This is a genomic window from Mycobacterium pseudokansasii (assembly GCF_900566075.1).
GTDB lineage: Bacteria > Actinomycetota > Actinomycetes > Mycobacteriales > Mycobacteriaceae > Mycobacterium > Mycobacterium pseudokansasii.
Genome location: NZ_UPHU01000001.1, coordinates 1,268,103 through 1,325,530, shown reverse-complemented (window position 1 = coordinate 1,325,530; position 57,428 = coordinate 1,268,103). Strand labels below are relative to the sequence as shown.

The 57,428-nt window shown below is 66.9% G+C and carries 52 protein-coding genes, 6 pseudogenes and 1 riboswitch (2 of these 59 cut by a window edge); of the genes and pseudogenes, 40 read left to right on the top strand and 18 right to left on the bottom strand.

Going from position 1 to position 57,428, the window contains the following annotated elements:
* Positions 1-472: the beginning of an amidohydrolase gene (locus tag EET10_RS06105; protein WP_099188089.1), read on the bottom strand. 716 nt of this gene lie to the left of the window's left edge; only the first 472 of its 1,188 coding nucleotides appear in the window; the start codon lies at positions 470-472; its stop codon lies off the left edge, out of view.
* 116 nt (positions 473-588) lie between these two features.
* On the opposite strand from EET10_RS06105, the gene EET10_RS06100 reads away from it, so the two are divergent.
* Both EET10_RS06100 and EET10_RS06095 read left to right on the top strand, forming a co-directional pair.
* Positions 589-1,404, top strand: coding sequence for a purine-nucleoside phosphorylase (locus EET10_RS06100; RefSeq protein WP_122501972.1), 816 nt, complete (start codon positions 589-591; stop codon positions 1,402-1,404).
* 12 nt (positions 1,405-1,416) lie between these two features.
* The gene (locus EET10_RS06095; RefSeq protein WP_036398164.1) at positions 1,417-2,994 is read left to right on the top strand and encodes a phospho-sugar mutase; all 1,578 of its coding nucleotides are present in this window, start codon (positions 1,417-1,419) and stop codon (positions 2,992-2,994) included.
* A gap of 1 nt (position 2,995) precedes the next feature.
* On the opposite strand, the gene upp is transcribed toward EET10_RS06095, so the two are convergent.
* Entirely contained in the window at positions 2,996-3,625 is a 630-nt protein-coding gene (gene upp, locus EET10_RS06090; RefSeq protein ID WP_122501971.1) for a uracil phosphoribosyltransferase, read from the bottom strand.
* Positions 3,626-3,736: 111 nt separating this feature from the next.
* On the opposite strand from upp, the gene EET10_RS06085 reads away from it, so the two are divergent.
* From EET10_RS06085 to EET10_RS06070, 5 genes are all read left to right on the top strand, one after another.
* Positions 3,737-4,600: an alkaline phosphatase family protein gene (locus EET10_RS06085; RefSeq protein ID WP_099188087.1), complete on the top strand. Its 864-nt coding sequence runs from the start codon at positions 3,737-3,739 to the stop codon at positions 4,598-4,600.
* Between the two features lie 48 nt (positions 4,601-4,648).
* Positions 4,649-5,962 (top strand): protein export chaperone SatS, encoded by a 1,314-nt coding sequence (satS, locus tag EET10_RS06080; protein ID WP_122501970.1) that lies wholly within the window; start codon positions 4,649-4,651, stop codon positions 5,960-5,962.
* A 254-nt stretch (positions 5,963-6,216) separates the two neighbouring features.
* Positions 6,217-8,085: a PPE domain-containing protein gene (locus tag EET10_RS31575; RefSeq protein ID WP_167480131.1), complete on the top strand. Its 1,869-nt coding sequence runs from the start codon at positions 6,217-6,219 to the stop codon at positions 8,083-8,085.
* Entirely contained in the window at positions 8,082-8,306 is a 225-nt protein-coding gene (locus tag EET10_RS29110; RefSeq protein WP_136624713.1) for a hypothetical protein, read from the top strand. The genes EET10_RS31575 and EET10_RS29110 overlap by 4 nt, the downstream gene beginning before the upstream one ends.
* 11 nt (positions 8,307-8,317) lie before the next feature.
* Positions 8,318-8,881 (top strand): hypothetical protein, encoded by a 564-nt coding sequence (locus tag EET10_RS06070; protein ID WP_036398172.1) that lies wholly within the window; start codon positions 8,318-8,320, stop codon positions 8,879-8,881.
* Positions 8,882-8,999: 118 nt separating this feature from the next.
* On the opposite strand, the pseudogene EET10_RS06065 reads toward EET10_RS06070, so the two are convergent.
* Positions 9,000-10,514: pseudogene (locus tag EET10_RS06065) on the bottom strand (IS1634 family transposase).
* A 971-nt stretch (positions 10,515-11,485) separates the two neighbouring features.
* On the opposite strand from EET10_RS06065, the gene EET10_RS06060 reads away from it, so the two are divergent.
* The gene (locus tag EET10_RS06060) at positions 11,486-14,746 is read left to right on the top strand and encodes a helix-turn-helix transcriptional regulator (protein WP_036399353.1); all 3,261 of its coding nucleotides are present in this window, start codon (positions 11,486-11,488) and stop codon (positions 14,744-14,746) included.
* Between the two features lie 22 nt (positions 14,747-14,768).
* On the opposite strand, the gene EET10_RS06055 is transcribed toward EET10_RS06060, so the two are convergent.
* The 3 genes from EET10_RS06055 to EET10_RS06045 all read right to left on the bottom strand — a co-directional run bounded on the left by EET10_RS06055 (position 14,769) and on the right by EET10_RS06045 (position 18,013).
* Positions 14,769-15,350 carry a hypothetical protein gene (locus EET10_RS06055; RefSeq protein WP_063468478.1) on the bottom strand — a complete coding sequence of 194 codons (582 nt, stop codon included), beginning with the start codon at positions 15,348-15,350 and terminating at the stop codon, positions 14,769-14,771.
* Positions 15,351-15,641: 291 nt separating this feature from the next.
* Positions 15,642-16,730, bottom strand: coding sequence for an adenosine deaminase (locus EET10_RS06050; RefSeq protein ID WP_036398175.1), 1,089 nt, complete (start codon positions 16,728-16,730; stop codon positions 15,642-15,644).
* Positions 16,727-18,013, bottom strand: a complete 1,287-nt coding sequence (locus EET10_RS06045) for a thymidine phosphorylase (protein ID WP_063468488.1) — start codon at positions 18,011-18,013, stop codon at positions 16,727-16,729. The genes EET10_RS06050 and EET10_RS06045 overlap by 4 nt, the downstream gene beginning before the upstream one ends.
* Before the next feature lie 590 nt (positions 18,014-18,603).
* Between EET10_RS06045 and EET10_RS06030 the strand changes: the two genes are divergently transcribed.
* Positions 18,604-19,845 (top strand): HNH endonuclease signature motif containing protein, encoded by a 1,242-nt coding sequence (locus tag EET10_RS06030; RefSeq protein ID WP_122502751.1) that lies wholly within the window; start codon positions 18,604-18,606, stop codon positions 19,843-19,845.
* A 175-nt stretch (positions 19,846-20,020) separates the two neighbouring features.
* Here EET10_RS06030 and EET10_RS32165 read toward each other — a convergent pair whose 3' ends face one another.
* Together EET10_RS32165 and EET10_RS06020 are read right to left on the bottom strand one after the other, a co-directional pair.
* Positions 20,021-22,459, bottom strand: a complete 2,439-nt coding sequence (locus tag EET10_RS32165) for a cellulose binding domain-containing protein (protein ID WP_281279998.1) — start codon at positions 22,457-22,459, stop codon at positions 20,021-20,023.
* Between the two features lie 161 nt (positions 22,460-22,620).
* Positions 22,621-23,073 (bottom strand): cytidine deaminase, encoded by a 453-nt coding sequence (locus EET10_RS06020; RefSeq protein WP_063467565.1) that lies wholly within the window; start codon positions 23,071-23,073, stop codon positions 22,621-22,623.
* Positions 23,074-23,386: 313 nt separating this feature from the next.
* Here EET10_RS06020 and sdhC point away from each other — a divergent pair, with 313 nt between their 5' ends.
* From sdhC to EET10_RS05975, 11 genes and pseudogenes are all read left to right on the top strand, one after another.
* On the top strand, positions 23,387-23,725 hold the full coding sequence (gene sdhC, locus EET10_RS06015; protein WP_036399357.1) for a succinate dehydrogenase, cytochrome b556 subunit: 339 nt from the start codon (positions 23,387-23,389) through the stop codon (positions 23,723-23,725).
* A complete protein-coding gene (locus EET10_RS06010; RefSeq protein ID WP_036398185.1) occupies positions 23,722-24,174 on the top strand; it encodes a succinate dehydrogenase hydrophobic membrane anchor subunit in 453 nt (150 codons plus the stop codon). The genes sdhC and EET10_RS06010 overlap by 4 nt, the downstream gene beginning before the upstream one ends.
* Before the next feature lie 143 nt (positions 24,175-24,317).
* Positions 24,318-26,090, top strand: a complete 1,773-nt coding sequence (gene sdhA / locus EET10_RS06005; RefSeq protein ID WP_063467566.1) for a succinate dehydrogenase flavoprotein subunit — start codon at positions 24,318-24,320, stop codon at positions 26,088-26,090.
* Positions 26,090-26,917, top strand: a complete 828-nt coding sequence (locus tag EET10_RS06000; protein ID WP_244601864.1) for a succinate dehydrogenase iron-sulfur subunit — start codon at positions 26,090-26,092, stop codon at positions 26,915-26,917. The genes sdhA and EET10_RS06000 overlap by 1 nt, the downstream gene beginning before the upstream one ends.
* A gap of 22 nt (positions 26,918-26,939) precedes the next feature.
* On the top strand, positions 26,940-28,064 hold the full coding sequence (locus EET10_RS05995; protein ID WP_218028439.1) for an AAA family ATPase: 1,125 nt from the start codon (positions 26,940-26,942) through the stop codon (positions 28,062-28,064).
* A pseudogene (locus EET10_RS32160) lies at positions 28,061-28,150 on the top strand (hypothetical protein); the annotation flags it as partial. The gene EET10_RS05995 and the pseudogene EET10_RS32160, both read left to right, overlap by 4 nt.
* Before the next feature lie 59 nt (positions 28,151-28,209).
* A complete protein-coding gene (locus EET10_RS30575) occupies positions 28,210-28,530 on the top strand; it encodes a hypothetical protein (RefSeq protein ID WP_244601862.1) in 321 nt (106 codons plus the stop codon).
* Positions 28,517-29,449, top strand: coding sequence for a hypothetical protein (locus EET10_RS05990; protein WP_036398187.1), 933 nt, complete (start codon positions 28,517-28,519; stop codon positions 29,447-29,449). Before EET10_RS30575 ends, EET10_RS05990 begins: the two co-directional genes overlap by 14 nt.
* Entirely contained in the window at positions 29,446-31,179 is a 1,734-nt protein-coding gene (locus EET10_RS05985; RefSeq protein ID WP_218028437.1) for a hypothetical protein, read from the top strand. The genes EET10_RS05990 and EET10_RS05985 overlap by 4 nt, the downstream gene beginning before the upstream one ends.
* Before the next feature lie 5 nt (positions 31,180-31,184).
* Entirely contained in the window at positions 31,185-31,763 is a 579-nt protein-coding gene (locus EET10_RS05980) for a hypothetical protein (RefSeq protein WP_036391645.1), read from the top strand.
* Between the two features lie 21 nt (positions 31,764-31,784).
* Positions 31,785-33,122, top strand: a complete 1,338-nt coding sequence (locus EET10_RS05975) for a phenylacetate--CoA ligase family protein (RefSeq protein WP_063467568.1) — start codon at positions 31,785-31,787, stop codon at positions 33,120-33,122.
* On the opposite strand, the gene EET10_RS30570 is transcribed toward EET10_RS05975, so the two are convergent.
* Entirely contained in the window at positions 33,100-33,315 is a 216-nt protein-coding gene (locus EET10_RS30570; protein ID WP_051490160.1) for a hypothetical protein, read from the bottom strand. The genes EET10_RS05975 and EET10_RS30570 overlap by 23 nt on opposite strands.
* Between EET10_RS30570 and EET10_RS30565 the strand changes: the two are divergent.
* Together EET10_RS30565 and EET10_RS30560 are read left to right on the top strand one after the other, a co-directional pair.
* Positions 33,215-33,535 (top strand): annotated as a pseudogene (locus tag EET10_RS30565) (hypothetical protein); the annotation flags it as partial. The gene EET10_RS30570 and the pseudogene EET10_RS30565 overlap by 101 nt on opposite strands.
* Positions 33,536-33,846: 311 nt before the next feature.
* Positions 33,847-34,947 (top strand): hypothetical protein, encoded by a 1,101-nt coding sequence (locus tag EET10_RS30560; RefSeq protein ID WP_244601861.1) that lies wholly within the window; start codon positions 33,847-33,849, stop codon positions 34,945-34,947.
* A gap of 79 nt (positions 34,948-35,026) precedes the next feature.
* On the opposite strand, the gene EET10_RS05960 is transcribed toward EET10_RS30560, so the two are convergent.
* Positions 35,027-35,389 carry a condensation domain-containing protein gene (locus EET10_RS05960; RefSeq protein WP_051490263.1) on the bottom strand — a complete coding sequence of 121 codons (363 nt, stop codon included), beginning with the start codon at positions 35,387-35,389 and terminating at the stop codon, positions 35,027-35,029.
* A gap of 111 nt (positions 35,390-35,500) precedes the next feature.
* Here EET10_RS05960 and EET10_RS05955 point away from each other — a divergent pair.
* The 5 genes and pseudogenes from EET10_RS05955 to EET10_RS05945 all read left to right on the top strand — a co-directional run.
* Positions 35,501-36,115 (top strand): annotated as a pseudogene (locus EET10_RS05955) (carboxymuconolactone decarboxylase family protein); the annotation flags it as partial.
* A 66-nt stretch (positions 36,116-36,181) separates the two neighbouring features.
* Positions 36,182-36,331 (top strand): lipase family protein, encoded by a 150-nt coding sequence (locus tag EET10_RS30555; protein WP_246013607.1) that lies wholly within the window; start codon positions 36,182-36,184, stop codon positions 36,329-36,331.
* Positions 36,332-36,422: 91 nt separating this feature from the next.
* Entirely contained in the window at positions 36,423-36,710 is a 288-nt protein-coding gene (locus EET10_RS30550; protein ID WP_246013606.1) for a hypothetical protein, read from the top strand.
* A complete protein-coding gene (locus EET10_RS30545) occupies positions 36,701-36,895 on the top strand; it encodes an alpha/beta fold hydrolase (RefSeq protein ID WP_342774137.1) in 195 nt (64 codons plus the stop codon). The genes EET10_RS30550 and EET10_RS30545 overlap by 10 nt, the downstream gene beginning before the upstream one ends.
* 135 nt (positions 36,896-37,030) lie before the next feature.
* Entirely contained in the window at positions 37,031-38,455 is a 1,425-nt protein-coding gene (locus EET10_RS05945) for a PE domain-containing protein (RefSeq protein ID WP_122501968.1), read from the top strand.
* Here the strand turns inward: EET10_RS05945 and EET10_RS05940 are convergent.
* Positions 38,439-39,338, bottom strand: coding sequence for a sigma-70 family RNA polymerase sigma factor (locus tag EET10_RS05940; RefSeq protein ID WP_099188668.1), 900 nt, complete (start codon positions 39,336-39,338; stop codon positions 38,439-38,441). The genes EET10_RS05945 and EET10_RS05940 overlap by 17 nt on opposite strands.
* A gap of 54 nt (positions 39,339-39,392) precedes the next feature.
* Here EET10_RS05940 and EET10_RS05935 point away from each other — a divergent pair, with 54 nt between their 5' ends.
* A complete protein-coding gene (locus tag EET10_RS05935; protein WP_122502748.1) occupies positions 39,393-40,718 on the top strand; it encodes an aspartate aminotransferase family protein in 1,326 nt (441 codons plus the stop codon).
* Positions 40,719-40,859: 141 nt separating this feature from the next.
* Here the strand turns inward: EET10_RS05935 and EET10_RS05930 are convergent, their stop codons facing one another.
* Complete coding sequence (locus EET10_RS05930) at positions 40,860-41,210, bottom strand: hypothetical protein (protein ID WP_036398195.1); 351 nt, start codon at positions 41,208-41,210, stop codon at positions 40,860-40,862.
* 711 nt (positions 41,211-41,921) lie between these two features.
* Between EET10_RS05930 and EET10_RS32155 the strand changes: the two genes are divergently transcribed.
* Entirely contained in the window at positions 41,922-42,362 is a 441-nt protein-coding gene (locus EET10_RS32155; protein WP_136624712.1) for a hypothetical protein, read from the top strand.
* A gap of 140 nt (positions 42,363-42,502) precedes the next feature.
* On the opposite strand, the gene EET10_RS05915 is transcribed toward EET10_RS32155, so the two are convergent.
* Positions 42,503-42,802 carry a hypothetical protein gene (locus EET10_RS05915; RefSeq protein ID WP_036398197.1) on the bottom strand — a complete coding sequence of 100 codons (300 nt, stop codon included), beginning with the start codon at positions 42,800-42,802 and terminating at the stop codon, positions 42,503-42,505.
* Positions 42,803-42,932: 130 nt separating this feature from the next.
* Here EET10_RS05915 and EET10_RS05910 point away from each other — a divergent pair.
* Positions 42,933-43,265 (top strand): annotated as a pseudogene (locus EET10_RS05910) (aminotransferase class III-fold pyridoxal phosphate-dependent enzyme); the annotation flags it as partial.
* Here EET10_RS05910 and EET10_RS05905 read toward each other — a convergent pair.
* Together EET10_RS05905 and EET10_RS05900 are read right to left on the bottom strand one after the other, a co-directional pair.
* Positions 43,262-45,484 (bottom strand): VIT domain-containing protein, encoded by a 2,223-nt coding sequence (locus EET10_RS05905; protein ID WP_122501966.1) that lies wholly within the window; start codon positions 45,482-45,484, stop codon positions 43,262-43,264. The pseudogene EET10_RS05910 and the gene EET10_RS05905 sit on opposite strands and share 4 nt — an antisense overlap.
* Positions 45,481-46,107, bottom strand: coding sequence for a MerR family transcriptional regulator (locus tag EET10_RS05900; RefSeq protein ID WP_063467576.1), 627 nt, complete (start codon positions 46,105-46,107; stop codon positions 45,481-45,483). The genes EET10_RS05905 and EET10_RS05900 overlap by 4 nt, the downstream gene beginning before the upstream one ends.
* Positions 46,108-46,228: 121 nt before the next feature.
* Between EET10_RS05900 and dacB1 the strand changes: the two genes are divergently transcribed.
* The 8 genes and pseudogenes from dacB1 to EET10_RS30535 all read left to right on the top strand — a co-directional run.
* Complete coding sequence (gene dacB1, locus EET10_RS05895) at positions 46,229-47,455, top strand: D-alanyl-D-alanine carboxypeptidase DacB1 (protein ID WP_036398201.1); 1,227 nt, start codon at positions 46,229-46,231, stop codon at positions 47,453-47,455.
* Positions 47,456-47,465: 10 nt separating this feature from the next.
* Complete coding sequence (locus EET10_RS05890) at positions 47,466-47,792, top strand: hypothetical protein (protein ID WP_036398203.1); 327 nt, start codon at positions 47,466-47,468, stop codon at positions 47,790-47,792.
* A gap of 7 nt (positions 47,793-47,799) precedes the next feature.
* Positions 47,800-49,161: a sugar porter family MFS transporter gene (locus EET10_RS05885; protein ID WP_036398205.1), complete on the top strand. Its 1,362-nt coding sequence runs from the start codon at positions 47,800-47,802 to the stop codon at positions 49,159-49,161.
* Positions 49,158-50,285 carry an N-acetylglucosamine-6-phosphate deacetylase gene (nagA, locus tag EET10_RS05880; RefSeq protein WP_036398207.1) on the top strand — a complete coding sequence of 376 codons (1,128 nt, stop codon included), beginning with the start codon at positions 49,158-49,160 and terminating at the stop codon, positions 50,283-50,285. Before EET10_RS05885 ends, nagA begins: the two co-directional genes overlap by 4 nt.
* 210 nt (positions 50,286-50,495) lie before the next feature.
* Entirely contained in the window at positions 50,496-50,807 is a 312-nt protein-coding gene (locus EET10_RS05875; RefSeq protein ID WP_122501965.1) for a PE family protein, read from the top strand.
* The gene (locus EET10_RS05870; RefSeq protein WP_036398211.1) at positions 50,804-52,006 is read left to right on the top strand and encodes a PPE family protein; all 1,203 of its coding nucleotides are present in this window, start codon (positions 50,804-50,806) and stop codon (positions 52,004-52,006) included. Before EET10_RS05875 ends, EET10_RS05870 begins: the two co-directional genes overlap by 4 nt.
* Before the next feature lie 42 nt (positions 52,007-52,048).
* Entirely contained in the window at positions 52,049-52,342 is a 294-nt protein-coding gene (esxG, locus tag EET10_RS05865) for a type VII secretion system protein EsxG (RefSeq protein WP_036398212.1), read from the top strand.
* Between the two features lie 11 nt (positions 52,343-52,353).
* Positions 52,354-52,482: pseudogene (locus EET10_RS30535) on the top strand (WXG100 family type VII secretion target); the annotation flags it as partial.
* A gap of 73 nt (positions 52,483-52,555) precedes the next feature.
* On the opposite strand, the gene yhjD reads toward EET10_RS30535, so the two are convergent.
* Positions 52,556-53,596, bottom strand: coding sequence for an inner membrane protein YhjD (yhjD, locus tag EET10_RS05855; RefSeq protein WP_122501964.1), 1,041 nt, complete (start codon positions 53,594-53,596; stop codon positions 52,556-52,558).
* Entirely contained in the window at positions 53,593-54,624 is a 1,032-nt protein-coding gene (gene trpS / locus EET10_RS05850) for a tryptophan--tRNA ligase (protein ID WP_122501963.1), read from the bottom strand. Before trpS ends, yhjD begins: the two co-directional genes overlap by 4 nt.
* 84 nt (positions 54,625-54,708) lie before the next feature.
* On the opposite strand from trpS, the gene EET10_RS05845 reads away from it, so the two are divergent.
* On the top strand, positions 54,709-55,551 hold the full coding sequence (locus tag EET10_RS05845; RefSeq protein ID WP_051490163.1) for an alpha/beta fold hydrolase: 843 nt from the start codon (positions 54,709-54,711) through the stop codon (positions 55,549-55,551).
* A 138-nt stretch (positions 55,552-55,689) separates the two neighbouring features.
* Here the strand turns inward: EET10_RS05845 and EET10_RS05835 are convergent, their stop codons facing one another.
* Positions 55,690-56,919 carry an NADP-dependent isocitrate dehydrogenase gene (locus tag EET10_RS05835; protein ID WP_036398216.1) on the bottom strand — a complete coding sequence of 410 codons (1,230 nt, stop codon included), beginning with the start codon at positions 56,917-56,919 and terminating at the stop codon, positions 55,690-55,692.
* A gap of 157 nt (positions 56,920-57,076) precedes the next feature.
* Positions 57,077-57,196, top strand: a riboswitch (SAM riboswitch).
* 40 nt (positions 57,197-57,236) lie between these two features.
* On the opposite strand from EET10_RS05835, the gene EET10_RS05830 reads away from it, so the two are divergent.
* Positions 57,237-57,428 carry the 5' end (the start) of a bifunctional o-acetylhomoserine/o-acetylserine sulfhydrylase gene (locus EET10_RS05830; RefSeq protein WP_051490164.1) on the top strand. It continues 1,167 nt past the right edge of the window, so the window shows 192 of its 1,359 coding nt (coding positions 1-192); the start codon lies at positions 57,237-57,239; its stop codon lies off the right edge, out of view.

The following is a 57,428-nucleotide window of genomic DNA, read 5'->3' as shown; positions in this document are numbered from 1 at the left end:
TGGGCCCCGGGTGCACCATCACTGCCAGCGCGACGTCGTCGAACGTCCCGGCCCGCAGCATCAGCGCCTTACCGCCCCCGGACTCTTCGGCCGGAGTGCCCAGCAGCGCAACGGTCAGGCCCAGGTCGTCGGCCACCTCGGCCAGCGCCAGCGCGGCGCCCACCGCCGATGCCGCGATGATGTTGTGGCCGCAGGCATGCCCGATCTCGGGAAGCGCATCGTATTCGGCGCAGATCCCGGCCACCAGCGGCCCGTGGCCGAAGTCCGCCCGAAACGCCGTGTCCAAGCCGCCGGCGGCCGCGGTGATCGCGAAACCGCGCTCGGCGGCCAGCGTCTGCACTTTGGCGCAGCTGCGATGTTCGGCGAACGCCAACTCCGGCTCTGCGTGGATGGCGTGGGAGAGTTCGACCAAGTCGCCGCTACGGCGTCGCACCGCGGCCTCGACACGGTCGGCGGCGGTGAGTGCGGGCATCTTGGCAGTATCTCATCGAGGGGCGCCGGTTCATTGGCGAGCAGACACAGAGTCGCATGCCAAGGCCGGCCGGCGTGCGACTCTGTGTCTGCTCGCGCTGAGTAGGCTCGCGCAGTGTGACTGTCGCGCAGCCCGATCCGCCCGAACTCGCTCGACATGCAGCGCACGTCATCGCCCAGCGCACCGGGATCGGCCGCCATGACATCGCCGTCGTTCTCGGGTCGGGATGGTCTGCGGCCATCGCCGCGTTGGGCCAGCCGACGTCCGTACTGCCCCAGGCCGACGTGCCCGGGTTCGCGCCGCCACGGGCCGCCGGGCATACCGGCCAGCTGTTGTCCGTACCGGTCGGTGGTCACCGGGTGCTGGTGCTGGCCGGCCGCATCCACGCTTACGAGGGACACGACCTGCGCCACGTCGTCCACCCGGTGCGCACGGCGTGCGCGACGGGAGCACACACCGTCGTGCTGACCAATGCCGCCGGAGGGCTGCGGCCGGACATGCGGGTCGGTCAGCCGGTGCTGATCAGCGACCACCTGAACCTGACGGCGCGGTCCCCGCTGGTGGGGGCACAGTTCGTCGACCTGACAGATGCGTACTCGCCGCAGCTGAGAAGCCTTGCCCGCCAATGCGATCCGGAGCTGACCGACGGCGTGTACGCCGGCCTGCCCGGGCCGCACTACGAGACACCCGCCGAGATCCGGATGCTGCAAACGCTGGGCGCCGACCTGGTGGGCATGTCGACGGTGCACGAGACGATTGCCGCCCGCGCCGCGGGCGCCGAGGTGTTGGGCATCTCGCTGGTGACCAACCTGGCGGCCGGCATCACCGGTCAGCCGCTCAGCCACGCCGAGGTGCTGGCCGCCGGCGCCGCATCGGCGGCCCGGATGGGCGTGCTGCTGGCCTCACTGATCGAGCGCATTGCGCGCGCCTGAACCGTGACGCCCGTGACGCCCGAGGAATGGATCGCCCACGATCCCGATCCGGTAACCGCCGCCGAACTCGCCGCCTGCAGCCCCGGCGAAATCGCCGCGCGGTTTGCCCGTCCACTGACGTTCGGCACCGCCGGGCTGCGCGGGCCGGTACGCGGCGGCCCGGACGCGATGAACCTCGCGGTGGTCCTGCGCGCCACCTGGGCGGTGGCCCGGGTGCTCGACTCGGCAGGGTCGCACTCTCGCACGGTGATCGTCGGGCGCGACACCCGCCACGGCTCCGCGGGTTTTGCCACTGCGTCATCGGAAGTGTTTGCCGCCGAGGGGTTTTCGGTGGTGCTGCTGCCGGATCCGGTGCCCACCCCGGTCGTCGCGTTCGCGGTGCGCCGCACCGGAGCCTCAGCCGGCATACAAATCACAGCCTCACACAACCCGGCGACCGACAACGGTTACAAGGTGTACCTCGACGGCGGCATCCAGATCGTCTCGCCCACCGACCGCCGCATCGAGGCCGCGATGGCCGCCGCCCCGCCGGCCGATCAGATCGCGAGAAAACCCGTCCGGCCCGCTCGCACCGATCTGCTCGCTCGCTACATCGAGCGGGCGGCCGCCGTTCGCCGCTCGACGGGCTCGGTCCGGATAGCCCTGACCGCGATGCACGGCGTCGGCGGCGCGGTGGCCGTCGAAACGCTTCGCCGGGCCGGCTTCACCGACGTGCACACCGTCACATCGCAGTTCGCGCCCGACCCCGACTTCCCCACCGTCGCCTTCCCCAACCCCGAGGAGCCGGGCGCCACCGATGCGCTGCTGGCTCTGGCCGCGGGCGTCGGCGCCGACGTCGCGATCGCACTGGATCCCGACGCCGACCGATGCGCGGTCGGCATTCCCGCCGCGACCGGTTGGCGGATGCTGTCCGGCGACGAAACGGGCTGGCTGCTGGGCGATTACATCCTGTCGCAACCACAGGACGGGGCGAGGATGGTCGCCAGTACGGTCGTGTCGTCACGGATGCTGGCGGCGATCGCCGCCGACCACGGCGCGGTGCACGTGGAGACGCTCACCGGCTTCAAGTGGCTGGCCCGCGCCGACGCGGACCGGCCCGGGACCCTCGTGTATGCCTACGAGGAAGCGATCGGGCATTGCGTCGACCCCGCCGCCGTGCGGGACAAGGACGGCATCAGCGCCGCCGTATTGGTGTGCGACCTGGCGGCCGCGCTGAAACGGCAGGGCCGTTCGGTGCCCGGCAAGCTCGACGAGCTCGCCCGGCGCTATGGCGTCCACGAGGTTGCGGCGGTGCCGCGCCGGGTCGCCGACGCCGGCGAGGCCAAGGCATTGATGACGCGGCTGCGTGACACCCCGCCCGCCCGGCTGGCCGGTTTCGCCGTGACCGTCACCGACATCACCGACGCGCTGATCTTCACCGGCGGCGACGGTTACACCACCGTCCGGGTAGTGGTGCGACCCTCGGGAACCGAGCCAAAGCTGAAGTGTTACTTGGAGGTTCGCTGCGCGGTGGCCGGCGACTTGGCCGCTGCTCGGCACCTCGCCGGGCGGTTGCGTGACGAGCTGGTCGCCTCGGCGCGGAACTGGTGATTCAGCTTTGGCGGGGACCGTACTGGCGGTCGCCCGCGTCACCGAGACCGGGCAGGATGAACGCCGCTTCATCGAGCCCGTCGTCGAGGGCCGCGATGAACAACCGCGCTTTCGGCGCCACTTTTTCCAGCGCCGCAATGCCCTCCGGTGCCGCGCACACGCACAGCGCGGTGATGTCGGTCGCGCCGCGCGCCACCAGCAGGCCGACCGTGTACGCCATCGAACCCCCGGTGGCCAGCATCGGGTCCAGGACCATCACCGGCATACCATTCAGGTCCTCGGGCAGCAGCTCCAAATACGACACCGGCCGATGGGTCTGCTCGTCCCGGCCCACGCAGACAAAGGCGACGTCCGCGTCCGGTAGCGCCGCATGCGCCGCGTCGACCATGCCCAGTCCGGCGCGCAGCACGGGCACCAACAATGGCGGTTTGGTCAGCCGCACTCCCATCATCTCCGCGAGCGGCGTGCGGACCGGAACCGGCTCGGTGGGCGCATCGCGGGTCGCCTCGTAGACCAGCGCCAGCGTCAGCTCACGCAACGCGGCGCGGAAGGCGGCGTTGCACGTGCGTTCGTCGCGCAGCACGGTCATTCGGGCCGCCGCCAGCGGGTGGTCGATGACGTGGACGTCCACGGGGTGTGACCCTATAACGATCGGGCTCACGGCGGCTGACACGCTGGCTTTGGTGCTGCAGCGGGTCTAGGCCGCCCATATACTCCGGGCGTGCGCGGGCTTCGGGGGTTTATGGCGGGGGCGGGTCGAGTCCTGGCGGTGTTCGGCGCGGTCGCGGTGGCGATGTTGGGTCAGGTCAGGGCTCACGACGGGGTGCGGCCGACGGCGGCGCCGTTGCCGACGTTTGCGCACGTGGTGATCGTGGTGGAGGAGAACCGCTCGCAGGCCAACATCGTCGGCAACCCGGCGGCGCCGTTCATCAATGCCCTTGCCGCCAACGGCGCGATGATGGCGCAATCGTTCGCCGAAACCCATCCCAGCGAACCCAACTACCTGGCGATGTTCGCCGGCAGCACCTTCGGCCTGACCAAGAACGCCTGCCCGGTCGACGCCGGCTCGACGCCCAACCTGGCCTCCGAATTGCTGGCCACCGGGCACACTTTCGTCGGTTTCGCCGAGGATCTACCCCACGTCGGCTCGACCGTCTGCAGTGCCGGCAAATACGCGCGCAAGCACGTGCCATGGGTCAACTTCAGCAACGTCCCGCCAACGCTGTCGGTGCCGTTCAGCGCGTTTCCACAGCCGGAGAACTACCCGAGCCTGCCGACGGTGTCGTTCGTCATCCCCAACGCCGACAACGACATGCACGACGGCACCGTCACCGCCGGCGATGCCTGGCTCAACCGCGAAGTGTCGCCGTACGCCAACTGGGCCAAGGCCAACAACAGCCTGCTCATCCTCACGTGGGACGAGGACGACGGCAGCAGCCGCAACCAGATTCCGACGGTCTTCTACGGGGCGCATGTGCAGCCGGGCACTTACAACGAGCAGATCAGTCACTACAACCTGCTTTCCACACTGGAGCAGATGTATGGCCTACCCAAGACGGGCAATGCGATGAACGCTCCCCCGATCACCGATATTTGGAGCGGCTGAGCACTACCGGGCCGGGCCCGGCTCCCGGCCGTCGCTATTCTGTGCCGCATGGCTGCTGACCTCGTGCCCATTCGCCTGGGCCTGTCCGACGGTGACCGCTACACGCTGTGGGCACCGCGCTGGCGCGACTCCGGCGACGAATGGGAGGCGTTTCTGGGTAAGGACGAGGATCTGTATGCCTTCGAGAGCGTGGCAGACCTGGTCGCATTCGTCCGCGGCAACACCGACAACGACCTGGTGGACCACCCGGCGTGGGAGGAGCTGACCGAGGCGCACGCGCACACCTTCGATCCGGACGCCGACAATACATTCGATCTGGTGGTCGTCGAGGAGCTGGTGGCCGACAAGCCAACCGAGGAGTCGGTGGCAGCGTTGGCCGCGACACTGGCGATCGTGTCCTCCATCGGATCCGTATGCGAACTGCCGGCGGTGTCGAAGTTCTTCAACGGCAATCCCACCCTGGGCACCGTGTCCGGGGGGATCGACTACTTCACCGGTAAGGCCGGCCAGAAACGCTGGAATGCGATCGCCGAGATCATCGCGCGCAGCTGGGACGACGTGCTCAAAGCCATCGACGACATCGTCAGCGTTCCCGAGGTCGATGCCGACCTGGCGGCCAAGGCCGCCGACGAATTGGCCGAAGAGCCCGAGGAACCGGCAGAGGAGGAAGCCGAGGAGGCCGAGGAAGCCGTCGACGAGTCGGCGGCGGAGTCGGCCGACGAAGAAGACACCGAAGCCGCCGAGCTGGAATCCGAGGACGCCGACGAAGACGCCGAAGAAGAGGAAGCCGCGGCGGCCGTCGTGCTGGGTGGCGACGAGGACTTCTGGTCGAAGGTCGGCATCGACCCGGTCCAGATCATGACCGGTGCCGGCACCTTCTACACCCTGCGGTGTTACCTCGACGATCGTCCGATTTTCTTGGGCCGCAACGGCCGGATCAGCGTCTTCAACTCCGAGCGGGCGCTGGCGCGTTACCTCGCCGACGAGCACGACCACGACTTGGCTGACCTGAGCACCTACGACGACATCCGGACCGCGGCCACCGACGGCTCACTGGCGGTGGCCGTTACCGATGACAATGTCTACGTGCTCACCGGACTGGCCGACGATTTCGCCGACGGACCTGATGCCGTGGATCGTGACCAGCTGGATCTGGCGGTCGAGTTGCTGCGCGACATCGGCGACTACTCGGAGGAAAGCACCGTCGACAAGGCGCTCGACCCGGGCAAACCACTGGGCAAGCTGGTCGCCTATGTGCTCGATCCTGATTCGGTCAGCAAGCCCGTGGGCCCCTATGCCAAGGCGGTACGCGAATGGGAGCGAGTGGAACGGTTCGTGGAGTCGCGGCTCAGGCGCGAATAGCGGCGCCAGCCGGCGACGGCGGGCGCACATAGGGCCGCCAAGTTTAGGATCATGGCAAGGCGTTTGTTCTGCGCGCAGGGAGTAAAGTCCCAGGTGATGGTGTTTGCGGTGGTGCCGGCTGTGGCGGGGCTTCGGCGATGACGCAGGCGGGGTTGAGCGGCGAGGCTGGGTGCCGGTCGGGGGCGGCCGGGATGGCGGTGGCTGGTGAGGCGATGGGCGCGCGGGCCTGGCTCGGTAGGGGTTAGCGGGTTGTGGTGGTGCATCCCTGGTCGGCGTTTGGCCCGGAGGCCAACTATACGGCGTTGGTGTCGGGGTCTGGTCCGGCATCGACGCCGGCCTACGCCGAAGCGTTGAGCGCGCAGGCGGCGCAGGTGCAGGCGGTGGTAGCGGCCTCGGCGGCCAGTGGGGCGGCCACGTACGGCGGCGGTTGGCGTGGGGTGGGTGCGGCGGCGTCGGCGGTCAGCCAGGGTGCGCTGGATACCCAGCATGAGTTGCTGGCGGCGGCGCTGCTGGAGAAGGCATCCCATGTGGTGGCGGCGGCCGGTGCGCATCAGAGTGCGGTGGCCTCGATGGTCACCGCGCAGGAGGCGGTGGCCAATCGATGCGATGAGGCCACCGCCCGGCAGCTCAACCCGTTGGTGTGGGGGGCGTTGACCCCGCAGATCGTGGCGTTGGACCTGCAGTATGACGGGCAGATGCGGCCGCGGGGGCGGCCTAGGGCGCGACCTACGGGGCGGCGTTGCGCGCGGCCGCGGCGGCGGTCATGGTGCCGTTTCCGCCGGCGGCGTCCGGCGGGTCGCCGGCTGCCGCGGTGGTGGGGTTGGCCGACACCGGGGCGATCAGCGCGGCCGAAGCAACCCTGCAGGCCGGCGAGCAAGGCGCCCGCGCGGTCATCGCCCCGCCAACCGTCGGTGCCGGGATGGGGGGTTGGGCCGGCGGCGCCGTTGGCCGGCTCGGTCTCAGCGTCGGCGTCCCCAAGTGGTGCCTCGGCGGCGGCCACGCCCGCCGGGGCTTCGACGCTAGCCCGGGCGCCGCAGCCTCCGATGGGGATGTTCGCCCAAGTCGCACCCGCCGAAGGAATCGCCGCCCCAGCCATCGAGGGGCCGGGTTCAGCGCAGCTCAGCGAGGCGCTGCAGAGCCGTGCTGACACCCTCTCCCCGCCAGCCGGATCGGGTCCAAGAACCGCTGGTGTGATCAGCGGTTATCCGGGTGCGGGAACAACCAGCTACATCCGGCCCTCCGGTGACGGGTTCAGCCCACCATCCGTGAAGCGACCCGGCAGCGGCGCACCCGCTGGCATGCTCACCACCGCTACGCTGCACAGTCCGGTCACCACCGCGCCCCGCTCGACGGTGCAGCCGCTGGCCTACGTCCACCCACAACCACCACGACCCGGCGGCCCGTCGTCACCAGCGCCCCCGCTCGACCCCGGCGAGACCGCCCACACCCTCAACTCCCCACCCCCACCCCAACCTCCGGCACCCCCACCACCGGCCGCCCAACCGGCTACACCACCTGGCGACGCACCCGGTCCCCCCACCGGTAGCGACGGTCCTAACGGCTCCGGGAGCCCCGGCGCCCAGATGCTGGACCAAGGAGCGGGCCAAGCACCCCAAGCGCCACCAATGCTGCCGCCGCTGGCGCCGCAACCACCGATTCCGCCGCCACCGTCTCCGCCGCCGGGCACACCGCCGCTGGGGCAGCCCCCCATTCCGCCCTGGGCCAGCCCACCGCCACCGCCATCGCTGCAAGCGACACGGGAGGCCTACAACCAGTTGACAAACGACATCGACCACCACAATCTCAATCCGCCCAACCCTTCCGATTGGAACGCGGTTCAGGCTTATAACCAAGAAGCCTGGTATTACAACACCTTGAAGGCCCAGCTCGAGCGCCAATTAGATGCGGCCAACGCACAATACTCACACCCGCCAACGACGCCAAACGCGCCGACATCCCATACTGGACACAACCCGCACCACAACAACCACGTACACCCGGCGCCCAACCACAACCGGGCACGCCTTCAAGCCCAAGTATCGCCGACCAGGCCACAGAAATCGGTAGGGAAGTCTCGACCCTTCCCAAAGGGACCAGGTCAGATGGAATTGCTCAGAGGGTGACCAGCCTGCACCTTAACCAGGACCAGGCTGCAGTGGCAGCAGACATTGCCGCAAAGACCGCGTTCGGTGAAACAGCAGGAATTGCCAATCTGCCAAACGGAACAAAGGTAGTGCTGCCGGTTAGGATAGATCAAGGGATAGCGCTGATAGTCCAGCCCGACGGTTCGGTCACAGTGTTTCGAGGCGATCTTCATCAGTTCCTAACCTACCTCGGTAAATGAATGGATAAGCGATGAATAGACTCCTGCTTTCCCCCCTTATCGACTTCGAGGTGTACTTGCTCATGACGATGAAGCTGAGAATAAAGATGTCGCATAAGGAAGACCAACTAGCGGCCAAAGTGGCTGACCGCGGTCTATCGGTCGACGATGCGGAACGTATACATGAACGAGTAGCCGAAGCTCTCGGCGACGAAGCCTCTTATTTTCGAAATATGAAGAAGCTGCTGGGTATTGCCGGCCAGGACGCTACATCAGTGGAGTACAGCAGCATACTGTGGCCGGGATTTGACTTCACTGCGATCGCTAGCGAAGACGGCCTCCTCGAGTCTGCGTGGTACCGGCATAAAAAGCGCAATTCACCTACCGTAGATTCTCCGATCGGACTGCCTATCTGGAGTATGGACGTCGCCGAGTTCACAGAGCGATTTGGCCCTATGAACAGTGGTCGCCAGTGGTCCCTATTCGACAAGCTGCTCCCCGCATATGAAGAGTACGAATTCTCATGGGAAGGAGAGAGTTACGGTGCGGGATTCAGTTGGGGATTGTTCATGTTTTCTGCGATGTCGTGGGATTAACATCAAAAGAGAGTCACATAATCGAAAGTGCCGTAAGAATTGAGAATCCTCGTTGGCCCTTTCTCATGGATCATTGCTAGCACTTCAACCTTTAGCGAGCAACCCGACTTTTAACAGATTAGTGCGCACCGCTGTCGGCGTGGATTTCTGCTAGGGCTTCGGCGAGGTCGTCGGGGATGGGGTCGGCGGCGGTGATTGTGTGTTTTCCGGCTTGGATGGTGATGGTGCGGTAGCGGCGTGCAGTCCGCGCGAATTTCTTGATGCTTCAACCGGTTCGGTGTTCGATCCAGTGGGTAAGGGCCATCGCGGCGAACACAATCGTCAGGTGGGCATCAATGGATTGTCGCTTGTGGTGGTAGACCGGTCGGGCCTGCAGGTCGTGTTTGGACATCCGGAAGCTCTTCTCGATGCGCCACAAGTGGTGGTAGGCGCCGATCACGAACGTCGGGGTTTGACCGGTCAGGTTGGTGGTGTAGCCCTTCCAGCCGGCTAGGGCGCGGGCCTTGGCCTCCGGGTCTCGGTCGATGGCCTTGGTTTCCCCGGTCAAGGTGATGAACCGGTTGCGTTTGACCGGGGCTTTGCCGTCGACGGCTTTTTGGGCTTTGGCGATCTGGTCATCGATGCCCCGCAGGGTGCGCCGTGCGCGATCAGCGCGGTACTGGTAGTGGATAACCCGGTCAGGGATCCCGCGGGCCTTCTTCGGACTGGTGGCCGGCCACGGCTGGGTCAGGATCAGCTCATCGGGGACGGTTTCGTCGGGGTGCTTGTCATGCCATTCGCGCACCACGTCGGGGACAAATGGGAGCCGGGCACCCAGAATGTAGGTCAATCCGGCTGCAGCGATGTCGATCTGGTTGATCTCAGAGATCATCCCGGCGTCGGCGACCACCGTGATGCCGGACAGTTGATGGGCTTTCTTAAACGCCTTGATCACCGGCAGCATCGTGGCGGTTTCGGCCTTATTGCCCTCAAATGCCTGCACCGTCAACGGGAGTCCCGTCGCGTCGGTGAGCAACCCGACGGTAATTTGAGGCTCCAGACGCCGTTCCTTGGAAAATCCGGGCTCCCGGAAACCCGTCGCCGGCGTCGGTTTCGAAGTACAGCGTCGTCACGTCGTACAACACCAACGTGGCCGGCCCCAGGTCGGCGTGCGCGGCGCACGCGGCCGAAGGCCGTTGCCGGAAAGCATCTTTAGCGTACAACGGCAAGCGTCGGTTCAGAGTCGGGTATGACGGGGCCGCCACTCCGGTCTCATCGAGAACGCGCCCTGAGTCGATCTTGCTGGTTGGTTCGATGATCCGTGCGCACACCAACCCTCGGAACACATCATCGGCGACCTCGTCGAAACCGAGCAACCGATAAGCCTGGCACAAGGCATCCCACAGATGCGCTGCCCGCGACGAGGTGATCGGTAGCGGCGCTGACCCCCTTTGACCGCCCATTCCGAGGTCCAGTTCAGCCTGCCCCGCGCTCATCCGCTGGACAGCGGCGGCTCTAAGTGCCGCCACACTGGGCTCATCGTGGGCAGAACCCACATGCTCGATCGAGCGTGCGCCGCGCCGCGCCGCGACGACCACACGATCTGCACCGCGGTCGCCCCCGAACTCGTTTTCACCGTGCGCACGTAGGCCACCACCGCACCATACGGACCCGTCCTAGTGCGCAAATCCGCACCAGCGAGCAACCAAACCTGCAGGTCCCCGCCCTAGGGCCGGACTGAGGCCGCCAAAGTGATAAAAGTCGGGTCTCATGGATCATTGCTAGCACTTCAACCTTAAGCGAGCAACGCACTGCCTACACCTCAAACAGGAAGAAACTCATGAAGCAACCGACAGCGCAACGGCGGCCGCGTTGAGTGATACCGCGAATTGTTGACGCGCCCGCCAAAGTGAAGGCGGCTGGGAGCCGAGGACGAAGCAGCACCGAAACACGACAGGTTGCAGCCGTATCTGTCGCCGCTGCGTTCGTCGTCAAGCAGCTTCCAGGCAAACGGTGATGGCTATGAGCCGGAAGAGAATCACCGGCTGGAGACCGCCGGAAAGGTGCTGAGCCCCACACGGTGTGGTGCCGGTGGCGTAAGAAAGTACGTGTCCACTTGAACGTCGGTTGACATGGCTTACCCGGATCTGGTGGGGCTCGCAGTTTACGAGAGCAACGCTGTCGCTCCGCAAAACTGGAGCGCGAATAGCGGCGCCAGGGTGCGGCACTGATCAGAGTCGATACATCGCGCGCGCCATGCAGGCGTCCTCGAGGAACGAATAACGCTTGGGGGCGTACCGACGCGATTGCGGCCGGTTCCGCTGGTCGGGCGAGAGGGCGCCAGTCTCGTCGCTGGGGCCACGATTCGACTTGGTGTGGTGCTTCATCGTCGAGGTTCCTTTCGACTTCTTGCTTGAAATCTGGACAATTCGACTGTCCTCGGTGGCGCGGCCCCGGCCATCGGCCGGAATGCGCAAATTTGCCCCAGAGGGGGTCGTACGTTGGCGATCCGTACCTACGCCACGTACGCCTTTTCGCTGAGATTTGCGGCTCGCGGCTGGTCGCGCTGGTTAGCATGAGCGAGATCGACCCAATGTGCGGACGTGCGTGGCATGGGACTGGAGCGTGGGCGAGTTGCTGCTTACCGGGACCGTGACGTTGCTGTTGGCGGACATCGAGGGATCAACACGGCTGTGGCACACGCAGCCCGCACAGATGGCCGACGCGATCAAGCTGCTGGATCAAACCGTTGCCCAGGCCGTCGAAGCCCACGGCGGAGTACGGCCGGTCGAGCAGGGCGAAGGCGACAGCTTCGTGGCGGCGTTCGGGCGGGCGGCCGACGCCGTCGCGTGCGCCCTGCAATTGCAGAGCGCACAACTACCCCCGATTCGGCTACGCATCGGCATCCACACGGGTGATGTCCAGCTACGCGACGACAGCAACTATGTCGGCCCGACGATCAACCGCGCGGCGCGGCTGCGTGACCTGGCCCATGGCGGCCAGACACTGCTGTCCGCCACCACCGGCGACATCGTCATCGACGAGCTCCCAGCCGATGCCTGGTTGATCGACTTGGGAATCCAACCGCTGCGCGACCTACCGCGCCCGGAACGGGTGGCGCAGTTGTGCCACCCCCGGCTGCGAAACGAGTTCCCTGCGCTACGCACTCCGAAAAGCATTGTGAACCAACGGCTTCCAGTGCAGCTCACCAGTTTTGTGGGCCGCGAGCAGGAGCTGGCCGAGGTGGCCCGGCTGGTGACGGAAAACCGGCTGGTGACGCTGATCGGTGCTGGCGGCTCCGGCAAGAGCCGCCTGGCCATCCAAGTGGCGTCACAACTGACTTCTGGTTTTCCCGACGGCGTGTGCTACGTCGATCTCGAGCCGATAACCGATCCCGATATGACGCCGATCTTGCTCGCTCGCGCGTTGGGCCTGTCCGACCAGTTAGGGCGCTCAACGGCCGATGCGGTGCTGCGCTACCTGGCCGAGCGGGAGATGCTCATTGTCTTGGATAATTGCGAGCACCTGCTCGACGTCGGCGCCGGCCAAGTCAATGCGCTGCTGCAGACCTGTCCCCGGGTCACGATATTGGCCACCAGCCGAGAACCGATCAAGGTGGCGGGTGAGCTGACCTGGCGGATCCCGCCGCTGTGCTTGGACGACGCGATTGCATTCTTCACCGACCGCGCCCTGCTGGCCCGGCCCGACTTCGTCGTCGACGACGACAGCGCCGCGATGGTACGGCAAATCTGCCAGAGATTGGACGGCATGCCGCTGGCGCTCGAACTCGCGGCCGCACGGGTGCGGTCGTTGTCGCTGTCCGACATCATTGCCGGCCTCGACGACAGCATCCGGCTGCTGACCGGCGGGGCGCGCACCGCGCTGCGCCGCCACCAGACCCTGCGTGCGTCGCTGGACTGGTCTTACGGGTTGCTCAGCGAGCCGGAGCGGATCTTGTTGCGACGACTCGGGGTGTTCGTCGGTGGATTTGACCTCGACGCGGCGCTGGCGGTGGCCGGCTTCGGTGAGCTGCCGCGTCACCAGGTGCTCGATGAGCTGGCACTGCTGGTTGACAAGTCGCTGATTTGGGCAGATAGCTCGCAGGGTCGAACCCGGTACCGGCGGCTCGAGGGAGTGGGCCAGTACGCGATGGAAAAGCTCGCCGAGGCCGGCGAAATCGACGTCACGCGCAAGCGATACTGCGATCACTACATGGCGCTGGCCGCGCTACTCGACAGCCCTGGGCGCACGGACTATCAGCAACTTCTCGACCGGGCCGAAATCGAGCTGGACAACCTGCGGGTGGCGTTCCTGTGCTGCCGCGAATACTGCGACCTGGAGTCCGCGCTGGCGTTGACGTCGTGGCTGCAGCCGCTGTGGCTCAGCCGGGGCCGTATCCGGGAGGGGCGAACCTGGTTCGAAACCATCCTCGTCGAGCCGGACGCGCACCATGGGCAGGTGAGCGCCGCGGTGCGGGCGCGCGCGCTGGCGGATAAGGCCGTCCTCGATATGTTCATCGACACGAGCGGCAGCAGCGTGGACGAGGCTCAACAAGCGCTGGCCATCGCTCGTGAAGTCGATGACCCGGCCTTGTTGGCACGCGCACTCACCGCCTGCGGTTCGACGGCCGGGTTCAGCTACCAATCCGATGCGGCCCGCCAGTACTTCGCGGAGGCGACCGACATTGTCCGGGCCTTGGACGATCGGTGGACACTCGGCCAGATCCTGAGTTGGCAGAGCAATGCCGCCGTGGTATCCGGCGACACGATGACCGCGCGGATTGCGGGCAGCGCCGGACGCGATGTGGCCGACGAGATCGGCGACCGGTTCGGCGCGCTACGGTGCCGTTTGAGCCTGGCGTTCGGTCAGCTGTGGCAGGGAGAAGTGGCCGGAGCCGTCGCGCAGTTCAGCGAACTGGTGGAACAGTCGTTGGAGGCCGATGCTGATGTCCTCACCCCGCTCATCCTTAAGGGGTTGGGCGATGCGCACGCGTACCGGGGTGACGTGAGCGCCGCGTGGGCAGCGGGCGAAGCGGCGGTCGAAGGTGCCGGAGACGGCAGCGAGTACTTCCTCGGACTCGGCTATGCGACGCTGGCGATCGCAGCTTTCGCCGGCGGCGACATCGACTCCGCGCGCGATGCGAGCACCAAGGCGTGGCAGAACCTGAAACTGCAACCCCATGTGGCGAATTATCTGCGTCCCACCAAAGCACGGATCTCGTTGGCGAGCGGGGATGTCGCCGCAGCGCGACACTTCGCCGACGAGGCAGCCTCGGTGCTGTCGGGCTGGCATCTGGCGCTGGCGCTGACCAGCCGCGCCCGGGTGGCAATGGCACAGGGTGAGCCGGAACAAGCCGAGCGTGATGCCCACGACGCGCTGACGGCTGCGGTTGAAGCCTGTGCACACAATTGCGTTCCCGACATCCTCGACTGCCTGGCCGCCATGGCGGTCGGGCACGACAGCCACCGTGAGGCCGCCCGCCTGTACGGCGCGGCCGAGTCCATGCGGCAACGCCTGGGCACCGAACGGTTCAAGAGCTACGACTCAAGCCATGCGGACTCGGTGGCATTGCTGCGTACTGCATTGGGCAGCAAGGAGTTCGACAGCGCATGGGCAGAAGGCGTCGCACTGTCCAGCGACGAGGCGATTGCCTACGCGCAGCGCGGACGCGGCGAACGCAGGCGGGCAGCGACCGGGTGGGAGTCGCTGACGCCGGCTGAACGCGAGGTGGTGAACCTGGTGGGCGAAGGTCTTTCCAACAAGGACATCGCCGCGCGGCTGTTCGTCTCGCCGCGCACCGTGCAAACCCACCTCACGCACGTGTACACCAAGCTCGACCTGAACTCCCGGGTGCAACTCGCCCAAGAGGCGGCGCGGCATTCGTAGCGCATGCTTGGGCACCACGGAATCAGTCGTCGACGTCCAAAAAAGCCCGCCCACGCGGCGACAGGCGGTAGCCGACGTCGAGGCTGATGGTCAGGCCCAATTCCTTGAGCCGCCGCACCCGCCGCTTGAACCCAGGGACGTCGAGTCCTTCCCGGGCCGCCAGGTTCGGCGCCCGCACCGCCTCGTTCTCGGCGATCAGCCGTAGGTAGCGCCTGGTCCAGGGGCCGGTCCCGCTGGCGGCGTCCACGCGGTCGAGGCGGGACCTGATCGTAGCCGCGTCAGCAGCGGTCAGCACGCTTTCCGCGGCCAGGGCCCGGCGCTCGTCGGGGCCGGCGAAGGACACCGTGATGAGGTAGGTATGGCGCGCCGACCTGCTGTCCAGCTGGGCCTGAGCCGTCGCGGCATCGGAATAACCTGCAGCCCGCGCCTGTTGATCGCTGACCTGGTAGTCGGGTGCGTACTCCTGCACGTCATCGATACGGATCGTGCCGGCTGATGTGCGCTGGGTGCCTCCCGGCTTGATGCGCGCGACATCCCACCGGCGCAACACCAGGCTGATTCGGCCTTCCGCAATACCCTCGGCGGTGGCGCGGTCGAGCAGCACAGGTGTGATGTTAGGCCAGGCGGGTGGTTCGGCATCAAGATCGACGGGCCGGTCTCATCAGATGCAAACTCGACCCGGACTGCCGGGCGACAGCATTCGCCGCCCTACCACAACCATTGGGCGCCAATGCATTTGTCACTACCCCAAGCAACGGCGGACACCAATTCACCGAGCAGCAGCGGCACCGCCCGCGGGCGGCTGTGGTGGGCCGGTATTGGTGTGCGTCGCAATAGCGCTATCACTTTCGACACCGGCACATGCCCGGTTGGCGCTGACTACATTCCGGACGTCCTACCCGATCAGCACCGCGAATCGCGGCTTGATCACCTCGTCGATGATGGCCAGCCGCTCGTCGAACGGGATGAACGCCGACTTCATCGCATTGATGGTGAACCGTTCGAGGTCACTCCAGCCGTAGCCGAACGCCTCCACCAGCCGGTGCATCTCCAGGCTCATCGACGTGTCGCTCATCAGCCGGTTGTCGGTGTTGACGGTCACCCGAAAACGGGTGCGCGCCAACAGGTCGAACGGGTGCTCGGCGATGCTGGCCACCGCGCCGGTCTGCACGTTGGAGCTGGGGCACAGCTCCAGCGGAATCCGCTTGTCCCGCAGTATCGATGCCAACCGGCCGAGCCTGACACCGCCGTCGGGGCCGACGCCGATGTCGTCGACGATCCGCACCCCGTGGCCCAGCCGATCCGCGCCGCAGAACGCGATCGCCTCGTGGATGGAGGGCAACCCGAATGCCTCACCGGCATGAATAGTGAAGCGCGCGTTGTTGTCTCGCATGTACTCGAAAGCATCCAGGTGCCGCGTCGGCGGATGGCCGGCCTCGGCGCCGGCGATGTCGAAACCCACAACTCCCTTGTCCCGGAACCGGATTGCCAGCTCGGCGATTTCCCGCGACACTGCGGCATGGCGCATCGCGGTGACCAAGCAGCGCACCTTGATCGTCCGGCCGGCGCCGGCACACGCCTTCTCACCCTCGGCGAACCCGGCCAGCACCGCGTCCACGACCTCGTCGAACGACAAGCCGCGGTCGATGTGCAGTTCGGGCGCAAACCGCACCTCGGCATAGACCACCGAATCTGCGGCCAGGTCCTCGACACATTCGAAGGCGACCCGATACAACGCCTCTGGTGTCTGCATCACCGCCACGGTGTGCGAGAACGGCTCCAGGTAGCGCTCCAGCGAGCCGCTGTGTGACCGGGTGCGAAACCACGTTGCCAGCGTGTCGACGTCGGTGGCGGGCAGGTCGTCGTATCCGATCTGGCCGGCGATGTCCAGCACGGTTTCCGGACGCAGTCCGCCGTCGAGGTGGTCGTGCAGCAGGGCCTTCGGTGCCTGCCGAATCATCTCCAACGTCAGCGCAGTGGTCATCGGATGATCCGATCGATAATCAGGGGCCGCGGAGCCGGCCCGGTCTCCCCGACGCTCCAGCCGCCGTCCAACATGGCCAGCGCCGGGCCGAAGCGTTCGCGAGTCTCGGTGTAAAGCGTGAACAGCGGCTCACCGGCCACCACCGGCTCTCCGGGACGACGATGAATCCGCACCCCCGCGCCGTGCTGCACCCGTGCCCCCGGCCGGGATCTGCCCGCGCCGAGCCGCCAGGCCGCCAAACCCACCGCCATCGCGTCGATGTCGCCCATTGTGCCGCTCCGGTCGGCCGTGACGGTTTCCGAACACCGACCAATCGGCAACGGTTTCGACAAATCGCCGCCCTGAGCGGCGACCAGCCGGCGAAACCGGTCCATCGCGGTGCCGTCACGCAGCATCTGTCCCGGATCGCGGCGGTCGATCCCCGCGAGCTGCAGCATCTCGCCGGCGAGCCGCACAGTCAGCTCCACAACATCGGACGGTCCGCCGCCGGCCAGCACTTCCAGGGCCTCGGCCACCTCCAGCGAGTTGCCCACGGTGCGACCCAGCGGCGAGTTCATGTCCGTCAGCAGGGCGCACGTGGGCACGCCATGGGCGGCGCCAAGGTCCACCATGGTGTGCGCCAGTTCGCGAGACTGCGCCTCGGATTTCAGGAAGGCCCCCGCACCGACCTTCACGTCGAGTACCAGCGCGCCCGATCCCTCGGCCAGCTTCTTGCTCATGATTGAGCTGGCGATCAGCGGCAGGGATTCGACGGTGCCGGTGATGTCGCGCAGCGCATAGAGCTTCGCGTCGGCCGGGGCCAGCTCGCCGGCCGCGAAGATCGCCGCGCCGACATCGCAAAGTTGTTGGCGCACACGTTGATTGGACAGCTTCGCGGTGAAACCGGAAATGGATTCCAGCTTGTCCAGAGTGCCACCGGTATGGCCGAGTCCCCGGCCCGCCGCCTGCGGCACCGCCGCACCGCAGGCGACGACGACGGGCACCAACGGCAGGGTGATCTTGTCGCCTACCCCGCCGGTGGAGTGCTTGTCCACCGTCGGCAGCCGCAGATCGGCGAAATCCATCCGGGCACCCGATACCAGCATCGCCGACGTCCATCTGGCGGTCTCTCCGGAGTCCATGCCGCGCCAGAAAATCGCCATCAACAAGGCCGACATCTGCTCCGGGGCGACCCGGCCGTCGGTGAAGGCCTTGATGACCCAGTCGATGGCGGCATCGGATAACCGACCACCGTCGCGCTTGGTCCGGATTACCGTCGGCGCGTCGAATTCGAAGTCCGTCAACACGATTCCTCGGTCAGCCCGGGTCGACGGGGCCGGGGCTCGCCCAACCGGCGATAGCCCACCGGGTGGTCGGTGCGCAACGCGGGACGGTCGTCAACCAATGCCGGGACGGTGCGCGGAAACGCGAGAACGGCGGATACGCTCCGGTCGCTTCGTCGTTTGTCTTGTCCCGCAGCAGCTTCCAACAGCTCATTGTCGAGCACGCGATAGAGGGTACCTCGCCCGACGTACACCCGACTTGCAGCCGTTCTCGTCGAATACCCCCGCGTCGCAGCTCGGCACGGGTGCCCATCTTCGCCGGGGTAACCAGCGATAACCCGGCCGGGATAAGCCGTTGGGTGGCGCCGCGGTCGGCTAAACGCCGTTGACGAGGACGGAGAAGGAATCGAACCCCGCGGCGACGCTGCCACTGCAGGGCTCCAAGCCGGCCTGGATGCTGGTCAGGTACCACGAGTAGGTGAACGGCTCCGGGGGTTCTTGTCTTGGCTCGCAAATCGGGATTGGCAGTGGTCGCGGCGGGTTGAGCTGTTGCGTTGCGTGCGGAGATCGGGCGGGCCGGCGTTGTCGGTGGTGGCTGCGATGATGAGGTCATGTCGTCGAGTGCAGCCGCTGGTGCTGTGGTGGCCGGTCCTGGCGAGCGTCTTGAGGAGCTGTTCGAGGAGTTGGCGGAGTTGGCCGGTCAGCGCAATGCGATTGATGGGCGCATTGTGGAGATCGCCGCCGAGATGGATCGCGACGAGCTGTGTGGTGCTACGGGTGCGCGGTCGGTGGCGGCGTTGCTGGCCTGGAAGCTCGGCTCGTCGTCGACAAACGCCCACACGATCACCACCGTGGCGCGTCGGTTCGAGGAGTTTCCACGGTGTGTCCAGGGCATGCGGGAGGGCTGGCTGTCGCTGGATCAGGTCGGGGTCATCGCCGCGCGGGCTGGTGCGGGATCTGATGAGCATTACATGCAGCTGGCGCGGGTCGCCACGGTCAACCAGCTGCGCACCGCGGTCAAGCTCGAACCGCGACCCGAACCCGATCCGCGGCCGCACCCGCAGCCCTCGATCACCAAGACCACCAACGAGCAGGGCAGCTGTTGGCGGATCAGACTTGCCCATGACGACGCAGCGAAATTCGACGCCGCGCTGGCGTCTTATCGTGATGCCCTGATTGCCGAGTGGAAACACGATCACGACAACGCCGCATCGGAGAGCACGCCGCCGTGGCCGACCACCGTCGAGGCGTTCATGCGGCTGGTCGAGACCGGCTGGGACGCCGAGGTGGCCCGCCGCCCCCACGGGCAACACACCACGGTGGTGGTGCACGTCGATGTCAAGGACCGCATCGCGGCGCTGCATCTGGGTCCGCTGCTATCCGACGCCGAGCGCCGCTACCTCAGCTGTGATGCCACCGCCGAAGTCTGGTTCGAACGCGACGGCCAGCTCATCGGCGCCGGGCGGGCGACCCGCGTGATCAACCGCCGGCTGCGCCGCGCCCTTGAGCATCGCGACCAAACCTGCGCAGTACCCGGCTGCGGCGCCACCCGTGGCCTGCACGCACACCACCTTCGCCATTGGGAAGACGGTGGCGCCACCGAGCTGGACAACCTGGTACTGCTCTGCCCCTATCACCACCGCAGCCATCACCGCGGCATCATCGCCATCACCGCACCCGCAGCCAATCCCACCATCACCGACACCTGCGGCCGGCAACTCAGCGCAGGATCGCTGGCACGCCCACCAACCCAACCCCCGCCCACCGTCCCGCCGTACCCCGGGCCCACCGGCGAACGCGCCGATTGGTGGTGGTACGACCCCTTCCAACCCCAACCACCACCAAACAACTGAGTTGGTTGCCGGCCCGGTCATTGCAAGCACCGGATCGAACCCAAACGCCTTGGGGAACAAAGAAGCTCGTTCACACCACCCCGGCCATCAACACCCGCGGTCACAGCGCGTGCTAATTCGAGTCAAGGCTGCCGAAACGCTGGCCGGCTGGCCTGGCACTTCCCATGAGTCGGGGTTAAACGCCGTTGACGAGGGCGGAGAACGAATCGACCCCCGCGCCGACGCTGCCGCTCCAGGGCTCGAAGCCGGCTTGGATGCTGGTCAGGTACCACGAGTCGGTGACCGGCTCCAGGGTTTGGGTGTTGTCGATGAACTCCATCACATCGAAGTTGTTCCAGGAGGTGATCGGTGTGGTCGCGACGTAGGACACCACATTGTTCTGGCCGTTACTGCCCTTCCACACCTGGAAGTTCTGCCCGTCAATGGTGGCGTTGCCCACCACGGAGCCGACCGGCTGGATGGGGCCCTGGTGGTTGAACCAAATCATCACTTCCTGCTGGTTGACGCCGGTCGTGATGGGCGTGGGATTCAGCCAGATGTCATAGGAAGCGTTATAGATACCGGTGCTGGGATAGGTGTAGTTGATGCTGCTGGTGGCAGTCTGGATCTGGCCCAACTGAATCGGCAGGTTGGTGCCGGGCGAACCGGTGCCGTAGTGCCAGCCGTCGTATATCGACGGGTATCCGAGAGGTGCGCCGTTGGTGGGAGCGGAGCCGTTTTCGGTGGCGATGGAAAACCCGGTGGGGGTGACGTTGATCGACTGTCCACCCGGGTTGTTCCATGCATTGTTTTGAACCACATAGGCGTTCTGGATCGTCGTCGTTCCGTACTGGGACGTGATCAGCGTGCCGCCGGTACCGGTGCCGGTGCCGCCGGTCCCCGTGCCACCGGTCCCCGTGCCGGTACCGCCGGTCCCCGTGCCGCCGGTCCCCGTGCCGCCGGTCCCCGTGCCGGTACCACCGGTCCCCGTGCCGGTACCGCCGGTCCCCGCGCCGCCGGTCCCCGTGCCGGTGACTGGTTGTCCGTTCACCAGCAAATTCGTGGGCGACGCGTATGAGCCGGTCTGCGCCGCCTGGAAACCAACAGTGACCGAGCTGCCGGGCGCGATCGTGGCGTCATAGCTCTGCGGGGTCACGGTGTAATGGGTGCCCGATTGGGCGACCTGTCCGTTCCACAGATTCGTGATGGATTCGTTTGAAGGCAAGTCGAATTGGAGTTGCCAGTCGGTCACCGGGGTGGTGCCCGTATTGGTGATCGTGTAGTTGGCGACGAAGCCGTTGTTCCACTGCGACGTCGGCGCGTATGTCGCCGTGATCCCGCTGCCGCCGGTGCCGGTTCCGCCGGTGCCGGTTCCGCCGGTGCCGGTTCCGCCGGTGCCGGTGCTGCCGGTACCCGTCCCGCCAGTGCTTCCGGTACCGGTGCCGCCAGTGCTGCCGGTGCTGCCGGTACCCGTCCCGCCAGTGCTTCCGGTGCCAGTGCCACCGGTGCTTCCGGTGCCGGTGCCGCTGGTCGTGGTACCACCGGTACCGGTGCCGCCGGTGCTCGTACCGGTGCCGGTGCCACCGGTGTCACCGCCGACGGGTTGTCCGTTGACCAGCAAATGCGTCGGTGGCGAGTAGGAGCCGTTCTGCGCGGCTTGGAATCCAACGGTGACCGAATTGCCGGGTTCGATCGTCCCGTTGTAGCTGGCGGGGGTGACGGTGTAGTGCGTGCCGGACTGGGACACCTGCCCGTTCCACAGGTTGGTGACGGATTCGTTTGTCGGCAAGTCGAATTGAAGCTGCCAGTTGGTCAGTGGAGTCGTACCCGTATTGGTGATCGTGTAGTTCGCGGTGAAGCCGCTATTCCATTGCGCCGTCGGCGTGTACGTCGCCGTCACGCCGGTGCCTCCGGTACTGGCGGTGGTTGTCCCGGTCGACGTCGTCGTCGCAGCCGCAGTCGCCAGGGCGGTGGTGCCACTGGCCGTGCTCGTCGGGGCCGCGGTAGTCGGGTTGACCGCCGCCGTGCCGCCGGCATCGGTGTCGGTGCCGGCGGGCGCCGCGGCCGTCGTCGCAGCCGCGGTCGTCGTGGCCGTGGTGCCACTGGCCGTGCTCGGGCCGGCCGAACTCGGACCGGGTGCCGCGGCACCAGTGGCACCGGTGCCGACCGGCGCGGCGCTCCCGTACTGACCGCTGACGGCGGCCGTCCCGCCGCCGGTCCCCGATCCGGAGCTGCCGCTGCTTGCCACGGATGAGCCGCCGTGCCCGCCGGCGCCGGTCGCCACCGCCTGACCACCATTGCCGGCAGTGGGTGCGCCGATCATTCCGAGCAGCCCTTGCACGACGTTGCGTAACGGCGCGATGTTGGCCGCCTCGGTGCTCAGATACGACCTCGCACTCGCGGTCAAGGCGGTGACGAACTGCTCATGAAACGCCACCGCCTGGGCACTCAGCGCTTGATATTCCCGGGCATGCGAGCTGAACAGCCCCGCGATGGCCGCCGACACCTCGTCGGCGCCCGCCGCCAGCAGCCCTGTTGTCGGTGCCGCTGCCGCGGCATTCGCGGCGCTCAGGGTCGAGCCGATGCCGGTGATCTCCCTCGCCGCCGCCGCCAGCGCCTCAGGTACGGCAGTCACATATGACATATTCATTCGATCACAACCTTATTACGAATCAATCACTGCCCTATCACGGGCGACCCTAATAAGGTTGATCACGATTTGATCACGGTCTTATCACTGCTTCATTAATTTGCCATAAAATCTTTAAACTGCCAGGCCGTCAAATTTGAGCGGGCTCACGACAATTCGCGACCGTCATCATCGTTCCCGGGCCGATCGGGCCCCCGTCTTCGCACCGCCGGATCGGCAAGATCTGCACGGAAAGGTTCCGGCAGTAGTTCGCCGAGCCGACGCGGCCCGCCCGGATGGTCGATCAACAGCTCCGGGCCGCCATGTTCGAGCAACAACTGACGACACCGCCCGCACGGCATCAATGCCGACCCGGCACCGTCCACACATGCCAATGCGACCAAACGACCGCCCCCCGTCGCGTGCAATGCGCACACCACTCCGCATTCGGCGCACAGGCCCAGGCCGTAGGAGACATTCTCCACGTTGCAGCCGATGACGACGCGGCCGTCGTCAACCAGCGCGGCCGCACCGACCGGAAACCGCGAATACGGCGCATACGCCCCGGCTGACACCTGAATAGCCTTGTCGCGCAGCATATCCCAATCGATATCAGGCATTCACAACCCCGCTCGACGATGGGCCGACCTCGGTACGCAACCATAACCCCGACGAGACGAGCCGCGTCGGCGACGAATGGCCACGCGATACATGATTGCGATCGGACTGTCGGTACCGCCCGCGGACCTGGTCAAGTTAAGCTCGATTGCCCGGCTAGAGCTGTTTCATGACGGTTTTGAAGGCGGTGAGGACGGTCTGACCACAAAGGCGACAACCGCGAATCCGGCAGCGCCCACAAAGGGGCCTGAACCTGCCCCTGGATCATCACGCAAACGGCGGCCACCGCGGACCCTGTATCGCGGCGACCCAGGCATGTGGTCGTGGGTGCTGCATCGCATCACCGGCGCGACGATCTTCTTCTTCCTGTTCGTCCACGTCCTGGACACCGCACTGGTGCGGGTCAGTCCCCAGGCGTACAACTCGGTGATCGGCACCTACAAGACGCCGGTCGTCGGCCTGATGGAATTCGGGCTGGTGGTTGCGGTGTCCTACCACGCCCTCAACGGAATCCGGATCATCTTGATCGACTTCTGGTCGCAGGGGCCGCGCCATCAGCGGCTGATGTTAGGCGTCGTCGGCATCGTGTGGCTGCTGATCCTGGTGCCCGCGGCGGTGGTGCTGGGCATCCACATGTGGGAGCACTTCCGATGAGCACCCCCGCCCGTCAACACGCGCCCGTGCTGCAGCGCAGCGTCGACCGGCCCGCCAGCCTGGACAATCCGCGGTCGCCGCGCCGCCGCGCCGGTATGCCCAACTTCGAGAAGTTCGCCTGGCTGTTCATGCGGTTCTCCGGGGTGGTGCTGGTGTTCCTGGCCCTGGGGCACCTGTTCATCGGTCTGATGTGGGACAACGGGGTCTATCGCATCGACTTCAACTACGTGGCGCAGCGCTGGAACTCTCCGTTCTGGCAGACCTGGGACCTGCTGTTGTTGTGGCTGGCGCAGTTGCACGGCGGCAACGGCCTGCGCGTCATCATCGACGACTACAGCCGCAAGGAATCCACCCGGTTCTGGCTCAATTCGCTGCTGGCGGTGTCGATGACGTTCACGTTGGTGCTGGGCACCTACGTGTTGCTGACCTTCGACGCGAACATCTCCTGAAAGGCGCACATGTTTTCGCCACCTCTCCCCCGCAACCGGGCGCTACCCCCACGCCCCCGCAAGCGGAAGGTACCCCCACATCGCTTCGTCCCCCTCGCCGCCGCGCGGCTGGGGGTGCCCCCACTGCATCGTCGGCGGCGGCGGTGATTCACCAGCACCGATACGACGTGGTGATCGTCGGCGCGGGCGGTGCCGGTATGCGCGCTGCCGTAGAGGCCGGTCCGCGGGTTCGCACCGCCGTGTTGACCAAGCTCTACCCGACCCGCAGCCACACCGGCGCCGCCCAGGGCGGCATGTGCGCCGCCCTGGCCAACGTCGAAGACGACAACTGGGAATGGCACACCTTCGACACCGTCAAGGGCGGCGACTACCTGGCTGACCAGGACGCCGTGGAGATCATGTGCAAGGAAGCCATCGACGCGGTGCTGGACCTGGAGAAAATGGGGATGCCGTTCAACCGCACCCCAGAAGGCCGCATCGACCAGCGCCGCTTCGGCGGACACACCCGCGACCACGGCAAGGCCCCGGTGCGCCGGGCGTGCTACGCCGCCGACCGCACCGGCCACATGATCCTGCAGACCCTTTACCAAAACTGTGTCAAGCACGACGTGCAGTTTTTCAACGAGTTCTACGTACTCGACCTGGCACTCACCCACACTCCCAGCGGTCCGGTGGCCACCGGGGTGGTGGCCTACGAGCTGGCGACCGGCGACATCCACGTCTTCCACGCCAAGGCCGTCGTTATCGCGACCGGCGGCTCCGGTCGGATGTACAAGACCACATCCAACGCGCTCACCCTCACCGGCGACGGCATCGGCATCGTCTTCCGTAAGGGACTTCCGTTGGAGGACATGGAGTTTCACCAGTTCCACCCGACCGGATTGGCCGGCCTGGGCATCCTGATCTCCGAGGCGGTGCGCGGCGAGGGCGGCCGGCTGCTCAACGGCGAGGGTGAACGCTTCATGGAGCGCTACGCCCCCACCATCGTCGACCTGGCTCCCCGCGACATCGTCGCCCGCTCGATGGTGCTTGAGGTGCTTGAGGGCCGCGGCGCCGGCCCGCACAAGGACTACGTCTACATCGACGTGCGCCACCTGGGTGAGGACGTGCTGGAGGCCAAGCTGCCCGACATCACCGAATTCGCCCGCACCTACCTGGGCGTGGACCCGGTGCACGAGCTGGTCCCGGTCTACCCGACCTGCCACTACGTGATGGGCGGCATCCCCACCACGGTCAGCGGGCAGGTGCTGCGGGACAACACCCACACCGTCCCGGGCCTGTACGCGGCCGGCGAGTGCGCGTGCGTGTCGGTGCATGGCGCCAACCGGCTGGGCACCAACTCGCTGCTGGACATCAACGTGTTTGGTCGCCGGGCCGGCATCGCCGCGGCCAACTACGCGCGCGGTCACGACTTCGTCGAGATGCCACCGAACCCGGCGGCCATGGTCGTCGGATGGGTGAACGACATCCTGTCCGAACACGGCAACGAACGCGTCGCCGACATCCGCGGCGCGCTGCAGCGCACGATGGACAACAACGCCGCGGTGTTCCGCACCGAGGAGACCCTGAAGCAGGCGCTCACCGACATCCATGCACTCAAGGAGCGGTACTCCCGAATCAGCGTGCACGACAAGGGAAAGCGCTTCAACAGCGACCTGTTGGAAGCCATCGAGCTGGGCTTCTTGCTGGAGCTGGCCGAGGTCACCGTGGTCGGCGCACTCAACCGCAAGGAATCCCGCGGCGGGCATGCCCGCGAGGACTACCCCCACCGCGACGACGTCAACTACATGCGCCACACCATGGCCTACAAGCAAATCGAGGCCGATAAGCAGGGCACCGAACTACTCAGCGACATCGCGCTGGACTTCAAACCCGTCGTGCAGACCCGCTACGAACCCAAGGAACGGAAGTACTGATGGCCGAAGGCGACACTGTGGGATCAGCAGAGGTAGCCGAAACCGAACCGGTGCCGGACCTGCCGGGGAAACCGCTGCCGCCCGTTCCCGAGGGCGCGGTGATGGTGACGGTCAAGATCGCCCGGTTCAACCCCGACGACCCGGAGCGGTTCGCGGCCACCGGCGGCTGGCAAAGCTTCCGGGTGCCCTGCCTGCCCAGCGACCGGCTGATCAACCTACTCATCTACATCAAGGGTTACCTCGACGGCACGCTGACGTTCCGGCGATCGTGCGGGCACGGGGTCTGCGGCTCGGACGCCATGCGGATCAACGGCGTCAACCGGCTGGCCTGCAAGGTATTGATGCGTGACCTGCTGCCGAAAAAACCCGGCAAGCAACTGACCATCACGGTCGAACCGATTCGCGGGCTCCCGGTGGAAAAGGACCTCGTCGTCGACATGGAGCCGTTCTTCGACGCCTACCGCGCGGTCAAGCCGTATCTGATCACCAGCGGCAATCCGCCCACCCGCGAGCGGATTCAGAGCCAGACCGACCGCGCCCGCTACGACGACACCACCAAGTGCATCCTGTGCGCGGCCTGCACCACCAGCTGCCCGGTGTTCTGGAACGAGGGCAGCTACTTCGGCCCGGCGGCGATCGTCAACGCCCACCGCTTCATCTTCGACAGCCGTGACGAGGCCGCCGCCGAACGCCTCGACATCCTCAACGAGGTCGACGGGGTGTGGCGCTGCCGGACCACGTTCAACTGCACCGACGCCTGCCCGCGCGGTATCGAGGTGACGAAGGCGATTCAGGAGGTCAAGCGCGCGCTGATGTTCTCGCGGTGAGCAACACGAGAAGACAACCAACGTGGCCCTGATCGATCGGCGAAAGCTTCGCCATGTACCCGAGGCACCCACCAACCCCACGGCCGACCATCGCGGTGCGCCCGTCTTCGATGTCGCCGACCTCTACCGGGGTCCCATCAGTACGGGTGAGGAGCATGCCGGCGAGGTCGCGCTCGATGAAAAGCTGCGTCAGGCCTACTTCTGGATCGTCAACCAGGCGATCATCAGCCCGCATTACGACATCGACTACTTCCACGGTGCTCACCAAAGTTTCCGATTCGGCGACTCCCAAACCCAGGTCGATTTTCCCAGCGGCCAGTCCTACAGCAGCTTCGTCCTGATCCCCCTGCTCAACTTCGCGGTCCGGCGACGGTGCCTGCTCGTCGGCGGGCCGGGCCGGGGCAAGACGGCCAGTGCGGTATTGATGGGTGTCTTGGCCGGCTACTCGGTTACCGAAATCCGCCGCGGGATGCAGCATGGTCATCCGGAGATGACGGTGGCAGACCTGCTGGGCAGCCCGCTGCCCGCCGACCTGATCAAAGCCGCCAGCCCGCAGGACATACGGATCGCCTGGCGGGCTTGGCTGCAGATGCGCGTCCGAATTGTCGACGAGTACAACCGGATTCCCACTCGCACCCAGTCGGCACTACTTACGCTGATGGGCGACAACTACGCCGAGATGTTCGATCAGGTGCTGGAGTGTCCCGAGGCCGCCTGGTATCTGACCGCCAATGACGACGCCGGCGGCGGCACCTATCACGTGATCGAAGCGCTGCGCGATCGCATCGACGTGGTGGTGGCGGCGCTGAACTTCAACCCGCGCTTCCTCAGCCATCTGCTCGACCGGATCGAGGCCGGCTTTCGTCCGGACGAAGTCGTACCCGAACAGCTGGTGTTCAGCGCCGCGGAGCTGGATCGGCTCTATGCGGAGGTCCTCGCCGTCGAGATTCCCTTCGAAGTGCGACGGCGGATCGAGTTCTTCGTCAGCCAATTCGAGTTCCTCGACGCCGCGGCGTGCACCCTGGAGTACAAGACAAAGACACCGCACGGCTGGCCGGGCTCGATCCGCACCTGCTGGCCCTCGACGACACCGGCCGCGATCGCCTCGCCGACCTGGGCGCGCAAACCCATAACGGGCTGTCGGTGAGGTCGCTGCAGACCATTTTGGTATTTGCAAAAGCGTTGGCGTACTTCCGCGGAACTCGCATCGTCGCGATCGACGACGTTCGGCACATACTGCCGTTCGTCCTGGTGAATCGGCTGGCCCAGGATCGCGACGCGCCGTTTTCGAGGTGGCGGGCAACGCCGCCTACCGAGCCGACCGAGTCGGCTGGATCCGTCGGCTGTTCGAGCTGTCCTGCGCCCAATACGACCAGCAGGGACTCGACGCCGACGATCCGGTGGTCGATCTGTTCGCCGAGTTCGAGCTGGGCCTCGACGGCATCACCGAGCGCCAGGTGCGCGATCGACTGGTCCGCATCGAGCGCACAGTGAGCGGCTGGTCGACCGGACGAAAGCTGTACGACACCGTCTACGACGACATCATCGCGCTGAAGTACCTGCACCAGCGCTACACCAACTATCTCGCATGGCTGACCCATGACCCTGGTTGACGGCCCGATGGCCGCCGCGCTCGCCCAGCATCGGGACCGCTGCAACGCGATCGTCGCCAACGCGCGCCGAACCTACGTCGACTTCGACACCACCATCCTGGAGAACCACATTAGGGGCCCGCTGCGCGACCTCGTCGACTCCTGCGACCGGATCTCGCCCGGCTCCGGTGCGCGCGTGTTGGCCGCGGTATTCGACTCCGTTGTCGAACTCGTCGGCCAGCACCGCCTTGGCGGCGGCTCCCACGACCCGCTGCTCGCCGCGCTGCCGGGGTTGGCGCGGATCCTGCTCGACGAACCACGCAAGGTCTTCGGTTCACTCGCCAATGCCGTTGTCCACCTGCACCACTGCGGGCTATCCGTCGGCGAGTGGCTCACCCGCGTGACCACCGCGGCAGCCGACGGTAACCCGACGATGACGATGCGTGCCGGACAGGTCGCGGCCTGGCTGCTTGGCCTCAGCCAGTATCGCGACAGCGCCCTGAGCGTCGCGGCGACGCTCAGTGATGCCGCCTTCAGCGCCGCAGTCGGCGTCGACGGAGTGACGGCAACCGACACCCTGCGACGGTTGCGGGACAACCGGTGGTGGCGACCCGGCCGAACCCCCACCGGCGCTCCGTCCGTCGCCCACCGGGTGGGGGCTTTCCGCGGGTTCGGAGGTCAGTTCTTGAGTCCGCCGCGGGTCGGGGTCCGGGCCGGGCACCTCGTGGTCTGTTCCGGACCAGACGCCTGGTTGCTGCACGCCGATGCCTGGGGTGCCACGTTGACCCGCACCGAACCGCAGAGCATCGATTTTTCCTCGGCCACAAAGGCTTTCGTTCCCTCGGGGGTTCGCCCGGTCAGTGTCGCCGCTACCGCGGACATCACGGCGCTCACGGTGCCCACCAGCTATCAGGTGCTGGTCGTGGAGCCCGGCCGATGACAACCGTCACCACCGCGGCCGACGCCCGCCTCGAATGGCACCGACGCTGGTCCGACGTCCTGGCGTTGTGGAGCCGGTTCACCCGGCTGCGTGAGCCGCAGTTGTGCACGACGACCGAGCAGGCCAACAGGTCGGGCCTGGACGGCAGCTTCGCCATGATCCGGCTGACCGACCAGCTGGTGGTGATCGACCTACAACAGGTGATCATGCGGAACCTGGTTGACCTGCCGTTGGAGATCATGGGTCACGAGATCGGCCACCACATCCTGTGTCCGGCCAACCTCACCGACCAAGCCCGGATGCTGGCCCGGATGCGCTGGGCGCTGCCGGGGGTGGAAGGCGCCGCACCGGCCGTGGCCAACCTCTACGCCGACCTGCACATCAACGACCGGCTGCAACGCGGCTCCGGCCTGCGCATGGACGAGGTGTATCGCCGGCTGAAAGCCCATGCCCCCGACGGACCGATCAGCGACTTGTGGCGCCTCTACCAGCGCATCTACGAGATCCTGTGGGCATTGCGCCGCGGCGACCTGGCCCCCGGTCCGCTGCCCGACCGGATCGAAGGCGACGCCCAGCTGGGAAGTCGGCTGGTGCGTGCCTACCGTTCGGACTGGCTCGACGGGGCCGCCGGGTTCGCCGCTCTATGCCTGCCGTATCTGGCCCAAGACCCCGACGCCCGCCGCGTTCTGGCCGGCTGGGACGACTCGCTGAACACGGCTGGCGGTGTGGTACCGCCCGGGCTCACCGACATCGACGCCGGCGAACGGACCGAGCCACTGCATCCCGCCAACGACCCGCGGGTCACCGAGGGCGCCGAACCCGTTGCAGCACAGCCGCTCTCAGAGGTCCCGTCGACCGCGCCGCGGGGCCAGGCTCGCGAGCCCTTCCAGTACGGCGAACTGCTGCGCGCGCTGGGTCTGAAGCTGAGCGACCATGACGTCGCGGTCCGCTACTACCGGGAGGCGGCCCAGCGCCACCTCATCCCGTTCCCGTCGAGGCCGGCTCCTAGTACCGGAGACCTTGTTCCGGAAGGCCTTTCGCCGTGGACGGTGGGGGAGCCGATGGCCGACATCGACTGGCTGCACTCGGTCATTCGCAGCCCGCTCGTCATACCGGGAGTCACCACCGTCAAGCGAGTAATGGCCCCCGAGGAAGACCTGCCGCCGCGCCCGGAACCATTGGACCTCGACCTCTACATCGACTCGTCGGGCTCCATCGTCAACCCGCAACGACAGCTGTCTTTCCTGGCGCTGGCCGCAGCGATCATTGCGCTGTCCTGCCTGCGCTGCGGCGGCCGTGTCCAGGCCACCCTGTGGAGCGGGGCGCGGCGGTTCGAAACCACAGCCGGTTTCATCACCGACACCGAACGCGTCCTGCGGATCGTCACGGGCTACCTCGGCGGCGGCACCGCCTTTCCGATCCACGTGCTGCGCGACACCTACGCTGCTCGCACCGAACGGGACCGGCCCGTGCATGTGCTGGTGATCTCCGATGACGGCGTGACGACGATGTTCAACCGGGACGAACACGGCAACGACGGCGCAGTGATCGCCCGAGAATCGTTGGCTCGGGCGCGCGGCGGCGGCACCATGGTGCTCAACCTGTACCGGTGGCCCGACGACTTGAGCCCGGCCGTCGACATGGGCTGGGACGTGGTTTCGATCCGGGGCTGGGCAGAGTTGCTGGGTTTCGCCCGCCGTTTCGCGCGCCAGGCGTACCCGGCCGGGTGAGCGACATGTCCACGCCTTCAGTTGCCACGCTGGTTCATCGGCTGGCCGACTGTCCGGACGACTTCTTGGCGCCGCCATTGATCGGTGACCGCGGAGTAGTCGCAGTCGCCGCGGTGGTCGGCGACACCCTGGCCTCATTGGGCGCCGCCTTACCCGATGACTGGCTGGCCGTCCTGACCCCCGGCCAAACGGACGCGGCGACGGAAAACTGGCTGCGAGCCTGTCTGGTGTCCTGCTGGCTGGCCAGCGACGAATCGGCACGATCTCTGTTGTCCGGGGCCGCTTTTCTGGGGCTCTTGGGTGAGGAGCTGTGGGCAATGGCCGCCTTGGTGCGCGCCGAACTGCTGATGCGCGATCCCGACCGGCGTGAAGAACTCGCCCGTCTGGTGTTCCGCCGCGCGGGGGTGGTGCCCGCCGGCGAAACCGTTGAACAAGCGGCTGACCGGCTGTCCACCCTGGACTCGGCGACGCGGGCGCGGGTGGAGGCCGAGGCCAGAGCCGCCGAAGCGCGGGCCAAGGAAGTGCGCGCCGCCCTGGCCCGCAAGCGTGCCGAGGAAGCCGCGGCCCGAGCATCGAGGGAATAGCCCATGCCACGATTCACGCCCATGGGATCAGGCGTCGTTCCCTTCGAGGAACGCCAGCCGCTCATTTCTGCCACCGGGCGGCAAACCCTTGATGCGCTGCTCGAAGCGCCCGAAGCGCCGTTGTGGAACCATCACTGCGGCGACCGCTTGAACCGCGAGGCGCTCGACCGAGTCAACGCCTACGCGACGTCCGTGGTCCTCGATCCCCCGCGCTGGCGTCCCGATCACCGACCGCCGTGGCTGGCCGGCTACCTTGCCCGCGTCCGGCAGGTCGTGCCGCGCTACCGCCAGACCGACGCCGCGTCACCGGCTTTCACCACCGGACGGGCGAACCTGGCCCGCGGCTGGTGGGAACTGGTTCCCGACGACGCCGACCTCGACGACCTCATCTGGTTCCCGACGTCGGGATCGGGACATCCGGCAGTCGTGGTGCCCACGCACCCGGTCTCGGTTTCCTGCTACTACCCCTTGCTGCTGCAGGCCGCCCGCTGGCATGGCGTCACCGTGCAGTTCCGGGCCGACCGCGCCGACTGGATGACCGTGGTGAGCCAGCGCCACGGCGGCTTCATCGTGCCGTCCTGGTCGTCATTTCTCGGCTGTGCGACCGCCAAGGTGAACCTCGAGGATGCGGGCTGGCCGGAGCCCCTGGCCCGGCGGCGTTTCTTGGAGCACCACGATCCGCAGGTGATCACCGGCGACCCGGTCTCACTGAGTCAGCTCGCCGGGCTGGACGTGGACCTGCATCCCAAGGTGCTGATCTCCACCGCGTTACACCTCAGCGCCGCGACCAGGCAACGAGTTGCCCAGCGCTTCGGATGCCCTGTCGTCGACCTGTACTCCACCACCGAATCGGGCCCGGTCGCCGCCAGCCGTCCCGGACGCGGCATGGCCTTGCTGCAACCACGGCTGTTCGTGGAGGTGCTCGACGATGCCGGCATGCCGTGTGCGCCAGGCGCTTTGGGGCAACTCGCCCTCACCGGCGGGATGAATCCGTACCTGCCACTGCTGCGCTACCGCACCGGGGACAGCGCTCGGCTGGTGTGGTCGGGCGACCAGCCGGGCATCGAAGACTTGGTTGGCCGCACCCCGGTGATGTTGAGACGTGCGGACGGCACTCAAGCGAACTCGTTCGACGTCACCCAGCTTTTCCAAGAGCTACCGCTGCGTCGCTGGGCGGTCCGTCAACACGCCGACACGTCGATCACCGTGCAACGGGAGCTGGAGGTCGGCGCTGCAGACAACGCCGACGACCGCATCGTTGCTGCCCTTCGGCGCGCACTCGGCCCTGTCCCGGTAGCCGTCGAGCCGCTGACCGCACCCGACAAGGTCACTGCGTTCACCACCGCGAGGCCACGATGAGCTGGGCCGACTGTTCCTTCCTGACCTGCTCTGTGCTGCCGGTACGGATGGCCTGCCAGTGCAGCTGCCCGTTCTGCTTTTCGCGCTCGTCGATTTCCGCGCTGGAATCCGCGCCGGCCCGCTGGTCGGATGAGGAGCTGCGGACCCACTTCCACTGGTCGGCCAGCAGGGGTGCCAGCCGGATGGTGGTCACGGGAGGCGGCGAGCCGCTGCTGCGCCCTGACGAATGCGGGCGAGCCATTCGGTTGGCCGCCGACGTTTTCGACGAGATCGCGCTGTTCACCAACGGGGCCCGACTGAGTTCGCCCGTCGCCGCCGAGTTGCGGGCCGCGGGCCTTTCGTACCTGTGTTGGTCTCGCCACGCCGTGGATGACGCCGAGAACCGGGCGATCATGGGCGATGCCGCGCCCACGGCCGAGGCGGTGTTGGCGGTCGCGCACGGCGCAGGACTGCCGGTTCGAGCAACCTGCGTGATGAGTACCGCCGGTGTCGTCGACCCTGGCCAGGTCTGGGCGTACATCGGGGCGTTCACGGCACTGGGCATAACCGAATTCACGTTCAAGCACACATATGTGGCGTCGGCACGGTCGCTGTTTTCCTCGTCTGACGCCAACCTGTGGTGCCGGGAGCATCAGATTCACGCTGATCCGTTCGCCGGTCGTGGCCACGTCGTCGGGAAACTGCCATGGGGCCCCAAAATCCGTCGCATTGGGAAGGTGCAGGTATGCCATTACTACGAACCGACACCGGAGTGGGAGCTGCGGCATCGGCTGGCCCGCTCGTCCAACCTGCTGGCGGACGGCCGGGTGTACGCGTCGCTGGAAGACCGGGCCAGCCTGCTGTACCGGCTGGGCTGCTCACCGATGCGGGCTGCGAACCGTTAGTCGACGCAGACCTGCTCGCGGGTGCTATCCCGCCGGATCAGGTCGAGTCGCTGCGCCCGCTACTACCCGTCGGTTCTCGCATCGCGGCCGAGGCATACCGGAGCGCCGTTGCGCAGCTGAGCGCCGACGACCTGTCCAACCATTACCGCGACGGCCAAGGCTGGCTGCGCCATGTCTTCGGACCCGCCCTGATTGACCGGGTGCAACGACTCAGCGAAGGCGAGTGGGATTTAACCGGCTGGCAGCTTTTTTCGGCCGGCAGCGACGTCGACCTCATCACCCACATCACCGAGGCGGTGGCGGCCGCGGGCCAAGTGGTGATTTACCCGGGCGACTGGTACGGCTTCATGGTCGGCGCTACCCATGACCACGCCGTCCGCTTCGACGCCGCGGGATCAGCAGACCTGGCCTGCTTGTGCGTGCCGTCGGTGCGCAACGGTCACCTGACCAACGAGATGGTGGCCTTCCTGGCCCGCTCGCCGGCGCGACTACTCAACATCAACCTCTTTCCGACGCTGGCCGCCGACGACCGCGCGGAGATCGCCCGGGCGCTGCGGCCGCTGCTTCCCGGCGCGCTGTTGTCGATCAGTTTCAGCCGCGGGTTCGGCCTGACCGCGTCGCAGCTCGGCGTCCTGCTCGTCCCGCCCGGTCACCCGTTCGCAACCAGATACCGGCGGCAGTGGGACTGGTTCTCGTACTTCTACAACGCCCTGGCCGCTCGAGCCTTCATGGCCGTCGACATGCCAGCGCTGGCCAAAGTCGACGCCGCGCGGCGGGACTGGGTGGCCGATTGGCTTTCGAAGCGTCAGTTACCCGCCGTGGCATCGGGCAGCTACTACGTACGCAGCTTCCGTCCAGACGGACCCGTCGCCGATCACCTTCGACCGTTGTTCCGGCACGGGGTGTTGCGCTGTTGCCTCAAGCCGACGATCACTGGGTAACAGCATCTTCGGGCGCCAACTCCCCCCTGATTACTGGTGACCGTCCTGCACGGGGTCGACGGAACACGGCGCCGCAGGACTATGTCCAACTGCACCGAAGCCTCACCTCGTCGACCACGCTCTGCCAGGACGCACCGTCCATGCACAGGTGGCTGGCGCTGAGCACCACCCGTTCCGGAGTCCCGGGCAGCAGCGACACCGCGAACAACCGGCCGGTGCGCATGTCGAAGGAAGCGCGTTGCCTGGCGACGACGTCGGCGACGGTAACCCCCGGGGGTTCCACTGCCCAGCCCCAACCACCGCCCGGACGAACCGCCCAGCAGTCGAAGAACGGCTCGAACACGGCACCCAGGGCGGGGTAGGCGGCGAAGATCTCCTCCACCACAGCGCGCACCCGCCCCTGGTCCACGCGCGACTCGGCAACCAGCACAGCGGTGTGCATCAGCGGCTCGATGTCCTCGAGCCCGGGCAGCTCAGCGATATACGAGTAGGACGACACGTCCACAGACTCGGACGCCGTTCTCGGCGAATCCTTGGCGGATCCTTGAAGCTGTCACACTGTGGCGAGCCGTCTCGTCTGATGGGTATGACACAGAAAACCCGCATCGAGCCCCTGCCTCCACAGCGCGCCGGCCTGCTGGTGCGCGCCATGTACCGGGTCGCCAAGCGGCGCTTCGGTGAGGTTCCCGAGCCGTTCACCGTCGCCGCGCATCACCCGCGGCTGCTGGTCGCCAACGCCGTACACGAGACCATGCTGCAACGCGCCTCACGAACGCTGCCCGCCAGCGCACGCGAGCTCGCGGTGTTCTGGACCGCCCGCACCATCGGCTGCTCATGGTGTGTCGATTTCGGCGCCATGCTGCAGCGCCTGGACGGTCTCGACGTCGAAAGGCTCAAGGACATCGACAACTACGCGACCTCGCCCCGCTTCAGCGACGACGAGCGCGCCGCCATCGCCTACGCCGACGCGATGACCACCGATCCTCATTCGGTTACCGACGAGCAGGTCGAGGATCTGCGGGCGCGCTTCGGGGACGCCGGCGTGATCGAGCTGACCTATCAAATTGGTGTGGAAAACATGCGGGCCCGGATGTACTCGGCGCTCGGCATCACCGAGCAGGGGTTCAATTCCGGCGATAGGTGCCGCGTCCCCTGGGCTACGGCCTGACCCAACCCCGGTCTCCTTGTCCGGTTCTGGGCACGCTCTGGCTCGTCAGCTGACGTGCTTGGCGTCATGTCTGACACCAAGCACGTCGTTCTCATCCACGGCGTGTGGGGCGCTGGAGACGGCTGGGCTCCGGCTCGGGCGGCCTTCGAACAGCGCGGTTTCACGGTGCACACTCCGACGCCGCGTCATCACGAACTGCCGTTGCAGGCGCCATGACGATCGCGCAGCTGAGCCTGCGCGACTACACCGATGATCTGGTCGCGCTGTCGACTCGCTGGATTCGCGACCGCTTGTGGTGGGGCTGTCGATGGGCGGTCCGCTGGCGCAGCTGGTCGCCGCCCGCACCCGTAGTGCCGGGGTCGTCGCCGCCTGCCTGCAGCCGCGGCCGTGGGCCAAACCATTGCATCCCCCGACGTGGCAGCGGTTCCGGCGCTCGATCGCCAACACCCAGACCGAGGAGGTCGCCTGCGAGAACTTCGCCGACCTGGTGTGCGAATCGGGGCGGGCCTGTTGCGAGATCTTCAGGTCACCCCTGGATCGCCGCAATAGCAAACCACCGTCAACTTCCCTGCCGTCACCGCTCCGGTGCTCGTGATCGGAGGCGAACGCGACCGTGTGGTGCCGCCACAGGTCGTTCCCAATACGGCGGACCGGTATCAGCAAGGGACCTATGTGGAAATTGCCGGCGCAGACCACCTCGTCTTCTGGGGGTCTTCTGGGGGTCTTCTGGGGCCGGCGGCTACCCGCCACCATCGGCGATATCGAGGACTGGATGGCTGAAAATCGTGTTTTCGCACATCCGGCCTGCCACCGACGGAGCCCCGATTCGTTCAAATTCTGAACTAAATCGTGCCCGATCCCGTACCATGTGACAGCAGTCCGAAGGTTGTCGGCCAACCTGAAAGGGGGCCGCCGATGTCGTCGTATGTGATCGCAGCACCCGAGGCTATTGCCACAGCTTCCGGGAACTTGACCGGGATCGAGGAGGCGATCAGGAAGGCCGCGGCTGCGGCGTCGTCTTCGACGACGAGGATCGCCGCGGCTGCGGCCGACGAGGTGTCGACAGCGATCGCGACGCTTTTCGGCGGCTACGCCCAAGAGTTTCAAACACTGGTCGCCCGGACAACGCTGTTTCACAACGAGTTCTCGCGCGCGTTGAGCGCGGCCGGGGCCGCGTACGCGGCCGCCGAGGCCGCGAATGCGTCACCGCTGGGGTCGCTGTTGGCGCAAGTCGGAAGTCTGTTTTCACCCCTTGAACGGCTGCTGGGGCCTCCGCTCATCGGTGGCCCCGGTAGCGCAACGCTGGGAGCGCTGCTCAACTCGGCCACCAATGCGGTGGGTTTGGGCGGAGTGCTGAACTTCCCCTCCACCGTCCTCACCGCCCCGGGCACCAACGGAGTGACCGGGGTCAGGATCGGGTTCTCGTTCCTGCAAATCCCCGTCGGCCCAAGTTCCTTCCTCGGCTTTACGATTCCCCAGTTCAACTACCCGGCCCCCGCGCTGTGGTACTTCCCGACGCAGGCGAACGGGTCGGTGAACGCCACCGGCACCGTCTATCTGCAGCACGGCTTCGGCGCTTTCGGTTTGTTGTACCAGCCGTTGGCCATCGAGCTGGCGCAGCAGACCAACAGCGTCGTGGTCACTCCGACCATCCCGTCGATTCCGTTGCCGTTCGGCCTGTTTCTGAGCAGCCCGGAGATGCAGCAGGGCGTGGCGTCGTTGTTCCTGGGTCCCCAGACGAATCTGAACATCAGCGCGCAACGGGCCGGTTATTTCGGCACGCTGCCGCAGGATTTCATCCTGTCCGGACACTCCGCCGGCGGCGGCCTGGCCACGATCGCCGGCGGGAATTACCTCGCCGCCCTCGGGGGCGGCACCAACCACCTCAAGGGTGTGGTGATGTTCGACGGCGTCGCCAACAACGCCACGGCCTTCGGGAATGCGATCGCCAACCTGCAGGCGGCCAATGTCCCCGTCTATACGGTCGCCGCGCCACCGCAGCCGTGGAACGCCTTCGGCAACACCACGAATCAACTGGTCGGTCTGTACCCGAGCCAGTTCGTCGGCGCCGAGATCGTGGGCGGCTCGCACGTCGACTCGATGCTGGGCCTGAACCCCGTCACCGACTTGATCCTGCAGTTGGTGACCGGGTTCTCCCCGCCCGGCGCCACCTCGGCGGTGTACACGCTGTCCACGGGCTGGATCAACGACATGTGGAACGGATTGGGTCCGACCAACCCACTGGCTCAAGGCATCTACGGGCCCACGGGCAACTACGTTCCCCCCGGCGGTCAGGCGATCTTCCTCGGCCCGACCGCCGCGATCATCCTGCCGGTGTAGCCCGCAGCGGCGACCCGGTGAACTTGTCGGGGTTGGCGATATCCCATATCGCACAGACCTTTCCCTCGCGAACCGTCATCGCGGTGATCCGCGGCGCCATGTCCCGATGCCCGTCGACACCGGCGAAACCCGTCGTGTAGGCGCCGAGTTCCCCGTTGACCAATGCCAGCTGATTCGCGGTGAAAAACGCCGGGCCATAGCGCCGCGCCAGGCCGAACATGAACCGAGCCACCTTGTCCGCGCCGTGAATAACCTGAACGGCGGTGGGCGCCTTGCCATTCGAGTCGCCGGTAAAAGTCACGTCGGGATGCAGCAGCGACACCACGGCTTCCAGATCGCCGGCGGCCATGGCGGCCATCAACTTGCCGACCACCTCGTTGTGGGTGAGGTCCGCCTTCGGCGGCGGATCGACAGCGACAGCCCTGCGCGCCCGCGACGCCAGCTGCCGGGCGGCGGCTTCGCTGGTGCCCAGCACGTCGGCGATGTCGGCGAACGGCACCGAGAACCCGTCGTGCAGCACGAACGCGACCCGCTGATCGGGCGACAACCGCTCCAGCACCACCATCGCCGCAAACCGCGCATCCTCTTGTGCGACAACAACTCCCAGCGGATCGGCGCCGTCGAATCCGGTCACCACCGGTTCGGGCAGCCAGTTGCCGGTATACGTTTCCCTGCGGTGCGTCGCCGACCGCAACCGGTCCAGACCCAGGCGGCTCACCACGGTGGTGAGCCAGGCGCGCAGGTCTTCAATCGCCCGGTCCTGCGCGGACCAGCGCAGCCAGGCCTCCTGAACGATGTCCTCGGCGTCGGCCACGGTCCCGGTGAGCCGATAGGCGACCGACATCAGATGCGGTCGCAGCGCCTCGAATTCGGTGACCTGTATCCCGGTGGCAGACAGTGCCATGGCTTCGAGCTTAACCGCTACGCTCGCGAACAAATGACGAGCAATCTGTGGCTTCACTTCGCCCGGCACGGCGCGGGGATCACACCGCCGGTCATCACCCGCGGCGACGGCGTCACTATTTACGACGACCGCGGCAAGAGCTACCTCGACGCGCTGTCCGGGCTGTTCGTGGTCCAGGTCGGTCACGGCCGCAGCGAGCTCGCCGAGGCCGCCGCCCGCCAGGCGGGCACGCTGTCGTACTTCCCGCTGTGGGGATATGCCACCCCGACGGCGATCGAGCTTGCCGAGCGGCTCGCCCGCTACGCGCCCGGAGACCTGAACCGGGTGTTCTTCACCAGCGGCGGCACCGAGGCCGTCGAAACGGCCTGGAAAGTCGCCAAGCAGTACTTCAAGCTCACCGGAAAACCGGGCAAACACAAGGTCATTTCGCGGGCGACCGCCTACCACGGCACCACCCAGGGCGCGCTGGCCATCACCGGCCTGCCGGCGTACAAGGCGCCGTTCGAGCCGGTCACCCCGGGCGGGTTCCGGGTGCCCAACACCAACTTCTACCGCGCGCCGCGGCCATTCGACACCGACATCAACACGTTCGGGCAGTGGGCCGCCGACCGGATCGCCGAGGCCATCGAGTTCGAAGGACCCGACACCGTGGCCGCGGTGTTCCTGGAACCGGTGCAGAACGCCGGCGGTTCCATCCCGCCGCCGCCGGGCTATTTCCAGCGGGTCCGCGAGATCTGCGACTCCTACGACGTGCTGCTGGTCTCCGACGAGGTGATCTGCGCGTTCGGCCGGATCGGGTCGATGTTCGCCTGTGACGACTTCGGCTACGTGCCGGACATGATCACCTGCGCCAAGGGCCTGACCTCCGGTTACTCGCCGCTGGGCGCGATGATCGCCAGCGACCGGGTCTTCGAGCCGTTCAACGACGGCACGACGATGTTCGCGCACGGCTACACCTTCGGCGGACATCCGGTGTCGACGGCCGTCGCGCTGGCCAACCTTGACATCTTCGAGCGCGAGGGCCTCAACGACCGCGTCAAGCAGCACTCCCCCGTACTGCGCGCCGCCCTGGAAAGGCTCTACGACCTGCCGATCGTCGGCGACGTGCGCGGCGAGGGCTTCTTCTTCAGCATCGAGCTGGTCAAAGACCGGGCGACCAAGCAGACCTTCACCGGCGAGGAACGCCGATCGTTGCTGAGCCGGGTTTCCGCGGCGCTGTTCGAAGCCGGGCTGTATTGCCGCACCGACGACCGGGGCGATCCGGTGATCCAGCTGGCGCCGCCGCTGATCAGCGGCCAGGCCGAATTCGACACCATCGAAGCCACCCTGCGCGGGGTGCTCGGCGAGGTGGGCCGCTAAAGCCAGAACCGTCGCTCGGCGCCATTTCGGCAGACGGAGCGTGCTTTTCTCGCCCGCCGGAAAGGATGCGGCAATTCGCCAGTGGCCGCGGGATCGTTCATCTCTGCAGCTAGGGGAGAGCAGCTCGACGCCGAGCCGGCTTTATGCGCCGGCTTGAGCAGATTTCTCGAGCTGCTTCGCTATGAACTTGCCCGTTTCGGTGAGTTTTAGCCAGACAGAGAACGCCCACATTCCCGGATCGTCATAATGGTTCACAAAGAGGTCGTACACACGTGCCATCGATTCGTCCAGCGACAGGTCGTCCCAACCCTCAACCGTCATGAGTCCATCGTCAACAAGCGACCGGACGACGGACAGTACTAATGATTGTTGCTCCGCGGGGGTTGTTGCCAGAGTGTCGCGGGTGATCACCGATTCGACCTGAGCCAGTGGCACCAAATCGTAGAGTCCACTGATGAGCAACTCTGTGCGCAGGCGCTCCCGTGGGGTCATCAAGATTTCGATTCCGGTTCGGAGGCCATCATTCTAAAACTCCTTCGCGGGGTCACTAAGTCGCCGTTGCACCGACGATGGGCAAGGAGCCAGCGTGTCGTCAGCCCGGGGCAAACTCGTCCAAATCGGGTAGTTCATCCTTGCCCAATACTGGCGGTCCGTGGTGACTATGAGGCGGGTGAACCGGGTGCGGGATGGATTCTGGTGGTACCGGGCCGCCACCAACGAACGGTGGCACTGGCCCGACGCGACCTGGCCCCGGCTCGACGATGGGCGCGGAACGGGTGCGGGTTGGAGCGGCGCCCGGACAGGTGGCGCCTCAGGTTGCATTGGTCTAACTGGCGCCGAGATGTCCGGTACTCCTCCTCGGCTTGGGTTGATGTGCACCTTGACATAGCCGCCTTCGCCTGGAATGCGGACATCCAGCGCCGGTAACTTCGTGGAGCCGGCTGCTTCACGCCGTCCGACGATGGTGCCGTCGGGCAATTGTCGCATCTCGCCGGGAATCCCACCGTAGCCACCCGGCCGCTCAACCCCGTGCTCTTGCATCCATTTCCAGAGATTGTCGAGATCCTGCTGGGAGCGAACTTCTCTGACTTCGGGTCTGTCGCCGACAGGGAGTTTGTCAAGTATCCGGCGGATGTCGTCGGCGGTTGGACCGTTGGTAGGCCCCGGTCCGGGTGGTGGTGCCGGGTCTTGTTTCCACGTGTAGTGGTCGACGGCGTGGACCCGGTTGTCTTTCGGCAAAATGGCAGGGACACGGGGTTGTGGGAAGGCCTTGCGGATACCGGCCACGGCTGCAGTGACCTTGGCGGCGACTTGCTGGTCCAGGCCGACCAGTTGCACAGCCCGCAGCCGGATGTCGCCCGCGAAGGCCTGCGCTTGAGCTTGCCGGGCGGCCCGCTGCGCTGCCGACCCACCAGCCAGGCGGTCGGTGACCGAAAGGTCATCACCCACCGCAAAGCCCGCCGCGCGAGCATCCTGGACGGCGTAACGGAGCCGCGAGCGCGCTGCAAACAGATCCGAGGCACCGCTACGGGCAACCTTGGCCGCCTCATGCAACTGGTCAACTACCGCACTGGTCGTCATCATGTCGTCATGCGTCTCGGTTCGCAGTGCATCGGCGGCTGCGCCCTGCCAATCCACCGCTAGCACATCCCGCCAGACCTGATTGGCCACCCCGTAGCAGCGCCCACCAACGGCCACCCAGTTGTCAGCAGCCTCCGTTAAGTGGTCGGTGGGCCAGGCCAACAACTCCGAAAGGCTGGGAAACGCCGTGACCGCAGACATCCCTACACGCCGGTCACCGGAAAGGCCACCACGGCCAGCATTGTCGCGGAGCGGGTCTCGTTGGCGAGGTAGCTATTAACAGCCTCGGTGACGAGGGTTGCATGGGCGTCCACCTGCGTTGCCAGCGCCGCGGCGAAGACGGCGATGTCAGCCTGGGCGCTGTTGACCGCTACCACGCTGGCCTGAACCGACAAGCCCAGCTCCGCCGGAGCCCCGACGTCGCTCAGATCGCTTACCGAAGCACCCCATCGACCCGCCATGGTCCCGAGCCCGGCACTATCGACACGCAATCGCTGCTGCACTGGCGAAAGTGTAGTCGTCGCGTCACTTTCGTACCTGTCGTAACCGATCCCAGGTCTGTGGCCCGTACATAAGTTGGAGCCCGACACCGTCGATGTTCGCCTCCGCCGCCTCTGGCCACGCGCCTGAAACAACGACCGCGTCAAGCAGCACTCCCCCGTACTGCGCGCCGCCCTGGAAAGGCTCTACGACCTGCCGATCGTCGGCGACGTGCGCGGCGAGGGCTTCTTCTTCAGCATCGAGCTGGTCAAAGACCGGGCGACCAAGCAGACCTTCACCGGCGAGGAACGCCGATCGTTGCTGAGCCGGGTGTCCGCGGCGCTGTTCGAAGCCGGGCTCTATTGCCGCACCGACGACCGGGGCGATCCGGTGATCCAGCTGGCGCCGCCGCTGATCAGCGGCCAGGCCGAATTCGACACCATCGAAGCCACCCTGCGCGGGGTGCTCGGCGAGGTGGGCCGCTAAAGCCAGAACCGTCGCTTGGGCAGCACCTTCCTGACCGCCCCGACCGCCTCGCGCACCTGCAGCGCTCCCTCCTCGGTCGGGCTGCACAGGTATCTGGTCAGCGTGTCGCACAGCACCGTCAGCGCCGCCGTCAGATTGGGATCGGTCGCTGCGTCGCGATGACCGATCAGTTCGGCACAGACCTCGTCGAGTCCGGAATCGTCGCCGCCGGCCAGTCCCTTCTCCAGCAGCTTGAGCAGTTCCTTGAGGGCGTGTTTCGGCGCGGCCGGTGCACCGGCGAGCGGTACGGCGCTCGCCATCGCGGCGATACCGCGCGCCGCAGCCGCTGCCGGAGCCGGCAGGAAACCGACCCAGCCCGACGGCTGCTCGACGGGCTGCACAATTTCGGTGAGCGGGCCGGCCTCGGTGTGCTCGGGATCGATGGCCACGAACGCGGTGAACCTCGACAGCACTCCGAACCGGATCGAGTGCGCGACCAGACGCGCCGCCAGCTCCTCCGAGTGGCGGCCCGACGCGTAGTCGTCCTCCAGGTCACGCACCACCGATCGCGCCCAAATCGTCTGCACTGCAATAGCTTCCGCTGATACCCGGGCGGGTAGTGGCACGGCGAACGGGCCGCCGGGGGCGTCGGCCTCGACGCGCAGCGCGACCTCGGTCAGTAGGCCGCCAGCACCGCGATAGCGCCCGGAGACCACGCAGGGCACGCCGGCGAAGGCGTCGGGCATCCGGCTGGGCGTGGTGCTGCCCTCGAGGATCTCGAGACCCTCGGCGCGTACCCGCACCGAAGTCAGCGCCGGGCGCCCGATGGTCCGGGCCAGTCGGGACATCGCCTCGTCCAGGCGGGCCTCGGACTCCACCAGCTCGGCGCGCCCGCGGCCCAGCCGGGCCAGCCGGTCCAGGAAGCCGGCGTTGACCGCCCGGTCGATGCCCACGCAGTAGATGCGGGTTCGCCCGATCGAGGGCGCCAAGGTTCGCAACAGGTGGTCCTCCCCGGTGATCTGGCCATCGGTCACCAACACCACGCTGGCCTGCCGGTCCTCCCCCGAGGCGGCGAGCATCTGCACGGCCTGCTGCAGCGGCTCGGCCATCTCCGTCCCGCCCCGGCTGCGCAACGAGCCCAGCCAAGACGCCGCGGCGAACCGGTTCTGGTCGGAGCCCTCGAGCAGCCCTGGCGCCATATCGGCGGGTGTGTCGATGTGGTCGTCGAAAGCCAGCACGCAGAACCGGTCGACGGTGTCGAGCATGTCCACGATGCGCCCTGCCGCTCGGCGGCCGGCGACCATCTTCCAGCCGCCCATCGACCCCGAACGATCCAGCACCACAACCACATCCCGCGGCGCGCTGGACGGCTCGGCCGGCGGCACCAGGGTGACCGACCAGGTGCCTTCATCACCGTCGGCATCCGGGACCAGCAGCGCCGACGACGACAGCGCGCCGCGGTCGAGGCGGAAGCGCAGCACAAAATCACGGTCGGCCCGAGCGCCCGGCTCCACCCCCAGCCGGGTCGGCCCGTCGGCCGAGTCTTCGAGCACGGCGGTGGGAAGCGAGCTCCGCAGGTCCGAGACAGGCAGGCCGGCGCCATCGACAGTGACCGAGATCTGCAGGTCGGGTCGCTCCTCGTCGTCGGCCAGCCGCGGCGGCGTGAGCCGTGACGCGTCGGGCACCACATCGGTGTCGCGCGCCACTCCCGGACCCGTCTGGTCACCGGGCAGCGGGGTTCCAGCGGTGTAGCGATGGGCGACCACGAGCGGGAAGCGGAAGGTGGCCTCGCCGTCCTCGAATGCCAGCGGGCCGGTCAGCCGCAGTTCGATGGTGGCTTGCTCACCCGGCCCGAGATTGCCCACCCGCACCGAGAACACATCGGAGCGGTCCTCCTCCACGATCGCGGCGCGCCGGCCGGCGGCCAAGGCCTGCTCGTAGTCCGTGCGGGCCTGGGCGCGCTCTTTGAGCATTCCGATCACCCGCCGCCCGGCCAGCGATGCCGCGAAATCGGTGACACCAGCGCGAGCCGGCAGTGGGAACACGTAGGTCGCTTCCACGCTGGTATCGCCGGAGTTGACGAAACGCTGGCGCACGGTCGAGGTCGCGGTAATCCCGACGACAACGGTGTCCACGCTGATCGCCTTCAACGGCAGCCGCCGCCCATCCGCGGAGGTCAGCTCGCCGCGTCCGGTGGGTGCGGGAGCGACGGGGATCAACGGCAGCAGGGTGGTGCTCATCGGGTGTCCTTTCGGGTGGCGGCCTGGGTAGCGGCGAGCAGGTCCAGCAGCGGCGCGGCGGCCTGCCGCAAGGTGTCGAGGGCCGGCAGCGGGCCGTCGACGAGCACCGTGACAGTGTCGGAGAGCCGGACGGCCTGGAGGTGGGCGGCCGGCGCCGGGGCTGTGTTCGGCGCCGAGGCCGTGTTCGGCGCCGGTGCCGGGGCGGCAGCCGGCGCCGGCGCGGTCTCCGGCATGGCACGCCAGAAGCGCCCGGCGGCCCGCGACATCTCCGGGGCGGGCTCGGGATCCCCGAGTTCGGCCGGTATGACGCCGGCCGGGATCGCGGCCAGCGACGCCAGCTCCGCCGCCGACATCGAGTTCAAGCGCTCGCCGATCTCCTCCAGCGACAAACCCTTGCCCTGCAGCCGCTTGACGGCGACCAGCCGCAGCAGGTGGGTACGTCCGTAGGTCAGCGCACGGCCCCGGGTTCCGGGGCGCGGCAGCAAACCCCGCGCCGTGTAGTACCGGATCATCCGCTCCGCCGGCACCGCTTTGGCCTGGCGGTTTTCCGGCGCCGCGCCCGACGCCCGCACGGCCGTGGCGGCCAGCGCGGCGAATTCGGACAACGTGAGCAGTGACGGCATGATTATTTGACAGTGTCATCCATGTAAATGGCACTGTCAAGTAGCACTTTTCAACTTCCGCCTCATTAGTCACAGCGCGGCGTCCGGCGATCCGCCGGCCCATCGCCTAATCTGCACAGCGATGTACCTCCTACGCGCAGCATCGTGCCTGGTCGCAGCCGCATTACTGGCAGCGGGGCCGGCCGCCGTGCCGACCGCACACGCCGACCCCAATGCGGAGGCCAACGGCGCCGGAAATTGCCCGTACAAGGTGTCCACCCCGCCCGCGGTGGATTCCTCGGAAGTGCCAACGGCCGGTGATCCACCGCTGCCGCTGGCGGTGCCCCCGACGCCGGTGGGCGGCAACGCGCTGGCCGGCTGCGGCATCATCACCGCACCGGACACCCCGCAGGTGCCGGGCGACGTGTCCGCCGAGGCGTGGCTGGTGGCCGACCTGGACAGTGGTGCGGTCATCGCCGCCCGCGATCCCCACGGCCGGCACCGCCCGGCCAGCATCATCAAGGTGCTGGTCGCGATGGCCGCAATCAACCAGCTGAACCTCAACAAGTCGGTCGCCGGGACCGACGACGACGCGGCCGCCGAGGGCACCAAGGTCGGCGTCGACGCCGGCGGCACCTACACCGTCAACCAGTTGCTGCACGGCCTGCTGATGCATTCGGGAAACGACGCCGCGCACGCGCTGGCCAGGCAACTCGGCGGCATGCAGATGGCGCTGGAGAAGATCAACGTGCTGGCCGCCAAGCTGGGCGGACGCGACACCCGGGTGGCGACGCCGTCCGGACTCGACGGGCCGGGCATGAGCACCTCGGCCTACGACATCGGCCTGTTCTACCGGTACGCCTGGCGCAACCCGACCTTCGCCGACATCGTCGCCACCCGCAGCTACGACTTCCCCGGCCACGGCGACCATCCCGGCTACGAGCTGGAAAACGACAACCAGCTGCTCTACCACTACCCGGGTGCCCTGGGCGGCAAGACCGGTTACACCGACGACGCCGGGCAGACCTTCGTCGGCGCCGCCAACCGCAACGGTCGCCGCCTGATGGCGGTGCTGCTGCACGGCACCCGGCAGCCGATCGCGCCGTGGGAACAAGCCGCCCACCTGCTGGACTACGGCTTCAGCACCCCGCAGGGCACCCAGGTCGGCTCGCTGATCGAACCCGACCCCGCGCTGGCCTCGGGCAAGGACAAACCGGCCAATCGCCAGCCCGATGCCTCCCAGGCGGCCGGCTTCATGTCGGATGCCGAGGCTTTGCCGGTGCGGGTGGGGGTGGCGGTGATCGGCGCCGTCGTCGTGTTCGGGTTGATCCTGGTCGCAAGGTCGATGAACAGCCGCGCTCAGCACTAGACTCTGCGGGATGACTGCCCTGTACGAGGACGCCGGCCTGCTGCTGGACGACGACGGAATCACCATCCGCCGCTATTACTTCCCCTTTGCTGGCTCGAAGCGAATCGCCTACCGCGACATCAAGGGCATCAAGGCCGAACAAATGGGCTGGGCGTCCGGCAAGGGCCGCTTCTGGGGCGCGACCGACCCGCGCTACTGGTTTCCGCTGGACCTGAAGCGGGGCAGCAAGAACACGCTGCTGATCCTCGATGTGGGCAGCCGGGTCAAACCCTGCATCACCCCCGAGGATCCCGACCGCGTCATCGGGCTGCTCAAGGCCCGGATACCGACTAGCTGAGCTGTCCGTGCAGCGGGGAATACTGGTCGGGCTCACCGCGGCCAGCGTCGGCCTCATCTACGGCTACGACCTGTCCAGCATCGCCGGAGCGCTGCTGTTCGTCACCGAGGAGTTCGGTCTCACCACACGCCAGCAAGAGCTGCTGACCACGACCGTGGTGCTCGGCCAGATCATCGGGGCGCTGGGCGCCGGCGTGCTGGCCAATGCGATCGGGCGCAACAAGTCGACGGTGCTGCTCACCGCCGGCTTCGCGGTGTTCGCGCTGCTCGGCGCGTCGGCCGTCTCCTTGCCCATGCTGCTGGTCGCGCGCCTGTTGCTGGGGGTGGCCATTGGTGTGGCGGTGGTGGTGGTTCCGGTATACGTGGCCGAATCCGCGCCCGCGGCGGTGCGCGGCTCGTTGCTGACCGCGTATCAGGTGGCCATTCTCAGCGGCATCATTCTGGGCTACCTGGTGGGTTATCTGCTGGCCGGCTCGCACGGCTGGCGGTGGATCCTGGGGCTCGCCGCGGTGCCCGCCGCACTGCTGCTGCCATTGCTGATGCGCCTGCCCGATACCGCTCGCTGGTACCTGCTCAAGGGCCGCGCCGACGACGCGCGACGAGCGCTGCTGTGCATTGAACCCGAGGCCGACGTCGATACCCAGCTGGCCGACATGGCCGGTGCCCTCGGCGAAGGCCGTGGCCGGGTGTCCGAGATGCTGCGACAGCCCTATCGGCGCGCCACCGTGTTCGTCGTCACCCTCGGCTTTCTGGTCCAGATCACCGGGATCAACGCGATCATCTACTACAGTCCGCGGATCTTTGCCGCCATGGGTTTCACGGGTGATTTCGCGTTGTTGGGGCTGCCGGCGCTGGTGCAGCTGGCCGGATTGTCGGCGGTGTTCGTCTCGCTGTTTTCGGTCGACCGGTGGGGCCGGCGCCCAATCCTGCTGTCGGGCATCGCGATGATGATCGCCGCGGACGGCCTGCTGGTCGTGACATTCAGCCACAGTGCCGGCAGCGGGCTGATCGGCGGATTCGGCGGCGTGCTGCTGTTCATCGTCGGCTTCAACTTCGGGTTCGGCTCGCTGGTGTGGGTGTACGCCGGCGAAAGCTTTCCCTCCCGGCTGCGGTCAATGGGGTCGAGCGTGATGCTCACCTCGACCCTGACGGGCAACGCGATCGTCGCCGCGTTCTTTCTCACCATGCTGCATTGGCTCGGGGGCGCAGCCGTTTTCGCGCTCTTCGGGGCGCTGGCCGTGATCTCCTTCGTGGTGGTCCTCGGGTATGCGCCGGAGACCAAGGGCCGCGAGCTCGAGGAGATCCAGCGTTACTGGGAGAACGGCGGTCACTGGCCTACCGAACCGGCCCCGGCCCCGGAAACTCGGTGAGCCTGATCCATGCCGGCGCCGCCGTCATCGACGGGCAGGTGTGCCGGCCGGGCTGGGTGCAGACAGCCGGCGCAACGATTTCGGCCTGCGGCGCCGGCCGGCCAGCGCAGCCGCCCGACGTCGATTTCCCCGACGCCCTGCTGGTGCCCGGCTTTGTCGACATGCACGTGCACGGCGGCGGCGGCGCATCGGTCACCGACGGCGACATCGGCCGGGCGGCGAGCTTTCACGCGCGCCACGGCACCACGACCATGCTGGCCAGCCTGGTCACCGCGGCGCCGGCAGCCTTGCTCGATGCCGTGACTCGTGCCGCCGAAGCGACCCGGTCGGGCGCCGTCGCCGGCATCCATCTGGAAGGACCGTGGCTGAGTCGGGCGCGCTGCGGCGCACATGATCCCACGCAGATGCGCGCCCCGGACCCCGCCGAGATCGAGGCGGTGCTGGCCGCCGCCGACGGCACCATCCGAATGGTGACACTTGCCCCCGAGCTGCCCGGCGCCGACCGGGCGATCCGTCGCCTCCTGGACGCGAATGTTGTAGTAGCCGTGGGCCATTCGGATGCCACGTACGAGCAGACCCGCCATGCCGTCGAACTCGGCGCCACGGTGGGCACCCACCTGTTCAACGCGATGCCGCCGCTGGACCATCGCGCGCCCGGGCCCGCGCTGGCCTTGCTGGCGGATCCCCGGGTGACGGTCGAACTGATCGCCGACGGCGTCCACGTTCACCCGGCCGTGGTGCGGGCGGTGATCGCGGCCGCCGGCCCTGACCGGGTTGCCTTGATCACCGACGCGATGGCCGCCGCCGGATACGGCGACGGAGCATACTGGCTGGGCTCGGTGCCGATCGATGTCGACTCCGGGGTGGCACGGGTGCGCGGGACGTCGACGATCGCCGGCAGCACGGCCACCATGGATGAGTTGTTTCGCAGCGCGGCCGGACCCGATCCGGACGACGACGCGCTGGCCGCCGCGGTGCAGATGACCTCGGCGACCCCGGCCCGCGCTCTCGGGCTATCGGGCATCGGCAGTCTACGGGCCGGCCTGGACGCCGATCTCGTTGTGCTGGAACGAGATCTGCGGGTGGCCGCGGTAATGGCCCACGGCGCGTGGATCGATTTCTGACGATCGACTGCACCCGGTACCGGTCGCGAAGCTTCGGAGCGGTTCAGCGCGCCAAACATCAGATGACCATTGCGTTATACAACTGTTGCCCTACGGTATATCTTGCGTGGCGCGGCGCATCCGAAGCATGCACAATAGGCGCCGGTGTTGCTCGACCAAACCGGAACCGAGCAGGGAGGCGAGACGCGATCAGAAGGAGTACCGAGGGTAATGCTGCGAGTCGTTCCTGAAGGTCTGGCAGCCGCCAGCACCGCGGTCGAGGCGCTCACCGCGCGGCTGACGACCGCGCATGCCGTCGCCGCACCGCTGATCACGGCGGTGGCGCCACCGGCAGCCGACCCGGTCTCGGTGGCGACGGCGGCCAGGTTCAGCGTCCAGGGCGACATTCACGCCACGGTTGCGGCCGGCGGCGTCGAAGAGCTCGGGCGGTCCGGTGCCGGCGTCGGCGAGTCCGGTGTCGGCTATGCCGCCGGCGATGCCATGGCTGCGTGCGCGTACGGGATTTCGGACGGTCTGGCATGACGGCACCCATCTGGTTTGCCTCGCCACCAGAGGTCCATTCGGCGTTGCTGAGTTCCGGCCCGGGCCCCGCTTCCCTGTTGACGGCCGCCGCATCGTGGACGTCGCTGAGTTCCGAATATGCTGCTGCCGCAGAAGAACTCGCTGCCGTGCTAGCTGCGGTGCAGACCGCAGCGTGGCAAGGCCCGAGCGCCGAGAGTTACGCGGCCGTCCACGCGCCGTACCTGGCCTGGCTGACCCAGGTCAGTGCCGACAGCGCGGTGATGGCAGCCCAGCACGAGACCGCGGCGGGAGCCTATGCCAGCGCGCTGGCGGCCATGCCGACGCTGGCCGAACTGGTCGCCAACCACACCACGCACGCCGTGTTGGTGGGGACGAACTTCTTTGGCATCAACACGATTCCGATTGCCCTCAACGAGGCCGACTACGTGCGGATGTGGGTCCAGGCGGCCACGACGATGAGCGTCTATCAGGCCGTTGCGGGCGCTGCCCTGGCGTCGGCACCTCAGACCACCCCGGCGCCGGTACTGCTCAATGCCGGCCTGGGTGCAGCCGCCGCCGTACCGGGCATTGCCGCCACGGTGGGCGAGCTGCCGATCATCATCGTGATATTGATCCAGATCATCCTGATATCGCTGGAGATCCTGTTCGCCATCGTGGCATACGCGATCGTCATCGCGCTCATCACGCCGCTGCTGATTTTCACCTACGCGATAGTCTTCGCGATCCTAGCGCTCATCCTGGGACCGCCGTTGCTGCTGATCGCATCGCCATTCCTGCTGGGCGGTTCACTGCTTGCGTTGCCGGCTTCGGCGGCGATTCCGTTGGCGACGGCGTTGCCGATCGGGATCACCCAGTACCTCGCGGCTGACGCCGAACTCAAGACGGCCGACGCCGTGCCCGTTGCCGCACCCACGGTGATGGCATCGGCGGTAAGCGAGTCTTCTCCCGTGCGGCCCGCGGCGAGCCGGGCTCCGGAGGCAAGACTGGTGTCGGCTGTGGAACCAGGTTCGGTGGTGGCTTCTGATCGGGGCGCGGACCTCTCCGGGTTTGCCGGCACCGCCATCAAGGAGACCGTCGCGCAGCCATCCGGGCTGGCGGCAGTGCCGGCCGACGAGCTTGGCGATGGTGCGCAGATGCCGATGCTGCCGATGCTGCCGGCGACCTGGGAGTCGAACGCGCTTGCGGCAGCCGGCCATTGAGCCGACAGCAGGCAGCCCGAAACCACTTCGAGAGGAACCGTTATGAGTATGTTGGACGCCCATATTCCACAGCTGGTCGCGTCCCAGTCGGCATTTGCCGCCAAGGCGGGGTTGATGCGGCACACGATCGATCAGGCCGAGCAATCAGCGATGTCGGCGCAGGCGTTTCACGTCGGGGAGTCCGCGGCGGCTTTTCAGGCCGCCCACGCCCGTTTCGTGGCGGCCGCCGCGAAGGTCAACGCCTTGCTGGATATTGCGCAAGCCAACTTCGGCGACGCCGCGGGCACCTATGTGGCCGCTGATGCGGCCGCCGCGTCCACCTACACCGGCTTCTGAGTCGCTAATCCTGGCAGGCGCAATGGAGCCAGGCCCTGCAAGACCTGATGGGGGCGTATCAGTCGATGGCCGGCACGCACCAATCCAACACCACGGCCATGATGGCCCGCGACCAGGCCGAAGCCACCAAGTGGGGCGGCTGGCTCAGCTGGTGCCGGATTGGCCGCTGCCGCAGACGCTTTCAGGCTCAGAAGCCACTGGCAGCCGTTGCCGTCAATCCACCCCGCGGGTTCGCCGCCGCAGTAATCGTGAAAACGTCAGGGCCCCAACGGCTCCGGTGACCACCGCAGCCAGCGCCTGACGCGCAGCAAGGCCCTCGTTGACCTGTATTCGCGGCCGGATGATCGCGGGGCCGGGCGGGTCGACATGCTTGGCACGCGGGTCCTCCGCGGAGTCAGTGGCCGCCCACGCGGTGGAAAACAGCACGAGGTAGGCGGTGACATAGGCGAACACCATCAAACCCAGCACCGGCCCGAACGTCGCGCCGGCCGGGCTGCGCAGGACTGTCCGCAGGTAGATCGACCCCACCTGCTTGAACAGCTCGAACCCGACCGCGGCGATCAGACCGGCCCGCATCGAGGTGACGAAGCGCCCCGACTGCCGCGGCAGCCGCGCGATCATCCAGGTGAACAACAGCCACGACACCACCACCGACAGCACCACCGAAACCGCCCGGAAAGCCCAGTCGAGCACCGAAAGCTCAGGTATCCCAAGCCATTTCAACGCCGCAGCCATCGGCCGCAAGTAGCCCAGCGCGGTCAGCGCAATGGTGGCCATGGTCACCACGAACGTCCCGACCATCGCCGCCAGGTCAGAGAGCTTGTTACGCACGTAGTTCCCCAACTCGACGGGATGCGCCCACATCTCGCTCAACGCCACCCGCAGATGCGACATCCAGCCCAGCCCGGCCCACGCCGCGGTGGCCAGGCCGATCACACCGACGGACGCCCGCGCATCGATCGCCGAGTTCACCAAGTCGATCAGCTGCTGACCGAAGGCGCCCGGAACCAGTGCCCGGATCCGGTCGTAGGTCATGTTCAGCAGCCTGTCATTGCGCGACAGCGTGAACCCGACGACCGCGAAACCGACCATCAGCAACGGGAACAACGCGAAGATCGTGTAATAGGTCAGGCCTGCCGCATAGAAGCCGCCGCGGCGCTCGCTGAACCGTGTGTAGGCGCGCACCGCATGGTCGAACCACCCGTACCGGGCCCGCAGCCTATCGAGGATTCCAGGCTCGGCCGGCTCGCTCATGGCAGGTGATTACCCCGTTGCGGTAGGAAACCAAGCCTTTCATAGACCCGCTGGACGGTCTTGCTGGCGACTTCGTGGGCGCGCTCGGCTCCGGCCTGCAGCACGGACTCGAGTTCGGCCACGTCGGCGGTCAGCTCGTCCACCCGGGCCTTGATGGGGCTGACGTAGGCGACGACGGCCTCGGCGGTGTCCTTCTTCAGGTCGCCGTAGCCGCGTCCGGCATAGCCGTCGACCAGGGTGTCGATGCCGGCCCCGGTGACCGCCGACTGGATGCTGAGCAGATTCGACACACCAGGTTTGGCGTCCGGGTCGTAGCGAATCTCCCGTTCACTGTCGGTCACGGCCGAGCGAATCTTCTTGGCGGACACCGCCGGATCATCGAGCAGGCTGATCAGCCCGGCGTCGGTGCTGGCCGACTTGCTCATCTTGGAAGTCGGGTCCTGCAGGTCGTAGATCTTGGCGGTGATCTTGGGAATGAGCACATCGGGAACCACGAAGGTGTCCGGGAAGCGGCTGTTGAACCGCTGCGCGATGTCGCGTGCCAGCTCCAGGTGCTGGCGCTGGTCCTCCCCCACCGGCACCAGGTCGCTGTCGTATGCCAGCACGTCGGCGGCCTGCAACACCGGGTAGGTGAACAATCCGACGGTGGTGGATTCGCTGCCCTGCCGACTCGACTTGTCCTTGAACTGGGTCATCCTCGACGCCTGCCCGAAACCGGTGAAACACCCCAGCACCCACGCCAACTGGGTGTGAGCGGGGACATGACTCTGCACGAAGATGGTGGCGCGCGCCGGATCGATGCCCAGCGCCAGATATTGCGCGGCCGTGATCAGGGTCCGGCGGCGCAGCGCCTCCGGATCCTGCGGCAGGGTGATCGCGTGCAGGTCGACCACGCAGAAGAACGCGTCGTGGTCGTCCTGCAGCGTGACCCACTGGGTGACGGCGCCCAGGGCGTTGCCCAGGTGAAGCGAATCGGACGTTGGCTGCACGCCGGAGAAAATCCGGCGGGATCCGGTGGGGGTGCTCATGATGCCCCTGATCTTGTCACGGGCCGGCGGAGCGATTCGCAGACGCTTGCGATACCGGCGGTACCACCTTGTAATGTCGGAAATATGCCTACCCGCGCTCCGATCCACCTGGGCTCCGGCGAGCCGGTCCTGCTGCTGCACCCGTTCCTGCTGTCTCAGGCGGTATGGGAGAAAGTGGCCCGCCAACTGGCCGACACCGGCCGCTACGAGGTGTTCGCCCCCACCATGGCCAGCCACAACGGCGGGCCCCGTGCCGGTACCTGGTTCCTGTCCTCGGCGGTGCTGGCCGATCACGTCGAGCGCCAGATGGACGAACTGGGCTGGGACACCGCCCACATCGTCGGAAACTCGCTGGGCGGCTGGGTCGCCTTCGAGCTGGAGCGGCGAGGGCGGGCACGCAGCGTCACCGGCATCGCCCCGGCCGGCGGTTGGCACCGCTGGAGCCCGGCCAAGTTCGAGGTGATCGTCAAGTTCATCCTGGGTATCCCGCTGCTGGTGTCCGCCTGGATGTTCCGGCAGCGGGTGTTGCGGCTGCCGTTCAGCCGCCGGCTGGCCACCTACGCGATCAGCGCCTCACCGAATGGGGTCAGCGACGCCGAACTGCACGGCATCATCGACGACGTGGCGCACTGCCCGGCCTACTTCCAGCTGCTGGTCAAGGCACTGCTCCTGCACGGCTTGCGGGAATTGGCCGAGAACGCCGTCCCGGCGCACCTGGTGATCTGCGGCAAGGACCGGATCATCCCCTCACCCCGCTACACCCGGCACTTCACCACCCACCTGCCCGACGACCACCGCGTCACGCTGATCAAGAATGTGGGCCACGTCCCGATGTACGAGGCGCCGGAACGCATCACCGAGGTAATCAGCAGCTTCATCGAAGAATGCTGCCCGCACCTCCGGGCCGTCGACCCGCCGGCGAGCTGACCAACTCCAGGTTCTCGCCGAGTGTGCGGCGGCGGCGTCGACAGCGCACTCGTGGCGGAGTTCTCCGGCCGGTTACCCACCCTGGACGCATTCTGAAAGCCGTAGCCGCACACTCGTGCGCGCCGGGACCTTTCGGGCCTAACCAACCAGCCGTTTCTCCAGGTTCTTCGCAATCGCGTCGAGAAACTCCTCGCTATTGAGCCAGCCCTGCCGCGGGCCGATCAGGACGGCCAGATCCTTGGTCATCTTGCCGCTCTCCACCGTCTTGATGACCACGTCTTCCAGCCTCTGGGCGAATTCGACGACGTCGGGGGTGTTGTCCAGCTTGCCGCGATGCGCCAGTCCGCGGGTCCAGGCGAAGATCGAGGCGATCGGGTTGGTCGAGGTCGGTTGTCCGGCCTGGTACTGGCGGTAATGGCGGGTGACGGTGCCGTGGGCGGCTTCGGCCTCGACCGTTTTGCCGTCGGCGGTCATCAGCACCGACGTCATCAGCCCCAGCGAACCGTAGCCCTGCGCGACGGTGTCGGACTGGACGTCGCCGTCGTAGTTCTTGCACGCCCAGACGTAGCCGCCTTCCCACTTCAGGCACGCCGCAACCATGTCGTCGATCAGCCGGTGCTCGTAGGTCAGGCCCTCGGCTTCGAACTTGTCCTTGAATTCGGTTTCGTAGATTCGCTGGAACTCGTCTTTGAACATGCCGTCGTAGGCCTTGAGGATGGTGTTCTTGGTCGACAGATAGACCGGCCATTTGGCGTTGAGGCCGTAGGAGAACGACGCGCGCGCGAAATCCTGGATGGATTTGCGAAAGTTGTACATTCCCATCACGACGCCGCCGTCCTCGGGAATGGACACGAGTTCATGGACGATCGGCTGACCGCCGTCGGCGGGAGTGAATGTCAGGGTGACGGTGCCGGCCTTTTCCACCTTGAAATTCGTCGCGCGGTATTGATCGCCAAAAGCGTGCCGGCCGATGACGATTGGCTTGGTCCAGCCCGGAACCAGCCGCGGCACATTCGAGATCACGATCGGCTCGCGGAAGATGGTGCCGCCCAGGATGTTTCGTATGGTCCCGTTGGGTGACAGCCACATCTTCTTCAAGTTGAATTCCTGGACACGCGCCTCGTCGGGGGTGATGGTTGCGCATTTGACGCCCACACCGTGCCGCTTGATGGCATAGGCCGCATCGATGGTGACCTGGTCGTTGGTTTGGTCACGGTGCTCGATGCCCAGGTCGTAATACTCCAGATTGATGTCCAGATGCGGCAGTATCAGCTTGTCCTTGATGAGCTTCCAAATGACGCGGGTCATCTCGTCACCGTCGAGCTCTACCAACGGGCCTTTGACCTTGATCTTGGCTTCACTGGACATGCGGGCCCGAATCCTCCAGCCTGGTGAGCTTTGCGGCGAGCGGTTGCTCTGCTGGCCAGGTTACTAGGAGCGTTCACCCGCCCGGCCGGGCCGGAGTTCGGGTCGGAGTCGGGTCGGAGTTGGCATGAAGCAGGCGCCGTACGGTAGGCTTCGAATCGGTCATGAGCGCCAGCGTCAAGCCCCGGCTTGCTGGCCGGCAACCCTCCAACCGCGGTGGGGTGCCCCGGGTGATGACCCGGTTGAGTAGCCACAATCGGCTACACGGCAAGCGCGGGTCCGCCGTGACGGGCCCCCTGAGCTGACAGGGAGTTATGTCTATGAGCGCCGAAGACACCAGCACCGACGGCGATCCGGCCGCGCACTGGTCGTTCGAAACCAAGCAGATTCACGCCGGCCAGCAGCCCGACTCCGCCACCAATGCGCGGGCGCTGCCGATCTACCAGACCACCTCGTACACCTTTGACAACACCGCGCACGCTGCGGCTTTGTTCGGGCTCGAGGTGCCCGGC

Excerpts from the sequence above, each read along its gene's own strand:
- EET10_RS06085 (WP_099188087.1), top strand. The coding sequence starts at position 3,737 with ATGGCGGGGGCGGGTCGAGTCCTGGCGGTGTTCGGCGCGGTCGCGGTG.
- satS (WP_122501970.1), top strand. The coding sequence starts at position 4,649 with ATGGCTGCTGACCTCGTGCCCATTCGCCTGGGCCTGTCCGACGGTGAC.
- EET10_RS06070 (WP_036398172.1), top strand. The coding sequence starts at position 8,318 with ATGAATAGACTCCTGCTTTCCCCCCTTATCGACTTCGAGGTGTACTTG.
- EET10_RS06050 (WP_036398175.1), bottom strand. The coding sequence starts at position 16,730 with ATGACCACTGCGCTGACGTTGGAGATGATTCGGCAGGCACCGAAGGCC.
- EET10_RS06030 (WP_122502751.1), top strand. The coding sequence starts at position 18,604 with ATGTCGTCGAGTGCAGCCGCTGGTGCTGTGGTGGCCGGTCCTGGCGAG.
- EET10_RS06020 (WP_063467565.1), bottom strand. The coding sequence starts at position 23,073 with ATGCCTGATATCGATTGGGATATGCTGCGCGACAAGGCTATTCAGGTG.
- sdhC (WP_036399357.1), top strand. The coding sequence starts at position 23,387 with ATGTGGTCGTGGGTGCTGCATCGCATCACCGGCGCGACGATCTTCTTC.
- EET10_RS06010 (WP_036398185.1), top strand. The coding sequence starts at position 23,722 with ATGAGCACCCCCGCCCGTCAACACGCGCCCGTGCTGCAGCGCAGCGTC.
- EET10_RS06000 (WP_244601864.1), top strand. The coding sequence starts at position 26,090 with ATGGCCGAAGGCGACACTGTGGGATCAGCAGAGGTAGCCGAAACCGAA.
- EET10_RS05990 (WP_036398187.1), top strand. The coding sequence starts at position 28,517 with ATGACCCTGGTTGACGGCCCGATGGCCGCCGCGCTCGCCCAGCATCGG.
- EET10_RS05985 (WP_218028437.1), top strand. The coding sequence starts at position 29,446 with ATGACAACCGTCACCACCGCGGCCGACGCCCGCCTCGAATGGCACCGA.
- EET10_RS05980 (WP_036391645.1), top strand. The coding sequence starts at position 31,185 with ATGTCCACGCCTTCAGTTGCCACGCTGGTTCATCGGCTGGCCGACTGT.
- EET10_RS05975 (WP_063467568.1), top strand. The coding sequence starts at position 31,785 with ATGGGATCAGGCGTCGTTCCCTTCGAGGAACGCCAGCCGCTCATTTCT.
- EET10_RS30560 (WP_244601861.1), top strand. The coding sequence starts at position 33,847 with ATGCCATTACTACGAACCGACACCGGAGTGGGAGCTGCGGCATCGGCT.
- EET10_RS05960 (WP_051490263.1), bottom strand. The coding sequence starts at position 35,389 with ATGCACACCGCTGTGCTGGTTGCCGAGTCGCGCGTGGACCAGGGGCGG.
- EET10_RS30555 (WP_246013607.1), top strand. The coding sequence starts at position 36,182 with ATGTCTGACACCAAGCACGTCGTTCTCATCCACGGCGTGTGGGGCGCT.
- EET10_RS30550 (WP_246013606.1), top strand. The coding sequence starts at position 36,423 with ATGGGCGGTCCGCTGGCGCAGCTGGTCGCCGCCCGCACCCGTAGTGCC.
- EET10_RS05945 (WP_122501968.1), top strand. The coding sequence starts at position 37,031 with ATGTCGTCGTATGTGATCGCAGCACCCGAGGCTATTGCCACAGCTTCC.
- EET10_RS05935 (WP_122502748.1), top strand. The coding sequence starts at position 39,393 with ATGACGAGCAATCTGTGGCTTCACTTCGCCCGGCACGGCGCGGGGATC.
- EET10_RS05930 (WP_036398195.1), bottom strand. The coding sequence starts at position 41,210 with ATGACCCCACGGGAGCGCCTGCGCACAGAGTTGCTCATCAGTGGACTC.
- EET10_RS05905 (WP_122501966.1), bottom strand. The coding sequence starts at position 45,484 with ATGAGCACCACCCTGCTGCCGTTGATCCCCGTCGCTCCCGCACCCACC.
- EET10_RS05900 (WP_063467576.1), bottom strand. The coding sequence starts at position 46,107 with ATGCCGTCACTGCTCACGTTGTCCGAATTCGCCGCGCTGGCCGCCACG.
- dacB1 (WP_036398201.1), top strand. The coding sequence starts at position 46,229 with ATGTACCTCCTACGCGCAGCATCGTGCCTGGTCGCAGCCGCATTACTG.
- EET10_RS05890 (WP_036398203.1), top strand. The coding sequence starts at position 47,466 with ATGACTGCCCTGTACGAGGACGCCGGCCTGCTGCTGGACGACGACGGA.
- EET10_RS05875 (WP_122501965.1), top strand. The coding sequence starts at position 50,496 with ATGCTGCGAGTCGTTCCTGAAGGTCTGGCAGCCGCCAGCACCGCGGTC.
- EET10_RS05870 (WP_036398211.1), top strand. The coding sequence starts at position 50,804 with ATGACGGCACCCATCTGGTTTGCCTCGCCACCAGAGGTCCATTCGGCG.
- esxG (WP_036398212.1), top strand. The coding sequence starts at position 52,049 with ATGAGTATGTTGGACGCCCATATTCCACAGCTGGTCGCGTCCCAGTCG.
- yhjD (WP_122501964.1), bottom strand. The coding sequence starts at position 53,596 with ATGAGCGAGCCGGCCGAGCCTGGAATCCTCGATAGGCTGCGGGCCCGG.
- trpS (WP_122501963.1), bottom strand. The coding sequence starts at position 54,624 with ATGAGCACCCCCACCGGATCCCGCCGGATTTTCTCCGGCGTGCAGCCA.
- EET10_RS05845 (WP_051490163.1), top strand. The coding sequence starts at position 54,709 with ATGCCTACCCGCGCTCCGATCCACCTGGGCTCCGGCGAGCCGGTCCTG.
- EET10_RS05835 (WP_036398216.1), bottom strand. The coding sequence starts at position 56,919 with ATGTCCAGTGAAGCCAAGATCAAGGTCAAAGGCCCGTTGGTAGAGCTC.